Source organism: Streptomyces sp. NPDC127092 (assembly GCF_042722475.1).
In the GTDB taxonomy this organism is placed as follows: domain Bacteria; phylum Actinomycetota; class Actinomycetes; order Streptomycetales; family Streptomycetaceae; genus Streptomyces.
The window spans coordinates 1-48,655 of sequence record NZ_JBHXFE010000060.1; the positions used below are offsets into that span (position 1 = coordinate 1).

The following is a 48,655-nucleotide window of genomic DNA, read 5'->3' on the forward strand; positions in this document are numbered from 1 at the left end:
TGGGTGCGGCCGGTGCCGTACCCATCACCCCAGCTCAGAGCACTTCTCCGCCCCGTCCCCGCGCGGATGATCTTGACCCCCTCACGCTGGAGGTGGAGGTCGTGACCCCCGGCCCGGGACGGCGGATGGCCGGAAACGGCAGGTCATGCGCCGGACAACACCGGCGAGTAACTAGCGCAAGGGCCTGTTAATAGCCCAGAGGGAGGGAGCTCGGCCCCGTCACCCATTCGGGTGACGGGGCCTCGCCGTGGGCCCTCCGCTGGGTCGAACGTGCAGGTCCAAGCAGAAAGGACGGGCTACGCCCGCGCCTGGAAGGGCACGGCGGCGCGTCCCTGAGCGGCCCTGTGCGGCTCTCAGAGCCTGATCGGCACTCCCCGACGGGGATGGCGAGATAGGCGCCCCATGCCCCCTTCACGCCCCTTCTCGGGCCTGTTCCGCAAGATCCTCCGGCCCGGGGTGCGGGCTGTCCGTGCAGGTCAGCCGGTGCTTTGCGGTAGATCGTCCGCATATGCGATGTTCAGCGACTGAACATCGCGGCCTCGCCGTCCGCGATTCGCGGACACGGCCGGTGCGGTGGCAGGCTGCCCGCCATGGCGAAGATCGACCCGGAGGACCGGGAGCAGCTCCTGGTGGACGCCGAGGCGCTGCTGCTGGCGAAGTACGGCGGCGGCCGCGACTGGATCGACCCGGTCCGCGTGATGCACGCGGTGCGCGCGGCCGCCGACCGGTACGGCCTCGACGACCAGGAGCGGGCGGAGGTGCCGGCCGACGACGTCCTCGCCGCGCTCACCCAGCTCGACGAGGCGCGGGCCGCGCTGGACACCCTGGAACGCGACCTCACCCGGGCCGCCCGCAAGCGCGGGGCCTCCTGGCAGCAGATCGCCGACCACCTCGGGCTCGCCTCCCGCTCCAGCGCCGAGAGCCGGTTCGTCCGCTTGGAGCGCGACGCCGCCAGCTACCGCGGCGACCGCTACCCCGAGCGCCAGCGCGCCGCGCGGGCCCGCAACCGCGCCGGTGACGCCTGGTGCCGGGCCAACGAGCCGCGGCTGCGCGCCGCCGTGTGGTCCCTCGCCTGCCTGAACGACGGCTGGGAACGGCTGGCCCGCACCGCCTCCGCCGAGCGGCTGACCTCCTGGCACCGCGAGCTCGACGGGCCCGCCCTCGCCGCCCGGCTCAAGGCGCTGCGCCGGATCCTCGACCCCGTCGACGGCGAGCTGCCCGCCGCCGGCACCCCGGCCGCGGCCGCCCGCACCGAGGTCCTGGCGCTCCTGGACGAACTCCTCGCCGCCCGCCACGGAACCGGCGCCCCCTCCGAGAACTGGACCCATTGACCCCAACAGGTCCAACCCGCTCCCACCTGCGCCGTCACGTCCGCGATTCGCGGACAGGGCGCTGCCCGGCGGGAGGGGGGCGCCTCGTGACCCGCGCGCGCGTGGAGTGGTTCCACGAAGTTCCACGAAGTGTTCTTTTCCCAGGTCACAGGCTTGCGCCGGAAACCGTGGAACCCTGCGCGCCCCGCCCGCCCTGCCCTGTATTGCGATGGTTTGCCCTCCCGCCCGTGGAACGGTGCGGTTCACGGGGTTCAACCGTCGCCGGGCGGGTCGTCGTCGGGGTGCGGGGCGAGCGCCCATTGGCCCCAGCGTTTGCGGGCGGCGTCCGCGCTGATGCCGAAGGGCTGGCCGATCTGCTCCCAGGAGGTGCCGGCGGCGCGCTCCTCGAGGACGCACACGCGCACCAGGTCCTGCGCGCGGGACTCGATGCCCGCGGCCGCCAGCGCGAAGACGCCGGGCCAGGCGTCCTCGCCCAGCACGGAGTCGAGCAGGACCTCGCGGACCTTCTGCAGGTGGCGGTCGAGGCCGTACCCGGCGCGGGCCAGGGCGCCCCGAGCGGGCTGGGCCTGCCTGGCGCGGCGCCGGTCGCGGTACGCCTTGTCACGGCACCCGCGCGGCCGGGCGCAGTACCGTCGACGGGGTGAGGCCCCCTCGGGGAACGGCTGCCCGCACCACCGGCAGCGCGGGACGGGGCCGCTGTCGTCCATAACCGGACCGTACGTCCGCCCTCGCGCGACGGCCACACCCCGCCCCTCCACAGTCAGACCCGTTGGGTCCAACAGGTCTAACCGGCCTCTGCCTGGTCTTCCGCGTCCAGCTCCTCCGCCCGGCGGACGGGCCCGAACCGGGCCTCGGCCTCCTCGACGAGCCGGTCGGCGAGGCTGAGGTCGCCCAGTTCGACCGCGAGCACGGCGCGCACGAACACGGCGAGCGGGACGGCGCCGATACGCACCTCGAAGCAGCGCAGCACCCCGTCCGAGAACGCGGGGTGGTGGCGGCACCCGGCGGCGACGCAGTAGCCCTCGACGGCCAGAGCGAGGCGCCGGTAGGCGGCGCCCTTCTCCTCGGTGCACTGCGCGGGACAGCCGAGGTGGTCCAGCGTGATCCGCAGGTGGGCGGCCTTCTCCTCCGCCTTCCGGATGGTCAGCCGCCCGCCGCCGGGCGTGACGTAGCGGCCGGAGGCGGGCACCAGGGCGTACGGGTGGATCAGCGGCAGCTTCACCTCCGTCCCGTGCAGGACGGGCAGCCCGTCGTACTCGATGTACGGGCCGGCGACGCCACGGTCCTCGGTGGTCATGCGGTCCTCGTCTCCCCCGCCTCGTCGGCGGGCTCGTGGTCCTGGTCCTCGTCGTCCTGGTGGTCGTCGGCGGGCCAGACGCCGAACGGCCCGGCCCGGCCGGGGCCGGCGGCGCCGAGCTGGGCGGCGCCGCCCTTGAGCCGGTGGTGGGCCCGGATCACGGGCGGGCGCCCGGGACGGCGGGCACGTTGCGCAGCAGCGCGGCGGTCATCGCCAGGAGCGTCTCCGCCTCGGCCCGGTCGTAGAGGAAGTCCTTGGTGAGCGGGTCGTTGTGCATGGCGCCGGACGTCTGGCTGTAGAGGGCGTCCTGGATGCGCCACCAGCGCTCGGTCTGGTTGCACTGGTTGGCGAGCTTCTTCGACCCGGGCTTGTCCCAGTCCACGTGGTGCTGGATCCACTCCAGCGCCCGCCGGACCTCCAGGATCGACGCCCGGATCTCCCCGGTGGTCAGCAGCCGCTGGGCTTCCCGCAGCAGCCGGCCGACCTCGGCGCGCTCGGGGTCGCCGAGCGGGTAGGGCACGGCCATCTCGAAGGCCGCGGAGGGTCCGAGCTGCGCGATCTGCTGCTCCCAGGTGCTCTTGGCGAGGGTGATGTTCTCCGTGGCCTGGGCGCACCCGGGGTATCCGGTCGCCTGCGGGAGGGTGGCGTTGAGGTCGATCTCGAACCGCACGTCGCCGTTGCGGGCCTCCTCGATCGCGTGGACCTGCAGCGACGTCAGCGGGAACACCAGATTCACCTGGTGGCGCGTGACGACGGGGGTGTACGCGAGGTTCGCCGTGATCCGGCCGAGCCGGGATCGCTGCGCCGGCGCGGTGCCGAAGCCGAAGAGCTCCGCCTCCAGGGCGAGGATCTTTCCTGCCTCCTCGAACGGCGAGACCCCGACGGCGAGCTGGACACTCAGCTCGTGGCCGCCCAGCGTGGGGCGCAGCCACGTCTGGTCACTGCTGACCGCCGTCGTGAACCGGATGTCGTCGAAGCGGAGTTCCTGCATGGCTCCCCCAAGGGCGTGAACGAACCGCTGATTCTGCCGGGCCGGGCGCCGGCCCCGCCGCCGGTTCCCCGTGGGACTCGCCCCCGCGCGCACGCGTTGGACGGTCTCATAGGTTCCACGGATGTTCCTTTCCACAGGTCAGCGCGTTGCGCTTCGGTCTCGCGGCGGACAGGCGAAGGCCCCGCTCGCCGGGGCGGGCGGGGCCGGTTGGACCTGTTGGACCCAACGGGTCTACAGCGGGGCGAGGCGGGCGGCGCGGTCCAGGGCCCGCAGCAGCTCGGGCTCCCACCCGGCGCGCGGGGTGTCGTAGGCGAACAGGCCGGAGGCGGACAGCACGTCGAGCTGCACCTGGTGCTCGACGCCGAGCCGCCACGCCTCGCGCAGGACCTCGCGGGCCTCATCCCGGGCAGCGCGGCCGGAGGTCGCGGTGTCCTTGGCGTCGGGCAGCGCGGCGAGCTTGCGGCCGGCCTTCGCCAGCCGCTCCATGAGCACGGCGGCCCTCTCCGCGTCCGGCCGGGGCGGCACGAGGTGGAGCTCGGGGGCGGCGACGCCGCGGCGCAGCTGCTCCATCCGCTCCGGGAGCGGGCTCCAGCCCTCGGTGCCGGCGAGCTCGCCGTTCACCTTGGCGACCGCCGCGGTGTAGGCGCGCTGGGCGCCGCGCGGCTGCAGGGTGGTCCCGGCGGGCCGGTACTGCGGGCCGCTCTCCTCGTCGACGTCGCCGCCGTGGTTGCCGCGCACGGACACCCAGACGGCGTCGGCGCTGCCGGTGACATCGACCATCAGCAGCCGTCGGACGAGGAACCAGCGGATCAGGGCGGCCCGGGTCGCGCGGCGCAGCGGGTAGATCTCGACGGAGACCGGGTCGTCGGGGCGGGCGTTCTGCGGGCGGCGCACGATGCGGACCTCGGTCAGGGCGGGGGAGAGGTCCTCCAGGCGCAGCGCGCACAGCTCGCCGACGCGGGAGCCGGTGTCCAGGGTGACCGAGGACATCGCCAGCATCCGCACCCAGCGGGGGAAGCCGCGGGTGAGCAGGCCGCCCTCGGCGGTCCAGTGGGTGCGCCGCCCGATGTAGTCGGCGACGGTCTGCAGGCTGGTGCGCATCCGTTCGCGCCGGTCGACGTCGACGGGTTCCTTGCGGGGCTGCTCCTCCTGCGGGCGCAGGTGGACGACCTCCAGGCCGAGCTCGCGCTGCAGCAGCACCATCACCCCGGAGCGGACGTTCGCCGTGGCCTCGGAGGTGGGCCTCACCCCGCCCCGGTCGCGCAGTTCGCCGACGAGGGCCAGGCGCTCGTACGCCTTGAGCGCGTCGTAGCCGAAGACGTCCGCCAGGTCCGCGTCGACGTCGAGCGGGTGGTCGGGGTGCTTCAAGGCGCGGACCAGCTCACGGGCGTGCGCACGGATCTGCCGGGCTCGGGCCTCGGACGGCGCGGCGGCGCAGGCGGACTCGACCGCTTCCTGCAGCTCGGGCACCTCGTCGAGGACGTCGGGCTTCTTCTTCACGGATCGCACCGTAGCCACGTCCCGGCGGCCACACGGCCCGAACCAGGAATTAGACCCATTAGAACCAACAGCCCCAACCGGCGCTGACGTGCCCACATGGCCCTGCCCCTCGGCGTGGGGAGGTCATTGGTCGCCGTACTCCACGATCTTCCATCCGTCGGGCAGGTTCCGTACGTCGAAGCCGGGGGCGAGGACCTGGTGGACGTGGATCTCGGGGTTCCCTTCCAGGAATTCCAGGGCTGTCTCGATGTGCGGCGATCCCACGTTGTCCCAGAGGACCACGGGTTCGACCGGTGAGCCGGGCAGGCAGGACTCCGCCCCGGCAGGAAGAGACAGCCAGCCCACTATGGGGACGACGGTGATGTCCCGCTGCTCCGGGTCGGCGAAAGCGAGGCGCCACCCGCTCGGGGCGGCAGTGAAGGACTGGGGCGTCGAGTCAGTCGTCATGGGCTCACCCTGCACCGCCGTCCCGCACGGGTGGTCGGCTTTCAGCAAGAACGCGGCAGGGCCCCGCCGATGATCTGGCGGGGCCCTGCGCTTGGAAGGGGTCAGGAGACCGGCGGACCGGTCTTGAGCCTGGCGTTCGGCCTCGGCGGGTAGCGGCGGCCGCCGTTGTGCTGCTCCTCCGCCTCCTCGATAGCGAGCGCGATGGCGGCCTCGACGAACGAGGACAGGGAGACCGGCGGGGTCTCCACGTTCGGGTCCCGCTGCAGGCCGACGACCGTGTCGCGCAGCCGCTCCAGCAGCTCGTTGGTCACGTACGCGGGGACCTTCGACTTCCCGCCGGGCACTTGGCCGCCGGCCCCGATCAGCTTGCCGAGGATCCCGCTGCCGCCGACCGGGCCGGTCTCGGTCTTCGCCGGCGGGTTGCCGTTGGCGGGTCCGGATCCGATCTTGGGCATCAGGCAGCTTCCTTCACGGGCAGGAGGATGTGGGCGAGCTGGGCGTAGTCGAGCGCGGTCGTGGCATCGGGGAACAGGGCGCGCAGGGGCAGTCCGTGCGCGGGGGCGATCGCGGCCTTCACGTTGCGGCGGGCAGGGGCGATGACCGCGCCGGGGTAGTCCCGGCGGATGGTGGCGGCGATCTGCGGAACGAGATTCGACATGCTCCAGTCGGACATCACCGTGGCCGCGACGACCAGGCCGGGGTTCTCCTCCTCCTGGACGCTCTCGATCGTCTTCTTGAGCTCCTTGAGCGCGGCCTTGTCCAGGGTGCTCACCTTCAGGGGCAGGATGACCTCGTCCGCCGCCACCAGGCCGTTGACGCTGAGCTTCCCCAGCTCCGGCGGCCCGTCGATGATCGTGATGTCGACCGGAGCCGTGGAGCGGCGGATCGCCGTGCGCAGAGTGGTGTCCCGGGCGGCCCGGGGGTCGAGCTCGATGTGCTTGAGGTGCTCGTAGGACGGCACCAGGTACAGGCCCTTGATGCCCGTCTCGTACGTGGCCTCGTCCAGCGGCTGGCGCCCGTACAGAACGTCGGTGAGCGTGTACCGCTCGTTCTCGGGGATGCCGGTGTAGTCCGGGCGGAGCCACGTCCGGGTCACGGAGGCGTCCTGCGGGTCGGCGTCGATGATGCGGACGGTGTAGCCCATCGCCACCCACGCGGCCGCCAGCTCGACCGACGTCGTCGTCTTCCCGGCGCCGCCCTTCTGGTTGACCACCACGTACGTGCGGTGGCCGGTGAGCGGAGCCGGCGGCGAGACGAAAGTCGGCGGGACGAAGAACTGCGCGCGGGCGTCCTCGCGGTACCCCAGCAGCTTCGCGATGGCGGCCTCGATCGCGTCCTGGGACTCCTCCAGGTACGGGATCAGCTCGTCGACGCGCCAGTCGTTCACCACGTCCAGCCGCGGCGCGGAGGCAGGCAGCGGCTCCAAGACGGTCATCGACATGTGTTGCTCCTCATCGGCCGGTCCTCGGCGCTCCCGTACGGTTCACGCCCCGACCGTACCGCCTGCCTATGCTCCGATCCGGACACCGGCCCGGAACGGAGCCTTTCGGGGAAGCCGCAGGACAAACGATGTTCGACCCGTTGGACCCAATGGATCTAGACCCGTTGTCCCCAACGGGCCCAACCCGCTGGTAAGACCCCTCGCGCACGCGCACGCGTGGGTCTGTCGCGCAACGCGCGATAAGGCCGCGACGGTAGCGGTCGGCGTCCGTACGGTCCGCCGTCATGAGAACGAACAACCGCCGCCCCGGCCGCCCCTGCCTGCTCACCCCCGAACGGATCGACGCCATCGAGCGGGCCTCCGCCGTCGGGGCCAACACCGCCCTGGCCGCCGAAGCCGCCGGGGTTTCCCGGGCCACCCTCGCGCGCTGGATCGCCCGCGGCCGCGCCGCCGCCGAGGCCCGCGAGGACGGAGACCCCGCCGACCCGCGCGACGATCCGTACGTGGACCTGCACCGGCGGGTGGAGCTCGCCCGCTCCCGAATGGCCACTCGGGCCCTGGGCCGTGTCCTGCAGGCCGGCGCCGGGAGCCTGGTCCTGGACGAACGCGTGCGCACCTACACCGACCCGGTCACCGGCCTGGAGGTCGAGGAGCGTCAGGTGCGCTACCTGCGGCCGGACTGGCGGGCGGCCGCCTGGTGGCTCGCGCGGATCTTCCCCGAGCACTACGGACCGAACGCCAAGAGCTGGGACCAGGTCCTCGACGAGCTCACCGCCCAGGAGCTCCACGGCGAACGCGCCCGCACCGAGGTCGACGAGTTCGCCGGCCTCGCCGAACGCCTCCGGCTCGCCCTCTCCCAGAACGCCCCCGAAACCCCCACCGCGGCCTCTCCCTCCTGACACTCCCGACCGCCCGCCGTACAAGCCGTGCGGTGAGGCCACGACCACCGGGATCCGGATATCGGCATCAATGTCGGCGGCGGGCGCTACGGTTCTCGGTACGGCTAGACGCGTACCGCCGTTCGCCGCCGCCTCCCGCGCCCACGCCGCCCGGGGCACAGTCGGCCAAGGTCTCCTGGGGCCCGCGGAGTGAGAACACCTGCCTGTGGCCTCGACGTACACGGCCGGCGGGAGCGTGGGGGACCGCCGCGTCACGGAGTACGCCATGTCGCCGAAGAAGCAGAGCACCGCGGGCAAGAAGGCCCGCGCCGCCGCCCGCCAGGGCGAGAAGTTCACCACCGCGCTGCGCCGCGAGACCGCCGAGCTGTCCCCGGCCGAGCTCAACGCGCTCGGAGTCGCCGACGCGAAGGCCCACGCCGAGTCCTTCGCGGACAAGGACGACTGGGACTGGGACACCCGCCGCGCCCGCCAGGAGTGGGAGGAGGTCCAGCAGTGGGAGCGGATGCGGGCCGGCCGGGAGCTGCGCATCTGGAACGCGGTCATCGAGACCCGGGCCGCCGCCCTGGACGCCGACGACGCCTGGCACCGGCTCGCCCTGTACATGCGCAGCCCCCTCCACCGGCGCGGCGACGAGGCGTTGCTGCACCAGACGTGGGAGATCGGCGATGCGTCCTCGGACGAGGTGGTGGAGCGCGGGTACCGCCGCGAGCTCGCGCCGCTCGACCCGGGCGCGCTGAGCGAGGGCGAGCGCCGGCGCCTGGAGGCGGACTACCCGCGCGGCGTGTTCGCGCTCCTCGGCACCCGCGGTGAGCACTACGGCGCCTGGGAGCAGGCGCACGTCGCCGACTACTGCCAGACGCTGGAGCGGGCCGCACGCATGATCGAGCAGGGGCGCGGGCTGAGCGAGGAGGACTGGCGGCGGTGGGTGTCCGAGCTCGACGCCGAGCGCGGGCCGCTGCCCGACGGGGTCAAGCTGACGTACTGGCGGGCCCATTTCCGGGTGGAGTTCCTCGCCGGGTACGACGAAGCCTCCGCCCGCCGGCGGGCCGAGGAGCTCGCGGCGTCCGTCGTCGACTACGCCGGGCGTCCGATCGGCCGCGTCGTCGACGGCACGCTGGAGCCCGACGACGGGTTCCGCAGCGCCGCCGACGGCCGATGGCTGCACCCGGCCGCCTTCAACAGCGGCGAGCTGACCGCCAAGGCCCTGTGGGAGGACTACGCCCAGGTCGAGGCGCGTACGGCCGCGGGCGAGCCGGTCGGCTCCCGCCCGGTTCTGCGGAACATGTACCGGCTCGCCGCCGAGCAGCTGCGCGGAGCCTTCGCCCGCTCGACCGGCAACTACGCGGAGCACGAGGCGAAGCTGCACACCCAGCCGGACGGCACCCGTACCTACACCAGTCCCGGCCTGATGCGGCAGGTCACCGCCAACGCCCGCGCCGAGGCGGAGGGGAAGACGCCCGCCGAGCTGCGGGAGATGGCGGAGCACGCCGACTACATGGCGCGGCGGGTGTACGGCAAGAGCGTCCAGAACGACGAGGACGTGCGCCGGATCGAGGCGGCCGAGCAGCGGGCCAGGGTGTGGGCGAAGCTCGCCGACGACATCGAGGCGGTCACCGCGATCGCCGGGGAGCCGGCCGCCGGATGGCCGCTGCTCGGGGTGACCTGGCAGCAGACCGACGGCGAGGACGGCCCGCAGCTGGAGGTCTGGGCGGAGACGACCGACGGGGACACCGACCTGGTCGGCCTGTGGCCCCTGGGCGAGGACGGCAGGCCCGCCGGGGCGTACCACGTAGTCCTGCAGACCGCCCCCGGCCGCGCACCCCGCACCGCCCCGTACCCGGTCGGCTTCGTCCCGCCGAACCCGGCCAAGGGCGCCGCGTCGGAACGGTGGCGGTGGCTCGGCATCGAGCCCAGCTGACCCGTCGTGGTGCCCGGTCCCGCCGTCTGACGAGGCCGGGCACCCGGCCCGTACTACTGCGGTGTCTGCTCCGTCAGGGACGCCAGGGACGCGTTGCGCGCGGTCACGTGGCCGCACGGCCACGGGTTCCACCGGTGTCCCGGCGGAGCCGGGCGTGGGTCGACGTCGTACCCGCCGCCCGTGATGCGCTCCACGGCCGCGTCCCGGTGAGCGGCGCACGCGTAGATGACGCCGTGGTGCGTGCCGAGCTTCCCGGGCCCCGGGGTGTTCGCCTCCACGATCAGCGAGGCGCCCTCGTCGCACTCCCACCCGGTGTGCCCGTCCGCCGACGCGGTGCCCGGGGTGCTGCGCAGCTCCTCCGCGTAGCGCCGGGTGGACTCCTTCACCCAGTACCGGGGCGCCTCCGTGGAGGCCGGGGCCGGCGTCTCGTCCTGGCGGTCGTCGGCGGCGGTCTTCGCGGTGGTGAGGCGTCGACGGGCGGCGGTGTACGAGATGCCCTCGCGCGCGGCGAGTTCGCGGGCGGCGCGCTTGTCGTGCTTGTCGATGGTCATGGACCGGTCGCTCTCCCGGCGGCGGGCCCCACGCGTCGGCCGCCGTGGCGTCGGTGGACCACGAGGAGCCCTACGGGGCGGTGCTGACGTCGCGTGAGGCTCAAGCCCCTTGTCCTCGGCGCCGTCCCGGCGTGGGCGGGGCGGCTCGGAGTCGGGCCGACGCGGTGCGGCCACCCCCACCGTAGCGCGGACGGACAGCACCTCCCCGGTGTTTCGCAGCGCGAACGGCGCCCGGCCCGAGCGATGCCGTCCCGCGCTGCGGAATGCCGGGGCAGCGGGGGTCTGGGGGCCGGCGAAGGCCCCCAGTAGCCACCGGCCTGCCGTGCCCGACGCCCGGTAGACCCGCCGACAGACCCGCCGTCAGACCCGACAGACCCGCTGACAGACCCGCTCACGAAACCGCAGACGGGCCCCTGTAAGACCTGTTAGCCCCAACAGGTCTAATGGGGCCCGTCGTCGTGTACGGCCGTCAGCGGCCCGCACGGATGCCCTGGAAGCCCGGGCCGAGGCCGCGCCGCCTCGGGGGCCTGCGCGCGGCGGGCACCATCGCTGCGGCGGGCGGCTGCTTCTCCTGGTCGTCGGCGGCGATGCCCAGGCGCCGGCGGGCGCCTCTGGTCGCGGCCGCCACGGCGGCGAGGGCCTGCGCCAGCTCCGGATCGGCGCCGCTCAGGGCCTCGGTCAGGGTGTCGATCGCGTCGAGGGTGTCCTCGGCGGCCGCCGTGCTCCAGCCGCCCGGTCCTGCGACGTCGGCAAGTTTGCAGGCGGCCTCCACCGCCTGCTCGGCGTGCTGCTCTACCCCGGGCGCGGCCCGTCCCCACGACTCCACTGACCGTCCCGATGGTGCGCCTGCCGAAGTTCCTTGACGGCGGGTGTCACACGGAGCCGGATTTCCACACCTGTAGAAGGCGATAGGGGATCTCGGCCCGAGGCCCCGCGATGGCTCCGAGGAGCACCGCCGTGTACGACAACAGCAACGACGACCACGAGGACACTGCACGCGACCAGGCCGGTCAGCCGCCCGCCGACGGTGCCACGCCCAGTGCCGCCTCCGGTCCTGCGTCCGACTCCGACGGACGGGACGAAACCGCAGGTCAGAAGCCGGTCAAGGGGGCCGCTTCGGAGCAGGACACCTCTATCCCAGCCCTCCTGGGGACTCCTGCAGCTCCGAGGAAGCTCGCTTCGACCGCCCGTACCCGAGGCCACCTGATGCTGACGCTGTCCCGCGTCCGGATCGCCACCGCCACCCAGCTGGCCGCCGTCGTCACCAACAACGGCCTCGGCGTCGGCTACGCGCTGCGCGGGCTGCGGGACCTGCGGGCGCTCGGTCTGGTCGACCACGGGCAGCACGGCCGCGAGAAGGTCTGGCACCTGACGGCGGCCGGCCAGCGGGCCGTTGCCGAGGGCGGCGACGTCGTCATGCGCCCGCACGCCGCGACGGGGGAGCGGGCCATAGCCGCGGGCCTCGCCCCGCACGGCCTGGCCGTCACCGACGTCATCGTCCGGTGGGGCGGGCCGATCCTCGACTGGGAGGTCGAGGTGGACCACACGATCGACAAGGTCCGCCGGGTCGTCTCCGACGCCGTCCTCTACCGGCCCGGCCGGGGCGCCGAGGCCGAGTTCCTCGAGCTCGACCGCTTCACCATGTCGCTGTCCCGCCTCGCGCTGAAGCTCCGGGCGTACGAGGCGTACAGCCAGGCCACCTACTTCGAGGGCGAGCGCGGCACGATCGGCTCGACGAAGTCGCTGTGGCGCCAGCGCTACCCGGACAGCCCGATCTTCCCCGTCGTTCGCCTGGTCCTCGGCGGCAGCAACGACGCCGACGTGCTGGACCGGCGGGCGAAGGCGCTGCAGCAGCGGATCCAGGGCATCCGACTGCGGGTCGACGTCGCGGCCCTGCCCCGCCTGCTGGACCAGCCCTCCAGCGAGTGGACGTGGCGGCCGATCGGCCAGAGCGAGGAAGAGGCGCGCGCCCGGCACCGGGCGGCGTGACCCGGTCGGGCGCCCCTCGTTGGGCTGGGCGTCCACGTCGACGTCACGTCAGGACCCGGGGCTGTCATGGCGACCACCCGGGCCCGCGGGTCGCGCCCTGGGTCGCCTCCTAGGTCCCCTCCTGGGTCGCGGCCCGGGTCGCATCCCGGGTCGCGCCCTCGGTCACATCGCCCCTTCCCAGCGCGGGCCTTGAACACCGCCGTGACCAGCACCTTCGACGCGATTCCCTCCGGCATCGGCCGCCGACTACTTGTCTGTGCCGCTCTATGGCGGCTGGCCAATCGCGCTCTGCCCACGACGCAGCTCAGCCCCGGTCGGACCCGTTGGTTCCAACAGGTCTGACCGGGGCTGAGCTGTGTGCGGTCAGGCGAGGCCGGCGGAGGCGTTGTCGTCCCAGCCGTCGTCGCGCTGCATGTAGCCGAGCATCGAGCGGGAGTGGCGGGCCCAGCCGCCCTGGTCGGCGATGGCGATGCCGTCGCGGCCCGCGCGGCGGGCGACGGAGGCCAGGCCGATGCGCAGGGAGTGCCCGGTCCAGGCGATCGGCACCCCGGCCCTCGTCGAGATCCGCTTGATGGCGCGGGTGACGGAGTCGGGCACCATGCCGCCGGTGACGTGGCCCCACCGGTCGATACCAACGAAAGCCGGAGTAGAGGGGTCGGCCCACCGTTCACCGTGCTCGGCGACCAGCCGGGTGCGGTACGCGGTGTACGCACGCACCGGGCAGATCTCGGGATCGTCGGCGTAGCGGATCTTCGCGTTGCGCACCGAGTGCTTGGTCTTGCCGGTGAGCACGGCGACGACCAGGCCGCGCGGGTGCAGGGTGACGTCGCCGGTCAGCAGTCCGGCCGGGTCCTGGGAGCGGCTGGCGTAGTGGAAGCCGGTGAGCGCGAGCGCCTTGTCCCGGTCGCCGGTGAGGGTGTCGGGGCAGGCGCGGGCGATGGCCCGCAGGCCGTCGATGTCGCCGCCGACCGCCTGTCCGCGGCCGCGCCGTTCCCCGGCCTGCAGGAGCTTGACCGCCAGGCCCTCCAGGGCGACGCGGGCCTCGGCCTGGTCGTCGCCGGAGACCGTCACGCCGCGCTGGCGCAGCCCAACGACGGCGGCCGCCAAGTGGGTGGAGGCCGACGACGGGGCGTAGCCCCTGCCGTTCTGCTGGCCCTCGCGCAGCATCCACGTCACGAACGCCACCAGCGCGCCCCGGCTGCCCTCCAGCTGCGGCAGGCCGGCGGCGGCGCAGAACCGTTCCCACACCCGCCAGCTCTTGTCGTAGGTGTCAACGGTGTTGTCCGGGGTGATCTCGGCGGCGACGGCGTCGGCCAGGTCCTCGGCCTCGGCCAGCCGGCGGGCGGCGTCGACGCCGTGGCGTTCGGCCCACCGCTCGATGAGCGCCTGGCGCTCGGCGGCCGCCAGGTCCAGAGGTGCAACGGGCTGGTGCCCGCCGAGGAGGTCGACGGGCACCAGCGCGATATCGGCGGCCGTGCTCACGGAGCCCCCACCGCAGCCGTCTTCGAGCGGCGCGAGGAGACCAGCGTCCAGCGGGTGCGGTCGTAGCCCTCGGCGTCGTGCCACCCGGCCCACAGCACGCAGACGAGCTGGTTCCAGGCGTTCATCCGCTCGCTCAGCCAGTTGTCGGGCACCGGCTCGTCGTCGCTGTAGTCGTCCGCGAACCGGAAGTTCGGACCGAGGGCGTCCGTCTGGACGGACAGCGCCATGCTGAGCGCCCGGGCGGCGGCGTCCTGGCCGCTGTCCTCCAGTTCGCGCAGCCGGTCGGCCAGGAACGCGCAGACGTCGGCGTAGTCCTGCGGGGTGAGCTGGTCGACGGTGAACGCCCGGTCTTCCGGGATGGCCGGGACGGCGGAGAAGTCGAACTTCACGGTGGGGTTCTCTCCCTCACTTCGGGACGCGTCGGTCGACGGGTCGTCATGTCCCGTTCTGTCGCGTCGGATAAGGAGAGGTTATCCGACGCGACCCCACCCGTCCGCGAATCACGGACGCCCGTCCGGGAGGTTGGCCGGAATTCGCTGCACGAAGAGGGTTGTCTGTCGTGTAGAAGTGGGGATGTGGGACGTTGCACAAGACGTGCAACGCCGAGACTGGAAAGAGGAATCAAACTTGGGTACCCCTCGACCGCTCGCCAACGGGCTGCGCACCGACCACCCAGTGCCGGGCCTCCCGTTCGTCGACGACTCCCACATCCCCCTCGACGAGGGGCCGGAGGCCATCGAGGCCGTCGGCCGCCACGAGGGCGGCGGAATGTGGGGCCGGTTCGACCCCAACGACCGCAGCGGCGACGACGACTGGCACGCCTTCACCACCGACCCGCTCAACCACGCACTCGGCTGGTCGGTGCGCTCCCACCCCGTCCATGGCCGCACCGTGCTGCTGATGAGCGACGGCGACACCGCCCTGCAGCACAGCATGTGGTCCGGCGACCAGCTGCTGTTCCGCGCGGGCGGCTACTGGTTCGACGGCACCACCTGGTACCGGCCCGGTCAGGTCTGGGACCCCGTCGAGCAGGACCACGAGCGCCGCAAGGCCCGCGCCGCCGTCACGGTCAGCGCCGCCGACATGCTCGACGGCCGCGCCGACCCGGCCAAGGCGTACGTCGGCAAGGTCACCACCTTCGACCCCGAGGCGCCGGCCCCGGACAACTGGCTCGACCACCTGGCGCTGTGGGCCGCTCGCCACCAGGAGCGCGACGGCGCCCGGCCGCTGGAGCAGTGCGTCGTCGACGTCTCCAGCCCCGAGCTGAGCGGCGCGCAGCTGCTCGGCGTGCCGGAGATGGCGGAGCTCGGCGGCATCACCGCTTCCACGCTGCGGTCCTACATCTCGCGCGGCAACAGCGAGGTCCCCCAGCCGCAGGCGAGCGTGAACGGCCGCGACCAGTGGGCCCGGGCGGTGGCCGACGACTGGGTGGAGGCCCGCCAGCGCTCCTACGAGGGCATCAAGGCGACCATGTCCGCCGGCGACCCCGACAACCTCTCGCCCGGCGCGGCCGCGGTGCGCGACCGGTTCGCCGCCGACTTCCACAGCACCCTGTGGGGGCGGCCGGACGTGCGCAAGCGGTGGATCCTGCGCCAGCGCAACGAGACGTCCGTACGCGAGGTGTCCGACGCGCTCGCCTGGGACGTCGCCGTCAGCCTCGACCGGATCCTGCCCACCGACATCCTGGGCCCGACCGTCAGGAAGGCGATCCTCAACGACTTCGCCGAGTCGATCGACCTGAACGAGCGCGGTGCGAAGCGCCGGAAGGAGCCGCTGCAGGAGGCGCGGGAGAACAAGTGGTGGCACCTCAACCTGACGGTGCCGGTGGGGAAGATGCTGGACTGGTACATCCGCCACCACCCCGAGTCGGCCCACTGGCAGATCGGCGAGATCATGCGCGAGGCCCGCAACCGGTGGGACGTGCCGCCCCAGGCCACGCTCCGGGCACTGCGGCAGGCCCTCGCCCTCGACGGTGAGCTGACCGAGCAGCAGCGCGAGATCTACTTCGCCCTCCTCGCCCCGCGCGAGGACCTCGACTGACCGACCCGGTTCGACAGCAGGGGCCGGAGCCAATGCCAGTGGCTCCGGCCCCTGCGCGTGACTGTAGCCGGGGAGCGGCCCAGGCCCCGGACAGCCCGCCTCCCCTCTCCGGACAGCCGTCTCCCCGGGAGAAGCCGCCCCCGCCCGCGCCTCCGGCCCGACGCCCCCGGGAGCGGCCTCCGGAGAAATCTCCTCCCCTCCTTCCTGTCTTCCACCGCCCCTCTCCACAGAGGGGGTGAGGGGCAGTTCGCCCTTCGCGGGCGGAGTGCCCGGAAGCCGAGGGAGACGGCGATGGAGTGGATGGACACGGCGCGGGCGCTGGCGGAGGACCCGTGGGTGCGCCTGGCGGTGGTCGAGGGCGTCCGGGGGATCGCCCGGCGTGTGGAGCGCGGCCGCGAGGCGGCGGCCGAGCACAGTGAGGCGGCGGCCGAGCACAGTGAGGCGGCGGGGCCGGCCACCACGGTCCCGGGTGCCGGAGGAACGGAGAAGCGGGTGACGACGATGGTCGACGGCAGGACGGGCGAGCAGCTCGCCGAGGAGCTGCTGCGGGACGTGGGCAACGAGTACATGCTGGCGGCGACCCGGTTCCTCGGAGCCCACCGCGACGGGTACTGGCTGCGGCGCTTCGCCGAGGACCAGGAGCTCGAGGCCGCCGCCGGTCGGCCGCTGCTCGACCGCAGCGGCAAGTACCCCAGCGTCGACTGGGACGCGGTCGGCCATCTGCTGACGCTCACCGGGTCGCCGGTGACCCGGTCGTCGCGCAGTGAGGCCCTGGTGCTGGAGTTCGCCGCCTCCTTGGTGGGGCAGTGCCCGGTCCAGCTTCGGCCGTTCCTCCAGGTCTTCGACGACGCCGAGTTCACGGCGGCGCTGCAGGCGATGCGGGCCGCGCGCGGCGGCGGCTGACGCTGACGGCTGGCTACCGGGGTGGCAACGGGCCTGAGCTGCGCGTTATCCACCCCGTAGCCGGGCGGCCTGCAGCTCCGCCCGGCGGGCCACGGCCGGGTCGACGGCGGTGAACGGCCGTATCCGGAGGTGTCCGCCGGCGCCTGGGTCGGGCCCGCCCGGCGGCAGGAGGTCCAGCTCCTGGGCGACGCCGTCGGCCCACCGGCCGTCCGGGCCGGGGCCGCCCTGCAGCTGGCGCACGACGGGCTCGGTGGCGAGGTAGGCCACCGGGCGCCGGGCCTGCTTGTACGCGCGCAGGATCGCGCGGAGGGCGGCCGCGGGCTTGGCCGTGAGCTCGACCTCGAAGGCGGCGAGCCGGCCGCCGGGCAGCACCACGACGAGGTCGGGCCAGTGCACGGCGTGGGCCCCGACGGGCACGGCGAGCGTTTCCCCGCGCCGGGCCCCGGTAGGGACCTGGTGCACGCCGAGGTCCGACAGGAGCTGCGCCGCGCGGCCGGGCACGGCTTCGGCGGCGTGCACTTCCCGCTCGGAGAGCACCGTGTGCCCTTCGCTCTCCAGCCGGATGCCGGCGTCCGCGACGGCCAGGCGGTGCAGCAGGCGCTCGCCCGGCGGCCGCGGGGCGCTCAGGCCGGTGTCGGCGATCCGGGTGCCGCGCTCGGTGGGCCACACGATCGTCCGCGCCCAGCGCACGTCCGCACTCCGGTGCAGCAGCCCGGCCTCGGCCATCAGTCGCACTCGCCGCCGGGCGGCCTCGATCCGCCCGCCCCAGCACGCGTACGCGGCCTGGTGGAGCGTCAGCGTGCTGTACCGGGTGACCAGCCGGAGCAGCTTCTCGTCCTCCTCGGTGCGCTGCCACCCGTCGCCGCGGGCCTCGCCCGTTCCCCGCGTGCGCCGCCGGCGTTCCGCCCGCTCCCGGTAGACCCCCGCCGTTCTCGTCTCCACTGCCTTGCCCTCTCCCTGTAGTTGGCGCACGACCACACGGTTGGCGGTGGCGCTGGGGGCAGGCTGACCTGCGAAGCGGACACGTCGGTACGTGGGAGGCGTCCACCACGGCGTGGAGGACTCCGCGGAGGACCTGACGGCGGAGCTCCGGCAGCGGCGGACGCGAGCGTGCGGCACGTCTTTGGGACGGCGCGTTCGGCAGGTTGACCCTGTTAGACCTAACGGGCCTGATGCGGCGTGACATGCGACGGCGCTCACCCCGTACCGCTGTGGGGTGAGCGCCGTCCTCGTTCGGGTGTTCCGGCCCCGGCGGGTGCCCGGGCTTCGCTACCGTGCCGTCATGAGCGAGCCGTACGCCCAGGGCGAGGACCATCCGGCATGTGGCATCTGCCCGTCGAAGCGGCTGCCGCGCGAGGGGTTCGTGGTGTACTCGCGCCCCTCGTGGGAGTGCCCCTTCGACCCGGCCGACGGCTTCCGCTACACCCTGGAGGATCGGACGCCGGCGTGCGTGCACCCGCACAAGGTGGGGCTGGAGCCGGACCGGATCGCGCCGCCGCCCAGGACGGAGCCGGAGCCCGTGCCGGAGGCTACGCCGCGGCGTAGTCGATGGCGCTTGTCATTCCGCGGTCGGTGATGCCGATGGTGGCGTATGCGCGGTCGAGGACCCGGCGGCGCCGCTCGGTCTCGGCGGCCGGGATCCAGTAGCGCTCGTCGACCGGGCCGAAGGCGGCCTCGTACGCCTGGTGCGTGAAGTCGCCGGTGTCCCACGGGGTGGCGTTGATCTGTTCGTTCACCGTGGAGTGCACGAACAGGCGGCCCGTGCGCTGCTGGACCCGGGACAGGGCGGTGAACTGGGCGGTGAGCGCGTGGCAGGTGACGTCGACCGGCACGGGCACCGGCAGCTCGGCGAGGAGCTCGTCGTCGGTGAGCTCGTAGACGGCGGTCTTGAGCGCCATCACCTTGAGGGCGGCGTCCAGGAGGTGAGCGGAGTCGCGGGCGACGCTGTAGGTGCTGATGAGCGGGCCGCCGTAGAAGTCGTCCCACTCGCTGCTGTACTTCGCGCAGCCGTCGAGGACGGTCTGCATCTCGGCGTCGGCCTGCCAGGCGGTGTGGATCTCGCGGGCCCGCGCGGCGACGTCGGCGGGGGCGGGAAGTGCGGTTGCAGTGTTCACGGATCTTCCCTTTCGTCGGTGGTGCTCGGGTGGTGGCCGTGTCCCCGGGGGTCTGCGGGGCACCCCGGGAACACGGCGGTTCAGCGGGCCACCGGCGGGCGGATGTTGCCGGGCGCGGTGGCGAGCGGGACCGTCTGGCCGGCGGGACGGATGTAGGCGCGGCGGGTCCAGGTGAAGGTGCCGGTGTGGGTGGGCAGCTGCTCGCAGCGGATCTCGATGAGCTCGCCCTCGGTGCCGGAGGCGATGTCCCGCACGGTGCTGCCGACCAGGTCTTCGCCGCTGCCGGTGGCCGGGGTCATCCGGACGGCTCCGGGTTCTCTGGCTCCTGCTCGTCGAGCGCGACGCGGGCGAGGAAGCGGTCGAGTCCGGCTTCGGCGCGGGCGATCAGGCCGGGCGAGGGGACGCCGTAGTCGGGCTGCTGCTGAGGAGCGCGTCGGCGCGGCGGCGGTGTGTCGGCGTGCGTCATCGGTCTCGCTCCTGGGCGTCAACGCGGCGATGGCGGCGGTCCCCGTGGGGGACTTGCGGAGTTGACCGTACGGGCGGCCGGGGTGGGGTAACACTGACCGTGGGTACGAGTTCCCCTCCGACCGGGAGGCGGCCCTGCGATGGGCAGGCAACTACCACCGAGAGCAACGTCCGTAGCCGGGTTCGTGCTGCGCCTGGCCCGGGAGGCCGCGCCCCTGACGCAGGACCAGCTCGCCCAGGAGCTCGGTGTCGACACCGGCACGGTGCAGGGCTGGGAGTCCGGTCGGCGGCCGCTGGCGAACGTGAAGGCCGGGACGCTGCTGGAGCTGCGGCGGCGCCTGCCCGCGCTCGGCGCTCCGGGCGGGATCGTGGGGCTGCTGGAGGCGGCGATGGACGCCGACCGGATCCTCGCGGCCGCCCTGGGCGAAGCCGCCGGTCCGCACCCGCTGGCAGGGTGGGTCCACACCCGGGACACCGCGCACATGCTGGCCTGGGCGCTGACCGGCACGACGCCGCCCGCGCTCGCCGGTCGTCTCCCGCCCGTCCGGCGCGGCCCGGCGCCGGCGTCCCCAGCCCTTCCCGCGGGCCTGCGCGAGACGGTCTTCGCGCACCTGCGGGAGGCGACCGAGCGGGCGGCGCGGCAGGGCGAGGCGGGGGCGCTGCTGCACCGGCAGGCCCTGTACCTGGCCTCGTACGACCGGGGCGGGGACGCGGCCGCGTGGACCCGCGCGGCGCTGCACCGCAGCCGCGACGGTCTCGCGCGGCGGGGGTTCTCCGCGCACTGGGCGGGAGCCCGGTCGACGGCGGCCGCGCTCGCCCGCCAGGGCGACCCGCAGCCGCTGCTGGACTTCATCGACCGCGCCCTGGTGGACGACGACGTCGCCGAGGCGGCGAACCTGAACTACTGGGCGTACTGGGTCGGCGCCATGAACACCCCGCAGCCGGACGACTCGTTCATGGCGGACCGGGCCTTGGCCAGCTGGGATCCGGTGACCCTGCTGCGGGGGCTCGCCCGCGGACTGCACGTGGCGCCGGGGTACGTCGACCTGTACGCCCACACCCTGTGGGTGCTGATGGTCCGCTTCCCGTGGCTGCCGCAGGCCGCCGGGCCGCTGGCCGGCCCGCTGCGCGAGCGGACCGCGCAGCTGCTGGACGGGGCGGAGCTGTCGGCACGATCCCGGCGGGAGCTGGGCAGGGTCCACTACGGTCTCGATCACAACCGCTGACGTACGGAGGACCCTCATGGCCGACGACGACACCGCCCGCGACACCGCCCGGGGCACCGCGAGCTTCATCTCCGAGCTCGGCGTGTTGAAGAAGGTGGCGAGGACCGGCTGGTGGTTCACCGGCAACGCCCACCCGGAGTCGGTCGCCGAGCACTCCTTCCGCGTCGCGGCGATCGGGTCGATCCTCGCGATGATGGAGGGTGCCGACGCGGGGAGGGTGGCGCTGATGTGCACCTTCCACGACAGCCAGGAGACCCGGATCGGGGACATCCCGCACATCGGCCGGCGGTACATCAAGGCCGCCGAGAACGGTGAGGTGACGGCCGACCAGGTCGTCAACGCGCACCCGGCGGTCCGGGCCGGGGTGCAGGCGGCGGTCGACGAGTACGAGGCCCGCGAGACGCTGGAGGCGCAGGTCGCGCGCGACGCCGACAAGCTCGAATGCCTCATCCAGGCCGTCGAGTACCGCGAGCAGGGCTATGCCCTCACGCAGAACTGGATCGACACCTCCCTCGCCGCGCTGAGCACGACGTCGGCGAAGGCGCTGGCCGAGGCGGCGCTGTCCGGCTCGTCCCTGGACTGGCAGAAGAACGTCCGTCCCTGATCCTCCTTCGGCAGGCAGCAGCGCAGAGGCCCCTGGACACGCGTCCGGGGGCCTCTGCGCTGCTACTCAACCGCTATCAGTCCTGTTAGGTCCAACAGGTCTACGAGGGCCCTGGTATCGGCGCGGAGCGACGATACCTTGGTCCCCGCTCACCGCTTCTGGCCGCGGCTCTGCTGCTGAGCCTGGTGGACGGCGGGGGCTGCCGCCTGGTGCTGGACGGTCTGCTGACGGTTCTGCCGGGCGGCCTCGGCGGCGCGGTAGGCCACCTCCTCCTTGTGCCGGTCGGGGCTGAACTCCCGGATCGTCTGCCGGTCCCGCTGCTCCTTGCGGGCCGCGTCGATGTAGCCGCGGAACTGGGCGGCCTCCCGGGTCGCGGACTGGATGCGGCCGTGCGCCTCGTTGCGGCGGCGCAGGTCTCCGGTGTCGATCGCCTGGGCCCGCTCGGGCAGCGCGGTGCGCAGCTCCCGGAGCTTGGTGGCGAGGTCCTCGACGGTGGCCGGCCGGTTGCCGGTTGCGCCGAGGACCCGGGCGTCGGGGTACTCGGTCAGCGTGTCCCACGCCTGGGTCCGGGCGTCCTCGGCAGCGCGCCGGGCGCGCATCTCCTCGGCGTCGGCGGCCACGCGCTGCTCGACCAGGTAGTCGGTGGCCTTCTTCACCGCCCTCTTGGTGGTGAAGGACAGGGCGAGCGTGACGTGGCCGGCCTTGCGCGAGGTCTCGGTCTTGGCGTACTGGTCGCGGAGCTCCTTCGCCTTCTGCGCCGCCCGGGCGGCTGCGGCCGCCTCCTCCTGGGCGCGGGTCAGCAGGGCCTCGGCGGCGGTGAGGGCGACGTCGACACGGGCGGCGAACTCGCGGCCGCGGCTGGTGCCGGCCGCCGTGTCGCGGTCCAGTTCCTCGGATCGCTGCCGGTACTCCTCGCGGGCCTCGAAGGCGATGCTCTCCGCGGCCTCGGCGGCCTCGAGGTACCAGCCCATCCTGCTCCGCAGGTCCTGGTCGGACAGGTCGCCGTACGGCCGGACGCTGGCGGGCTGGATGGCGCGCAGCTGCGCTTGGCGCCGAAGGTCGTCGAGGCGGGCCTTCTGCTCCTCGGACAGCTCCGCGCCGTCCGCGCCGCCGGTCTCGCCGGTGTCGTACGCGGGCAGCTCGGCGTCGTCCTGGCGGTGCTGCTGCTCGGCGGCGGCGCGTTCGGCGCGGCGGGCGGCGTCCTCCCACATCTGCCGCTTGAGCGAGGGGGACTTCGCCCGGGCCGCGCGTACGGTGCGCTCCCGGGCGGCCCGGGCGTTGCGCAGGGCGGCCTCGTGTTCCTCGCTGGCGGTGAGGCGTTCGGTCTGCCGGGGCAGGGCGACGGGTTCGGGGGCGGCGCGCAGCTCGTCGGAGATCATGCCGTCCGGCTTCGACTGCCCGAGGTAGGCGGCGAAGGCGTGGATGCTGCGCTGCAGGAGCTCCGTCTCGGTGCGGGCGGCGCCCAGTTCGCGCTGGGTGCGCTCGTCCTCGACGACGTCGAGCGGCAGCCAGAGGTGGTTGGCCTCCTTGCCGCGGGTGATGCCGGGGTAGGTGGCGTACGCGTTGCAGCCGTGCCCGTAGAGCAGCGACGTGTGGCAGGTCATGCCCTGGGAGGCGGCGACGGTCATCGCGTAGCCGAGGGAGAGAGCCCCGCTGGCGATCTCCTTCGGGTCCATCCACGCGGAGACCTCCTTGGTGCCGCTGGGGGAGGAGTCGTCCTTGGCCCTCCAGGTGATCTGGACGCGGTGGTCGTCGGTGATGGCGGTGACCTTGGCCCGGTAGCCGTTGAGGACGTCGGGCTGGTCGGGGTCGCGGCGGGAGCGGTAGTCGTTGACGCGGACGCGGACGACGTCGTTCTCGGAGAGCACCAGGGTGCCGCCGCCGGGCAGGGCGTAGGTGTGCATGGTGTCGCCGAGCTCGCCGTTCTGACGGCGCATCTCCTGGGCGCCGGCGTTGAGGAGGTCGACATCGCTGTTGCGGGCCGCGAGAACGGCGAGGTTCTCCAGGAGGTCGAGCTCGGCGGGCCACTGGTCGCGCAGCTTGTCCCAGGCCATCAGCATCTGGGAGCGGGCCTCGTCGGCGGTGGCCGCCGGGTGGACGCGCTCGGCGGCCGCGAGGAGCTCCAGGGCCTGGCGGTGGTCGCCGGTGCGCCAGACCTCCAGCGCGGCCCTCTCTGCGTCGTCGCGCTGGCGGCGGTTCTCGTCGAGGGTGAGGCCGCCGACGAGGCGGTGCACCTCGCGGAACCACCCGCCCACGCCGACGGCCTGGAGCTGCTTGGTGTCGCCGATCGCGAGGACCTGCGTGCCGGTGCGGGCCGCCTCGGTCAGCAGCTTCGCCGCGGAGCGGTCGTCGGTCATCGCCGCCTCGTCGACGACCAGGACGTCGATCCCGAACAGCCCTTCGCCGGACTCGATCCGCTGGAGCCAGGAGGCCACGGTGCGCGCGGGGATGGCGGAGGCGTCCTGCAGCCCCTGCGCGCCGACCGCCGACAGGCACGCGCCCGCGTACGTGGTGCCGGTGGCGTCCCAGGCGATCCGGCAGGCGTCCATGAGCGTCGACTTGCCCGCGCCGGCCACGCCGATGACGGCGTCGATGCCGTTCCCGGCGGTGAGCAGCCGGGTGACGACCTCGCGCTGCTGCGCGGACAGCTCGAACCCGGCGGCGACCGCGAACACGTCCATGGCGGCGTCGGCCTGCTCGGTGGTCAGGCGGACCGTGTTGTCGCCGAAGCGCGCGCGGGCCTGGGTGACGGTGACGTCCTCGGCGTCCAGGACGTCGCGGGTGGTGTACCGGTCGGTGCTGCTCATCACCGTGGAGCCGAGGTGCGGCAGCGCCACGGCGTACCCCTCGACGCGCAGAACGTCGTCGACCAGGCGCTGCAGTTCGGTGAGGTCGGCGCTCCCGAATCCGTACGGCAGCGCGTTGACGACGGCGGCCATCAGCGCGGCGCGGCTGAACTCCTTCTGGCTCGCGGTGACGCCGGTCTCGGGGTCGAACACGATGCGTGCGATGTCGCTGGGCGGCGGGATCCGCGGCCCGCCGGGGACGTCGACGGCCGCTCCGCCGTCCGGACCGAGCGGGCCGGGCGCGGCCTCGGCGACCATCGCGTCCACGTCGACGCCCAGGGCCTCGGCGCGCTCCCTCCAGCTCGCCCGCATCCCGTTCGCGTCCGCCTCGTGCTTGGCGTGACGCGTCTTCGCGGAGACGCGCATCTTGTCCTCGCGGGAGGCGTCCTCTCCGACGGTCTCGTTCACCAGGGCCGCGCGCCGGCTGAACGCGTCACGCAGCTGCTCGGGGATGCCCTCGATCTCCCACGCCCGGGTCTTCTCCGCCTGCACCCGCCGTACGCCGAACCGCTCGTACGTGAGCTGCCGGACGCGTCCCTTGAAGACCGCGTCGAGGACGGCGGCGTGCCGGTAGAGGTCCTTCCCGGAGTTGGCGATGCTGCGCCACTTTCCGTCCTCGCACAGCGCCATGTTCGCGATGACGACGTGCAGGTGCAGGTGCGGGTCGCCGGGCTGTCCGTCGCCCATCGGGCGGGAGGCGCGGTGCTCGACGGACCAGCCGAGCAGACCACCGGTCGCGAGGCGCACCGGCTCGCCGTCCTCGCTGCCGACCGCGTAGCCAACCAGCTGCTCCGCCACGCGCAGCGTCTCGTCCTTCGCCTGGTGGACGATCTCGCGATACGCGCGCTCGTCGAGGTCGGGCAGCAGACCGTCGAGCGTGCTGTCCGACTTGGTCAGATCGAGGACGAGGTCCCACCCGCGTACACGGGTGTCGTCGCGCAGGTCCTTGTGGTCGAACGCGAACTGCACCGCGTCCTTGCCGTACACCGCGTCGAGGTCGATGCCGGTCGCGCGGGCGAGCTTGCGCACGGTCTCGACGTGCAGCCGCTGCGCCTCGCCCTTCCGGTTGACCATGCGCTGCTGCTGCGCGAGCAGGCGCTGTTGCTTCGGCTTCCCCTCCAGCAGCGCGGACGCCTCGACGCCGTCCTCGGCAGCCTTCGCCTCGATGGCGCGCAGCAGCGGCGCGACGGTGAGCGTGGCCTTCTCGCTGGCGGTCACGGACGTCTTGGTGGTGATGAGCCGGGCGCCGGTTTCGGGGTGGCATCCCTTCATCAGACGGCGGGCCGCGGCCTCGCCCTCGGGGGTCATGACGGTGCCGGCCTTGAGGCCGACAGCGTCCAGGCCGGAGCCGACCCACACCAGGACGCCGTCCGCGTCCGACTCCAGACGGTAAGCGACCGGCCGGTCCTCGGCGCCCTCGATCTGGCGGCCGGCCCCGTCGACGACACCGCACCCGGCCTGGCGGCTGAGCCGGTAGTCGACCTGCTCGTCGGCCCTTATGTCCGTGACCCACGCCATCCGGCGGCCCCTCCCCGGTCCGCACCTTGTGCGGTTGTGCAGTAGTTCGCTCCTCCCGGCCGCGCCGGGGTTCCCCGACAGGGGAACCCCCTTTGTCCATCCTGGCTTTCCGATCTTGATCGGTCACATGGACAGCGGGGGGAGCGTCGACAGTAGCTCCGGATCGCCGGTTGACCAAGAAACGGTCCGTCAGGCGGTCCGGCTCCACCGGGACGACCGTTGCTCCAGCCGTTCGGTGGGGGACGGCGTACGGGTCTGTCAGCGAGTCTGACGCCGGGTCTGACGGACGCATCCGGAGGGGTCGAGGCGTGTCCGCGATTCGCGGACGGGCCGACGGCGCAACCACGGAGGGTGATCACGCCGGCGGTTGGAGGAGGGGCGGCTCGTGCGCGAGGACAGTGGGCGACGCGGCGATCCCGGCCGCCGGGAGGACGTCGCCAGCGTCGACGAAGGCGTGCTCGATGGCGGCGGCCGCGGCCTCTCCGCGGGCCCCGGGGGGGCACGCCGCAGGGGACCGGCGACACTCCCGGCTTTGCCTGTTCTTGGTGCTGTTCGGGGACCGCGAACGGCGCGCACTTTGCATCCTCTTTACCCGGTGGTCCGGGCAGTTTCGTGCGCGGGACGGTCCCCCGGTGTCGTCCGTTCGGCGCGCGGGGACCGGTCCCGATGGCGTGCCGGACGGTCCCCGCGCGCGGTCCCCGAATGGTCATCAGGGGGACGGTCCCCGTGTCGGTTCGTCAGGGGGACCGTCCCCGTGTCGAACCGTCAGCGGGACCGGTCCGCGTCGCTCGGGGACCGGTCCCCGGACACGACGAAGCCCCCGTCCGCAGGGTGCGCGGACGGGGGCTTCGGTAGGGGGGCGGTCACCGGCTGCCGGTGTTCTTCGGGGGCGTCAGGGCCCGGCGATGAGCCAGAGAATCAGGACGGCGTCCAGGTCGACGTTGTACCGGTAGACGACGGAGATCCCTCGTCCGCTGGTCTCCTCGGGCAGGAGCTCGATCACCCATGACGTCGAGCGGGGGTCGGCGTCGGGCAGACCGCGGGCCCGATCGGAGTCCGGGTCTTCCTCGAGGAGCCGGCGGACGGACTCGACGGCCGCCTGTTCGCTCGTGCTGAGCTCGCGCAGGATCTTCTCCGAGGCGTCGCTGTGGAACGCGCGGGTCACCGAGCCCCCTCGGCCATCTTCTGGCCCAGCTCGAAGGCGACGTCCTCGGTGCTGCGCATCAGGGCGGCCATCGCCTGCGGGTCGCACCGCAGCAGGACCCTGTGGCGGTACGCCTGGGTGATCTCACGGACGCTGGTGAGGTCGTCCAGGTCCGCGTCCGCCAGCTCCCGCTCGAACTTCTCGGCGTCGCCGGGCAGGCCCCAGACGCTCAGGGCGGCGCGCAGCTCGGCGAGCGTGCGCATCGGCGGTACGACGTCGTGGTGGTCGGGCTGTGCTGTCACTGCCTCTCTCCTTCGGTCGGTGCTTACGAGTGTGCTCCCGGCGCGGCCGGCGGTCACTGGTCGCGTACCTCGATCCCGGCGGCGTCACCGGGCGGGCGGGCGACGACGGACAGGCGGACGGTGCCGTTGTCGAGCGGGGCGAGCTGCACGGCGTGGTGGGCGCCGCGGCCGTCGCCCAGGGCGTCGGTGTCGAACGCCTCGGCGGGCAGGTCCAGGGAGCCGCCGTGGTGCATCAGGACGGCGACGAGCATGGCGTGGGACATGTCCGCCGGGCTGGGTAGGCCGCTCACCAGTGGCCGCCCTCGTCGCCGACGAGCTTGGCGATCTGGTGGCCGGCGGTGGCGTTGATGTGCTGCACCGCGACGGCGATGGCCTGCTTGGCGTCGTCGATCAGCAGCTCCTCGACGGGCCACTTCCCGGCGGGCTCGTGCAGCTGCCAGTCGTCCGCCGGCAGGCGCAGGGTGGCGGAGAGCAGCAGGGCGGGGCGGGACTCGTCCTCGGGGGCGTGCAGGGCGCTGGGGCCGTCGGAGGAGTACGAGTACCGGTCGGTCTCCCAGTCGCGCACGGCGTACGGCGGACGCACGCCGGGGGCGAGCTGTCCGTGCTGAACGGGGGTCTCGATCACGACCAGGAGGCGGCGGTCGTAGTCGGACTGGGTGAGGCGGACGGAGCTGATGCCGGGCCGGATGCGGACGTAGCCGGGGGTCATGATCGGCGGGGTGGCGACGTGCCAGGCCCAGACGAGGAACGCGGCGGGGTCGGCGCGGTCCTCCTCCCAGAGGCTGTCCAGCTTCTTCGCGAGGTAGCGGCCGAAGCGGGAGTCGAGCGGGGCGCCGGAGTCGCCCATGTCGCGGTCGTAGTCGTCGGCGACGCGGACCAGGGTGGTGCCGGACCAGTCGGTCACAGGGGTGCTCCTCAAGGGGGAGCGGGGCCGGTTTCGGCGGCCCCGCCGGGGTCGGGTCGAAGGGGTCAGCCGCCGTAGGGGTGGCGCTGGAGGCTGCGGGGCGCGATGGCGCGGACGAGGTCGGCCAGGGCCTGGGTGGTCGGGTCCTGGGCGGCGGCCGCGAAGAAGGCCGGCGCCTCGTCGACGACGAGCACGACCGGGGGTTCGGGCGTCCGGCCGAGGACGGCGGCCCGCGCGCGGGCGGCCTCGCTCAGCAGCTCCAGGACGGCGTGGGGGTTCGTGGTGCCGATCATGGTGGTCTCTCAGTGGCGGAAGATGTTGCCGAGCTCGCCGCGGACGAAGGCGCGGACGATCTCGGCGACCTGGGACGCGCCGGCCGTGGAGGCCGGGGCGACGATCGACAGGACCGAGGCGCCGTGCTGGTCGAAGGCGATGTCCCAGCCGCCATTCGTGTAGATGCCGACGGTGACGTTCGCGTCGCCGTGGAAGCCGCCGCGCGGGGTGTCCGGGCCTCGCTCGACGACGACCTGCGCGCGCGGCCCCAGGCTGGCGGTGAGCCCGAGCTCGTCGGAGGTGAGCGCGGCGAGCAGGTCGCGCTGCAGGGCACGGACCTGGTCGGAGGTGCGCTCGGGGTCGGGGGTGCGCTCGTACTGCCGGGAGACGGCGTCGAGCGCTCCGCCGGGCAGATCGGCCACCCATCCCCAGTCGGAGGCGGTGACGCCGTGGCGCTCGCCGGCGGCCCACAGGTCGGTGAGCAGTTCGGCGGCGTGCTCCAGGACGCTGGGCACGTACAGGGCGCGGCGGCTCTTCGCGGCCTTCTCGACGGCGGCGTACGCCTCGGTGGAGAAGACGGGGCCTTCGGGGGCGGCGCTGTCGGTGGTGGACATGGTTTCCTCTCAGTGAGCCCGGGGCCGGTTTCGGCGGCCCCGGGCTCATCGTGTCGCGTGGGTGGGGCGCTGGGGGCGGGTTCCGGCCGAGCGCCCCTCTTGGGGGTGTTGGGTCTAACGGATCTGACCGGGTCCGAGCTGGGGTTTCCGCCGGAGGTGTCAGCGGTCGACGACCGGGCGGTCGAGGTCGCGGTGGATGAGCTCGACGGTGAGGCGGCGCTGGGTGAACGCCTGGGCGGAGACGGCGAGGCCGTACTCGCGGGCTGCCTCGACGTCGCCGGAGACGACGGCGGCGAGGGCCATGGCCGTGGTCGCGGCCCTGTGACGTCCGCCGGCGCACTGGGTGACGACCGTGAGGGGTGCCGGGGTGGGGCCGTGGAGGTAGCCCTTGATCTGCAGGGCGGTGGCGGCGACGACCTCGCGGACGCCGGGGGTGTTCATGACGGTGTCGCGCACCGCCTGGTCGTGGGCGGTGAGGCCGCGCAGGCCGGGGTTGATGTGCGGATCCCGGAAGGCGTGGCGAAGGTCGAGCGCGATCGTGGCGCGCTGGAGGATGTCGGCGTGCGGGCCGTCCTGGCCGTCGTGGAGGCGGCCGATGGAGACGATCGTGACGTCCGCCGGCGGCTGGGCAACGACGCGGTCGCAGCGGGCGTCCCAGCCGGTGCAGTGCTCGGCGGTCCGGCCGTCCTTGTCGTAGCGGACGGTGATCTGCCAGACCGGCCAGGTTCCGTGGGGCCGCGGGCCGGGGTCGATGGCGAGGACCTCGTACTCGCTGCCGTCGTATCCGTGGTCGTAGCGGCCGCCGACGCGGCGGGGGCCGATCTGGGTGGCGATCCACTCCTCCCAGGTCATCTCGCGGCCGTCCTCCCGGTCGCCCAGCGTGTCGGCGTCCGTGCTGCCGCCGCACTCGGTGCACCCGCTGCGCGCGCACGGGTTCACCGTGCCGCAGGCCGCGCAGGTCCAGGACGGGCGCTGGCAGTCGTGGCAAGCGTCGTAGCCCGGCGGGTTGTCGGCGCCGCAGACGCAGCCCCAGGCCCTCTTGGCCTTCTTGGCGGCGGCGAGGTCGGTTTCGTAGCTCATGGTTCTCCTGCTCAGAGCGGGTTGCCCCTGTTGGGTCCAACAGGGGTGATACGGCGGCCGGGCCGGGTCCGGGGGACCGGTGCCCGGCCGGGCGGGTGAGGTGAGGGGCTCGCTACTCGGCGGGGACGACCTCGTCGAGGGTGGGGAACTGGTCGCGGCCGTCGTCCATGCGGACGGTGAGGTGTCCGCTGACGTGGACCTCGCGGATCACGCCCTGGTCGCCGGGGTGGGCGGTCGTGCCGAGGGCGCTGATGGTGGCGGTGAGCTGGACACGCTGTCCGACGCGCATGGGGACTCCGTTCACAGGAGGGCGTCGCCCAGGAGGGCGAGGGCGAGGAGGGTGAGGGAGGCGGCGGTGATGTCGCCGGCGAGCTGCAGGCCGCGGTACTTGCGGACCGCGATCTTCGAGAGGTCGACGAGGTGGGCGGCGCCGTCGGGGTGGCTGGCGAGGTCGGCGGTGAGCTCGTCGGGGGTGCAGGTGGCCCAGTGCAGGAAGTTGCCGCGGGCCCGGGCGGCGAGGCGGGGGCGGACGGCGGCCAGGACGGTGAGCATCGCGGTGATCAGTCCGGCGGCGCCGAGGGCGACGAGGGTGGCGACCGGGCCGGGGAGGTCGCGGCCGGGGAGGACGGCGACGAGCGCGGCCAGCGGCAGTGAGACCGTGCTGAGGAGGGTGCCGGCCTTGGCGTCGGTGCGGGTGATCTCGGCGAGGACGGTGGTGGTGGCCGCCTGCACGCGAGCGTCGCTGTCGTTCACGCCTGCTCTCCCTCGGTCTCGGTGGTCCACGTCCAGGACTGGCCGGTGCGGGCGGCGGTGGCGGCGGCGATGCCGAGGCGGGCGGCGAGCGCGGAGTGCTGCTTCTTGAGGCCCCTGGTGGTGGAGGCGCGGTGCAGCAGGGCCGCGAGGGTGTCGGCCTGGGCGGCGTCGATGTGCTGCTGGCCGGTGCCGGCGGAGGAGAGGAGGTCGGTGAGCGGCGGGTGTTCGGCGGCGGGCAGGAGCCCGGGAAGGTGCTGGGCGAGCTCGCGCAGGGCGGCGGCGTCGAAGACGTCGACGCCGAAGAAGTCGGATCCGTGGCTGACGGTCACGGTGGTCATGGCGAGGTTCCTCCGGGGTCAGAAGTCGATCTGTCCGATGAGGGCGGTGATGCCGTGGGCGGCGCTGTTGATCGGGTCGGCGAGGCCGGTGGAGGCGAGGAAGAAGCCGAAAAGGGCCGTCGCGAGGGCGGGCCAGGGGCGCAGGGAGCCGCTGCGGAGCAGCAGGGCGACGAGCCCGGCGAGCAGGACGACGACGCTGATGGAGAGGGCCACAGGTCCTCCTGGTGGCATCCAGGCAGCCCTATTGGACCTGTTGGGTCCAATAGGGCTGACGGGTGTTGGTCTGGGGTTTCTTGCAGGGCCGGGTTACGGCTGGGCGCTGGCGATCGTGGCCAGCGCGGAGCGGAGCCGGGGAACGGCGTCGCCGCGGATGAAGCCGATCGCCTCGTTCACGTCTTCGGCGGCCTCCTCCAGGCCGTCGTCGTCGAGGCGGGTGGTGATGTCGTCGAGGAGGTCGCAGAGCAGGCCGAGGACGCTGTCGTGGGGCTGGCCGGTCCGGGCGAGGGCCTGGAGCACGGCCGCCATGTCCTCGACTTCGGCGGTGTCGCCCAGCGCGAGGTCGCGCAGCCGGTCGACGGCGACGGTGGTGGTGGCGAGGGCGAGGGTGGCGTCGTCCATCACCGGCCGCCGAAGGTGTTGTTCGTGCGGGCGATCATGCCCTTGGTCGTGCTGGACAGGTTCGTCGTCTCCTGGCGGACCGGCCCGGCGTAGTGGTGGTGGTGCGTGGTCGTGGTGCTCATGTCGGCCTTGGCCCGGCCCAGGGACTTGAGGAGCGACCCGGCGGCGAGGACCAGGGCGACGGGGCCGGCGGCGCCGATGGCGAGGGTGACCGGGTCGACCTGGCCCAGGGTGTAGAGGACGAGCGAGACGCCGCCGCTGACGGAGAGGGCGGCGACGCTGCCGGTGAGCATCAGGGCGCTGGCGTCGGTGGCGCGCTGGGACATCGGGGGCCGGCCGGGCTGGGACACGGGCGGGGCGTCCCCGTACGCCGGGGTCGGGGAGGGGTCGCGGTACGAGAGCGGCGCGGGCCGGTACGCCTCGTGGATGAGCTCCTGGGCGCGGGCGTCGGCCTCGGCCTCGGTGAGCGGGCGGGCGGCGGGGTCGTGAAGGCTCATCGTGGATCTCCTTGGGAGTGCGGGCGGGCAGGGGAAGGGCCGGGCCCCGGAGTTCGTCTCCGGGGCCCGGGGTGCTGCACGTGGGGAGGGGTCAGCCGGCGGGGATCGGGATGACCAGGCCGCTGCAGTCCGGGCGGGCGACCTTGCCCTCCTTGCGCAGGGTGCTGATCGTGGTGAGCACGCTGCCGCGCCGTACCTCGCGGCCGCCGTCGGCGTTGAGCGCGGCCATGAGGTCGACCACGCTCATGCCGTCGGCGGGCAGGGCGGCGAGGATCCGCTGGGCGGTCGACACCGGCCCGGCCGGTGCGGCCTTGGCGGCCCCGCCGGCCTCCGCGTGGTCCAGCGTGGCCCTGGTCGGGCCGGCGGGAGCGGGAGAGTCGACCGTGTAGCCGAGTTCGAGTTCCTTCGGCGTGAGGTGCAGCCGGAGGTCGATCGGTTCGCCGGGCGGGGCGGCGGGCCCGTACAGGTCGAGGATGACCGGGTCGTAGCCGATGCAGGGGGCCACCGAGCCGACGACGAAGGTTCTGGCCATGCTCGTGGGCCGGGCGGCGGTCAGGTGGTAGAGCATCCCCTGGCTGTTGACGTCGTCCGGGTCCTCGGTGGCCGTCTCGTTGTAGCGGCGGACCCGCTGGACGCGGCCGACGACCTTGGGGATCGGCTGGAGGGCCTCGCCGCGGGGGACCAGGCCGTCGCCGACGAGTTGCTGCATCATGCCGCTGGACCAGCGCAGCAGGACGACTTCGCCCTCCTTGAGCATCGCGCGGAGCGTGTCGCTGCCGCCGAGCTCGTCGAGGTGGCCGGCCTGGGCGGCGATGATGATGCCGACACCGACGCTGCGGCCGGTGCGCCCGAGCTCCTTGATGAGGTAGGCACCCTCCTCGCGGAACGGCGCCCCCTTCTCCAACAACCTGTTCGCCTCGTCGACGATCCCGTACACCAGGGGGTCGGGGGCGTCCTTGACGAAGCCGGAGCGGCCCATGTCGGCGTACGCCTTCATGCGGCGGTGGGCTTCGTCGACCAGGCCGCGCAGCATGAGGATGGTCTCGAACTGCGTGGTGACCCTGGTGGCGACCTGTCCGTTGGCTTCGGGCACGGACTGGCCGGACTTGAGGTCGGCGAGGTGGACGACGATTCCGGAGAGCTTGCAGGCGATGAGGATCGCCTGCACCAAGCGGCTCTTTCCGGCGCCGGTGGTGCCGAATACGGCGGCCCGCTGGGCGTTTCCGGTCCGGGGGTCGAAAAGCCTGAACCGGAGCGGGACTCCGTCGTAGTAGGAGCCGATGGTGATGAAACCGCGGTCGTCCAGGAGCAGGTCCTCGAGCCGGATCGACCTCATGTTCATCAGCGGGTTGGCCGGGTAGACCCGGACGATGGCCTCACGGCCGACGCCCTGCTCGAAGATGACCCGGCTTCGGTCGTCCACTCCGAGGTAGTCGCACAGGGCGTCGTGGTCGTATTTCTTCACCCCGCCCGCGGGCGTCTTGAGTACGTATTCGCGGACGTCTTTCATCAGGTCAGTTCCTCGCGGAATTCGTAAGTGTTGGCCTCGATCAGTTCGACGCCCGGCATTGCGGTCTTGGCGATGTCCGCCCAGATCTCCTCGTCACTCGCGCCGGTCTTGGCCGTGGCGGGCGCCTTGGGGCGCGGGCCGATGACCAGGAGGCAGACGCCGGCGCCCCGGCCGGGGACGGGACCGACCTCGATCAGGTCCTCCGGCATGTCGAGGTGGGCGGACAGCTGCTCGACGGAGAGCTTGGGGACCGGGGTGCCGCGCCGGGCGGCCCCGATGATGGCCGCGACGCAGTTCTCGTCGAGCCGCTGGTGGTCCAGCAGGACGGTGCCGGGGGCGATGCCGCCCTCGACTGCGAACTCGCGCGCCCACCAGCGTCCGGCCTCGGTGGTCGGCTGCAGGAGGTCCTCCTCCGGCTCCGCGGCGGGTTCCTCGGGCGCCTGGACGACGGCGAGCTCCTGGGCCTGGGCCTCGCCCACGAAGTCGCGGGCGAGCTGCCCGGGCCGGATCCACCAGGTGGCGGCGGTCCACAAGGCCACGCAGCCCGCCTGCACCGTGATCGACAGGGGCGTGTCGGGTGCGGCGGCCTCGGCGATCAGCAGGGCGGCGACTCCGGCGTGCGGGGCGGCGTAGACGGTGATGGCAGTCGGCCGCAGGTCTTTGGGGCCGCGCCAGATCTTCGGGCTCATCACCAGCCCGGCGCCGGCGGTGAGGACGGCGGCGCCGAGGCCGGGACCGATGACGGCGTCGGTGGCCAGGCCGCCGGTGAGGACGGCGGCTCCGGCGACGGTGGCGATACGTCCGGCCGTAGCGCGCCGGAACACTCGGGCCATCTTCACGAGGAAGACCTCCTGTTTCGGGAACGGGGGAGGGGCCGGGCCCGGGCTCGGGTCCGGCCCCTCCGAAGGGGGTGCGGGGGCTAGCGGGTCTGGTAGTAGAGGCGGTTGGCGTTCCGGCCGGGCTTGGACGAGAACGACTCCTGGACGGGGCCGTAGTCGGCCTCGTGGCCGTCGCGGGCGGCCTGGAAGGCGCCGGCCATCTCGGTGGCTGCCGTTGCCAGGGCGTCGGCGTCGGCGAGGACGTCGCGCATGACGGTGGCCGCGTCCTGGTGGGCGCTGGTGACCGCGTCGTCGACGTCGAGGCTGGCGGCGATCTCGGCGAGCTGGTCGACCTCCTTCGCGCACCCCTCGACGTAGTCGTACGCGCCCTTCACCGCGTGGCTGAGGGCGAGCATCGCGGCCGAGGCGGTGGCCAGGCGGGCGGTGATGATGGTGAAGGTCACGCCGTCGGAGACGACGTCGGCGACCTTGCTCCCCAGGTGTTCGAGGTCCACGGCTACTCCTGGTGGTATTCGGCTTCGGCCGGGGCGGTGTGGCCCATGTCGGCGGTGGTGTCGGCGGGCTGCTTGTCGTAGTCGGCCGCGACCTGCCCGGCGTGCGCGATGGCCTCCGAGGCGCGGGGCAGGCCCTGCGCCAGGCCCTCGGCCTTGGACTCGACGGTCTCGGCCATCTCGATCAGCCGGGAGCACCAGCCGACCAGGACGCCGGGGACCTTGCGCCCCTCCAGCTCCGAGTACAGGCCCTCCAGGGAGGCGACGAGGTCCTGGCAGCGGTCCCGGACGATCCGGGCGTGCTCGGCCCCGGCCATGATCTGCTCGGCCTTGTCCTCGTCCGACTCAATGACGTCGTAGACCGTGAGCTCGGAGTCCTCGGCGTACTGCACGCTCTCGACTCCCTGCACGGCGGGGGATCCCCCCATGGGCCGTGCCTCCTTCCTCTGGTGCGGCACCGGAGCGCCCGGTGTGGCGCTCGCGGTGGTGGTGGGTGTGGCCGCCGGCGGGGCTGCCGGGAGGGCCTGGGGCACGCGCGGCGGCCTGTCGGGGCGGGGCGGGCCGATCCGCTCGACGGTGTAGGTCGCGGTCATCCCCGGTGGCGGCCGCAGCCACGTCCCGTCCGCGCCCGGCATCGGCGGGGGCGGAGGGGCAGCGGCCCGGTTCCGGCGGGACTTCGATCCAGGACGGCCGGTCGCGGCACCGGGCGGTGCCGTGCCCGCCGCCGCGTTCGCCGCGCCCGCCTTCGTGCGCCGCAGCCGCCGCGTGCTGCCGCCGATGGCACCCGCACCCGCCGGAGCACCGGCGGGCTTGGGCGGCACGGTCGGCTTCGGCGGGACCGTCGGCTTCGGCGGCACGGTGCCCGCAGTCCCTGGTGAGACGGGCGAGACCGGCTTGGACCTGGGCCGCTTCGGCGTACGGCGGGTGAGGCTGACCTTCGGCCCGCCCGTCCCCGGCGGCGGCTTCGGCCGGGGCTTCTTCGTGAGACTGACCTTCGGCCCGCTCGTCCCCGAAGGCGGCTTCGGCCGGGGCTTCTTGGTCAGGCTCACCTTCGGCCCGCCGGCCCCGACCGGTGCCTTCGGCTTCTTCGTGAGACTCACCTTCGGGCCGCTGGCCCCGGCCGGTGCCGTACTGCCCGGCGTCGGCGGCGGCTTCGGCTTCTTCGTGAGGCTCACCTTCGGGCCGGTGGTCCCGGTCGGCGCGGTCCCCGGTGCAGTACCGGCCTTGGGCTTCTTGGTCTTGCTGATGACCGGCGCGGCCAGGTCCTTGCGCCGCTCCTCGAGCCGTCGCCCGGCTTCCTCGGCGGTGGCCTTCGCCAGGGTGGTGCGCTTGGGGGCGGCGGCCGCGGCTTCCTTCTTCTTCTGCTTGGCCTCGGCCCGGGCCTCCCTGGCTTTCTGCTGGGCCTCGTCCTTCGCTTCGCGGGCGGCGGCCTTCCGAGCGCCCCGGGCCTCGATCCGCGCGGTGCGGACCTTGTCCTTCGCGTCCCGGACGGCGTCCTGCGAACCGTTCTTGCGGGTGCGGGCGGCGTCCTTGTCCTTCGCCCGGTCCTCCAGGCGGGCGGCCTGTCGCTGCTCGCGCCGCTGCGCCTTGGCGCCCTGGCGGGCCGCGGCCCGCTCCTGGCGGCCGCGGGCCCGTTCCAGGGCCGGGGTGGAGTTACCGGAGCCCGGCGACTTGCCGTCCTTGGGGGACTTGACCCCCTTGGACGCCTTGTCGCCGCCCGAGCCCTTGCCCTCCGCCCCCTTGCCACCGGATCCCTTCGGGCCGGTCGCCGACGGCTTCGGCGGTGTGCCGCCGCTGCCTTTTGGGGCGTCAGGCGTCTTGCCGCCGGGCTTCTTCGGCAGCCCGCTGGACGGGCTGGTGGTCGTGCTGCCCTTCGGCCCGGGCCCGGTGCCCTTCGAGGAGCCGGTGCCTTTCGTCCCGGAGCCCCCGAAGGTGCCGGAGCCGGACTTGCCTCCGGTGCCCTTGCCGCCACCGCCCGTTTCGGCGGAGCCGGAGCGGGCCTTGGCCTGGGTCTGGGCGGTGGTGTCGTAGATCTTCTGCAGGGCGGCTTCGTGTTCAGCCCTCGCCTTGGCCTGCTCGGCCTTCGCCTTCACCTCGGCCTGCCGGACGGGCGCCAGGTCCGCGAACTTCTGGCGGCGGTCGTCGAGCCACTGGTGCATTCCGCGCAGGGCGGCGACCGCGACCCCGAGGGCGACCAGCATTCCGCCCCGGGCCCCTTCCCGGCCGGCTCCGCTGCTCGACGCCAGCGCGGCCGGGATGGCGGCGGGAGTGGCGGGCAGCGGGGGGACCGGCGCGGGCGGTACGGCCGGGGCCGGAACGGCCAGCGGCGGGGGAGCGGGAACCGCCGCCGCCGGGGCCGGGGTCGCGGGGACCGGGGTCGCAGCGGGCGGAGACGGCGGAGACGGCGACGGGGCCGGGCTGGGCGGCGGCCCCGGCGGGGGCGGAGGAGGGGGCGGCGGAGGCCCCGGCGGAGGAGGGGGCGGCGGCGGAGGGCTGCCGCCGGGCGGACGGAACGGCAGGACCGTGCCGCCGCCACCCGCTCCGCTTCCGTTGTTGGTGCTCATGACTCTCCCGAGAGGGGTTGACAGAGCGTGACCGCCTCGTGTACGCGCGCGCGTGTCCGCGCGTCCGTGTGCCCGCGCGTCCGCATAATGCGTGCGCGAGGCGGTCACAGCCCGGCTTGAACGATGGATTGATGGACCCGGACACCCGGGCCAGGTCACTCGCTGTAGCGGTCGACCCAGGTGGCGATCGTGCGGGACAGGTCGTTCCACGCCTCCGGATCGCCGCGCCGCTCGCGGTCGGCGGCGACCGAACGGGCCCGCTCCATCCACGACTCGGCCAGGCCCCGCGGACCGCGATCGGCCCGCTCGGCCTGCCGCTGCTCGAAGTGGGCCCGCTGGTTCAGCGCCCGCCGCTCGGCCCTCGTCTGTGCGGCCACCGGCTCAGGCTCCCTTCCTCAGGCCGTCGAAGACGTCGTCGAAGCCGGTCTGCTGGGCGGGGACCGTGCGCTCACCGGTCTGGGCGGGCTCGATGGCCTGCTTCTCCTGCCTGGCCAGGGCCTTCTTCTGCCGCTTGGCCTCCCGCTTGTCCGGCAGCTCCTCGTAGGAGTGCTGGAAGCGGGCGTTGAAGGCCCCCAGGGCCGGCAGGACCTTCTCGACGTTGTCGGCGGCGTCGAACAGCGGCTTGACCACGTGCTTGGCGCGCAGCCAGGGCTGGCCGGGGAAGTCTCCCTCGATGCGGCCCTCCTCCTTGAGGACGGCCTCCATCTCCCGCGCGATCCGGCGCAGGTCGTCGGCGAGCGGCTGGAGCTGCGCCCGGCGCTGCTCCAGGTGGATCGCCCGGTTCGCGGGCGACCTCATGTGATCGGGGGTCCAGCGGTTCTCGGCGCTCATGAGAGTCCTCTCGCGGTGTGCGCGGATCGGGGGATGGATGAGCGGCGGGCCCCGAGCAGGGCCCGCCGTGCCGTACGCGTCAGCGCGTCGGCGTGAGGTGCTTGGCCCGGTCGGCCGGGCTCAGGAGCCCCGCCTCGTCGAGCAGCCGTACGGCCCGGTCGCGGTTGCAGCCGAGCGCCGTACGGGCGGCGTTGACGGTGACGAACCCGTCGGCCGTACGGGACAGCTCCCGCAGGGCGGTGACGCATTCGGCGTCCGTACGGGCCGGTGCCGGGCTGCCCGTACGGGTCTTCGCCGTACGGGTCGCCGTACGGGCCGTACGGGTCGCGGGCGTACGGGCCGTACGGTCCCGCCCCGTACGGCCGTCCGTACGGGCCGTACGGTCGGGCTCCGTACGGTCTGCCGTACGGGCCGTACGGTCGGGCTCCGTACGGTCTGCCGTACGGTCCGTACGGTCGGGCTCCGTACGGTCTGCGTCCGGGCCGTCCGTACGGTCTGCCGTACGGGCCGGGTCGTCCTGCTCCGTACGGCTCGCGCTCTGCCCGTCCGTACGGGGCCCGGTCCCGGTGGCGTCGCCGTCCGGGCCGTCGGTCGCCGCGGGCTGCTCGGCGGCCGCCGGCTTCTTCTCCTCGTCGTCCTCCAGGAGGCGGTGGATCCGCCAGACGATGAGGACGACGACGATCACCGCGACGGAGATGAGCCAGACCGACGGGTGCTTGGCGCCGTCCGCCCCGAGCTCTATCCCGACCCCGGTCATGTCCGCCGCGTGGTACGTCAGGTTCGTGGCGGCCATGAGCCCGAGGGCGAAGGGCACGTCCTTCTTCTTCCGGAACGCGGTGACGGCGTAGATGTCCAGGCCCACCGGAAGGGCCCAGCCCGCGTCCCCGATCGGCGTCTCGCCCAGACCGACCATGGAGGCGAAGGCCCACTCGCCGGACGCGGTCAGGATGATCACCGCGCCCAGTCCGGTCCAGAGGCTGACGTGCTTGAGGATCTCGCCCCGCGACTGCTTGTTCTCCAGGCTCTTGGCCCGCTTCTCGGCGAGGTCGCGGGCCGCCCGGGCGGCGGCCCTCTCCTCCTCGGCCTCCCGCAGTGCGGCCGCGGCCTCCCTGCGGATCTCCGCGGCCGCCGACGTGGCCGCCGCCCTGGCGTCGGACTCGGCCCGCCGGCGCAGTTGCTCCGCCTCGGCGACCAGCCGCTGGCGCTGCTCCTCACGCTCCCGGACGTGCTTCTCACCGAGCTCGCGGAACTCGTCCTCGACGAGGGCCTGGGCCTTGTCGTTCTCCTGGCGCTGGCGGACCAGTTCGGCCTCCAGCTCCTTGCGGCGAGCGGCGAGCTCCTCCTCCAGGTCGAGGAGGGCGGAGCGGCGGGTCAGCTCCAGCTCGGTGTCGAGGCCGGCCCGCCGGGCCGCGATCTCGGCCGCCTTCTCCTGAGCCTCGCCCAGGATCCGCGCGGCGTCCTCCAGGGCCTTGCGGTAGGCGGCCTCGGCGGACACGCGGCGCATGTCCACCAGGGCGGTCGCCCGCTCCTCTGCGGCGGCGAGGACCTCGTTCACCTGGTCCTCGGCCTCGGCGAGCATCTGCCCGGCCTGTTCCTCGGCGTCCGCCATCGCGGCCGCCAGGACCTCGGCCACGCGGGCCTCGTCCTCGGCCAGGGAGCGGTCGAGGTGCGCTCGTGCCTCGGTGCTGGCGGCCTTCCGGAGCGCTTCGGCGTCCCGGGTCGCCTGCCGGAGCCGGTCCCCGGCCGCGTCAGCGGACTCGGCGAGGACCTGCCGGGCGGCGGTGGCCGCCGCCCGGCGGATCGTCGTGGCCTGCTCCTCGGCGCCCTGGCGGATCTCGGCGGCCTCGGCCGCTGCGGTGAGGCGGGCGGTGTCGAGGACCTCGGTGGCCAGGGCCAGGTTGTCGGCGGCCCGGTCCCGGGCGTCCGCGAGGAACGGGTCCGCCTCCTCCCGCCCCCCGGCGGCCGGGGGCACCGCCGGGCCCTCGGCGGGGCCGGGGCGGCGGGGCGCGGGGGGCTTGCTGCGTGCGGTCGTCGTCTTGCGGGTGGGCTTCCGTGTCGCGGTACGGGCCGCCACGATGCCCTCCTTCCTTCTTGTGTGCCCGTCAGATCTGGGCGAGGCGGTCCGTCATCCGCGCGACCGAGCTGGTGAGCCGGTCCACGAAGCGGGTGACCAGGGTGGTGATGGTGTGGTCGCCGGCGCGGTCGCGCTCGATCAGGGCGAGGGCGAGCCGGTCGTCGGCCTTCCGCAGGTGGGTCTCCAGCTGCCACCACGTCTCGCCCTGCCAGGCCCTGGCCAGCGCGGCCAGGACGTACAGCGGCGTGATGTAGGCGACGGAGCCGAGGACCCGCGCCCGGCGGGTGGTGGTGCGCAGGTGGTGCCAGCGGGCGGCCCGGGCGCTGGCGACCAGGTCGAGGTAGACCTCGAACCGGTCCGCCGGCCACGCCGTCATCGGGCCGTTGTCCTGGCGGAACTTGTGGACGTCCCGCATCCGGCGGCCGTACAGGGTGGTGATGCTCATGCCTGGCCCTCCTCGGGCTTGACCGACTTCACGCGGACGTGGACTTCGTTGAGGATCAGCAGCTGGGCGATGACCAGGTCGTTCTTGTGCGCCAGGACCATCGCGGTCTGCAGGTCCTTGATGGACAGCAGCGGGATGGCCTTCATGCACTGGTCGCACACCTGGTCGGCGTGCTCGACGACCAGGGCCGGGTCGGTCGACTCGTGCGGGTAGTCGAAAACCCGCCGCTTGACCTCGGCCTCCGGCACGGAGGCCGGCTCCAGCGTCTCCCGGCGGGGCTGCGGGACGATGCGGACGAGCCCGTCGTCGGCGGCCTTGTCGATGGTGGCGAGGTCCGCCCGGGCGTCGTCGCGCTCGGCCGTGACCCTCTTGAGCTCGGCGGACAGCCGCTCGATCCGGGTGGTCGCCTCGCCGAGCTGGACGTACAGCTCGGTGAACTTCCGCCCCTCGTCGTTGCGGGCCTTGACCGCCGCGCGGTGGAGGCCGGCAACCCTGTCCAGCTCGGCCTTGGCGTCCTCGAGGTCCTTCTCCAGGACGAGCCCGTTGGCCACCTGCGTCTGCAGGTGGAGCAGGGTGGTCGTACGGATAATGCGGATCACGGTCGGCCTCCGATCCCGGACAGGGCCTGCCCGTGGCGGCGGAGCTGCTCCTCGGCCTGGCGGCGGGCCGCCTCGGCCCGGTCGGCGGCCTCGGAGGCGGCCTTCGCGGCCGCGGCCTGCTGCTCGGCGGGGGTCACGCGGCACGCTCCATGCGCTCGATGCCGCCGGCGTACGCGTCGAGGTCCCCGTCGATCAGGGCGGCCAGGGCCTCCATCTGCTCGACGGTGACCTCGGCGCTGTCGACGAAGATGCGCAGGCCGACGTTGCCCTGGCACATCGTCCCGGCGATCCGGTAGCCGCCCGGCGCCTGGGTGATGCCGGTGTTCTCCAGCTCCTGGACCAGGGTGGTGAGCAGGTGCGCGGCCGACTTGCGGACGACCAGGTCCGCCAGGATCTCGCCCGGCCGGACGGTCACCGCGACCTCGACGCCGAGTCGCGCCAGGTCCTGAACCTCACCGAACACCGACCACGCCTCCTGCACGACGTCGTCGACGCCGTCGGACACGGCCTGGGGGCGGATCGGAGCGGCGGTGGTGACTGCGATGATGGTCATGCGGATCGGTTCCTTTGCTGGTAGATCCGTGGACCCCCGGCACACATGGCGTTGCACCGCCGTGCCGGGGGTCGCGCCGTCATGAGTGCCGGCGCGGTGAGCGGATGGGGAGTTGCACCAACGCTGGCCATACAGCCGCCAGCTCCGGCCCCACCCCTGGGGCCCTGCTCAGATCCGCTCTCGGGCTGCCGTGCGGCCAGCCCCCCGCTCAAGACCTCACCAGCGGGAAAACCGCTGGTGAGAGGGTCGTCTCGTCGTAATGACGGCAGGGGCGCCGCGGCCCGAAATTCAGTCCACTGTTGAGTTCTCAAGGAACGAGCGGCCATCCGACCTAAGCCCTCGCGGGCCGTATTAGAGCCGCCGTCGGGACACAGCTGTCCCCTTGCCGCCCGCCCATCCGACTTAACTAGTCAGGTGGCCGAGCGATTCGATTAACCCACCCCTCTCAACTCCTGTCAACCTGTCTAGTTAAGTGTCGGAAATGACGGCCTCTGACCTGCACTTTTTCGCGGGATCGATAGATGGTCCGAGTCTCGGCTTTCGGAAGACAACTAGACATGTCATGCTGGGCGACGTCGTGGGAGGGAGTCCCATTCCGAACGAGATGGAGACAGACATGGGGAAGCGAGAGCCCGGAAAGGTTCCTCGGATCGCCGCGAGCATCGCGGCGAAGATCGAGCGAGGCGTGTACCCGCCCGGCTCGGCTCTGCCGAGCGTTCCGGACCTGCAGGCCGCTGAGGGCATCGCCTATCAGACGGCCCGGGACGTGTACGGCCTCCTGGAGGACCAGGGCTTGGTGTTCTCGCGCCGTGGCAAGGGGACGTACGTCAGCCTCGTGCTGGGCAAGGTGCTGCGCGACGGCACCAGCCGCTACCTCCCGACCGCGAGGTCAGAGGGCGGGGCGGTCGGAGCGTTCGACGCCGAGATCCGCCGCCTGGGTCTGGTCTACAAGCCTCTCCCCACCGTGATCGCCCGCGAGCGGCCTCCGAAGCGCGTCGCCGACCTTCTCGGTCTGCACCACGCGACGAAGGCGTTGAAGCGCGAGCGGGTCATGCCCGTCACCCGCCCCGACAACGACGACGTCAGCGAGGTGGTGCAGCTCGCCACCTCGTGGTTCCCCCCGGACATCGCCGACCAGTGCCCCCAGCTGGAGCAGCAGAACACCGGGCCGGGCGGGAGCAAGTCCAGGCTGGCCGAGGCCGGCTACGCGCAGGTCCGCCTGCGCGAGGAGATCGAGGTCCGCGCTCCCTCCGAAGCGGAGGCGGCAGGGCTCGGAATCCCTGCTGAACAGGCGGTTCTGGAGATCACCCATCAGGGTCTGACCGCCGAGGGCCGCATCGTCGAGGTCTGCCTGCACGTCATGCCGCGCACGAAGTGGCGGCTGGCGTACGAGTGGGTCATCGGCTCGTAGCCCGGCACCGCGCGGGCACCAGAAGACTCAAACACCAAACCCGAGGAGCAAGTTCGCATGGCTAGCAACACGATCGGCACCGACGGCGTCGTCCTCCGGGACGCCCGCACCCGGTACCGCAAGGACCAGCGTGAGGAGAACGGCGCACACGGCGCGTACGACGCCGAGCTCCGTCGCAGCGGAGGAACGCCCCGAGCCGAGGTCGACGTTCGCCGCGAGGCTGCGCCGGCCGACGTCGCCGAGCTCCTGGGCGACGGAAGCGAGGTCGTCGTCCGCGCCCGCCGGATGTTCGACGGGGACCGGCTGATCCAGCTCGTCAACACGTACATCCCCGTCGACGTCGCCCAGGCCGCCGGTGTCGAGCAGGTCGACACCGGGGTCGGCGGCATCATCAGCCGGATGCGCGAGGCCGGATTCGACCAGGGCGCCGAGGCGACCGAGGACGTCGCCCTCCGCCCGGCGACGGCTGATGAGGCGGCAGCGCTGGGGCTGCAGGCGGGCTCGTCGGTGCTGACGATCAACCACGTCGGCCGTACCGCTGACGGGCGTGTCGTCGAGGTCACCCAGCACGTTCTCTCGGACGGCTGGAAGCTCCGCTACTCCGTCCCCCTGGCCTGACCCGGCGGCGGGCCCCGACTACACAGTCGGGGCCCGCCGAACCCGGGCACCCCTCTGAAAGGATCGCCAGATGAGCACCGCGCGCCTCTCCGCCTCCGAGATCGTCAACGAGCTGCTATCGGCCCTCGCCGATGACGGCTGGCTCACGACCTCGACGGCCCCGGCCGGTCCCGGCCCCGTGCCTGCCGACGCCAGCCTGGCCACCATCGCCGAGGCGCTCCGTGCGCACAGCCGATCCGGGATGCTCCCTGCAGGGTCCAACCACGAGCTCGTACGCGCCGCCGACTCGGTGGGACGCGCCCAGGAACTGGAGTCCGCCGGCGACCTTGGCGCCTTGTACGGCGAGCTGGGCTCCGCTCTGGCATACCTGGTGCAGGCCCGCAGGGCGTCGATCGACCTCGACTCGCCGGAAACGGCGAGCTGACCCCACCAGAGACCCGGGGAGAGGAAGATGACCCGCGAAACGCGAACAGGCCCCCGCGGGGGCCTGCCGGTCGCGCTCGCCGGTTGTGGTGGTCGGCGGCGTCGGACCAAGCACCTGATGGGAGGTGCCTGCGATGCGTTGCAGGCTACGCGTACCCACTGACCGTGGGCCAGCGGGACACGGCGACACGCCGCCGGCGACCCGTGCTTCCCGTGTGGCGGGACGCCTTCGCAAGTTCTCTCCCGGAGAACGGGACCGAGGAGTATCCGCGCCCGGAACTCGGTACAACACGACGACGCCATCCGGCACGATCGCCGGATGCAAGCACGCGTCATACCAGCTCATCGCCGGTTTCCGAAACCGGCGGAAGGACTCCACCATGGTCGCCATGACTGCCCGCGCCCCGTAACGCCGAGGGCCGCCCCTGCGCCAACAGGAGCGGCCCTCGACCTTCACAACTGACTCAGTCCACCGGCCCTACCAAGCCACAGCTCCTGAGTCGTACGTCGGCTGATGCCGGGTTCCCGACCCCTCGGGGCCCGGTCACCATCAGCCAGGGTAACCGCCCAGACGGACTTCACGCAGCACCGCTCGCGTACCCGTCCAGTTACCCGGTGAAGATCACCGACGTGCGGCTCTCTACCCCGATTGGGAGAGATCGCACCTCATGCACCGCCCCCTCCGGCTCGCCTCCGCGGAGCCCGCGACGGTAACCGTCCCGGCCGCGTACGAAGGCGCCGTGACTAAGACTTCTGAGCTGAATCGCGCCGTGAGCTGCGCGAATGATGGTGTCCGCTTTGGCGCTTACAACGCCTGGGTGACTAGCACCCCGGCGCCCGCGAGCGTCTTCTCCGCCCTGTCCGCCCCGGCCGCGCCGGCGGTGGGCCGATGAGTACCCAGGGCCAGGCGTGGGTCGACAAGGTCGGCATCACCAAGTGCAAGAACTCCGGCGAGCTCCTGGTGCTCATCCGCGTCGGCAACCACGTCGGCGGCGACATGCGCGGCTGCTTCGCCAAGGCCGCCACGCTCGCCGCGGAGTGCCTGATGGGCGAGTCCACGGTCCTCAAGCACCTGCGCGCCCTCAAGGCCGCGGGCGTCCTGCTCCAGGGCGACGAGAAGCTCGTCGACCACATCCGTGCCGACAAGCGCCCGCCCGTCTACGACCTCGCCGGCGGCCACGAGGCTGGGTGCCTCGGTGGGCACCCGTCCGACGTGCTCTGCGAGACCGCCATGGCCACGGGTGCTCGATCTGAGCACCCGTCGAAGGGAGCGCCCGCCACGGGTGCTCGATCTGAACACCCGAAGAAAAAGCCCAGGTCAGCGGGTGCTCGATCTGAGCACCCGACGGGTGATGCGGGTGTTACGGGTGTTCAAATCGATGCGCCACGGGTGTTCAAATCGAGCGGTAGAAGTAATAAGGAAGTGAAACTTCCTCTCTCTGTACCGGCGGGTGGTCTGAACGGACTGCCGTCGGCGGGCTCTCCGGGCCAGAACGAGAGAGAGAACTCGGCTTCGCCGGAAGACCACGCCTCCCCCGCTCCGGCTGCTGCCGACTCCTCGGCGGCCGCCGTCGCGGAGGCATGGGCGAACGGCATGAAGGCCGGTGGTCGGGCCCTGCTGCCGAAGCGCGCGGCTGTCATCGCCACCGAGGCCGCCGAGCTCCTCGCTGCTGGCCATGACCTCGACCACCTGTGCCGGGTGGCCGAGTGGATGGGCCGGGCCAAGCCGACCTGGAAGGTCCTCGAGGACGCGATGACCTTCCCCGAGGCGCCGCAGCCGTCGGTGCCCGGGCAGCGCTCCGCCCCGGCCGGCCCGCCGATGTGCGCGCAGCACCCGGCCTTCGTCGAGGGCGACTGCCCCCGGTGCCGCCTCGCCGAGCGCGGGCGGCAGCAGCAGCGGGAGGCGTCCGAGCCCGGCTCCATCGACGGCGCCGGCCTGCTGGCCCGGCTCCGTGCGGGTCAGCCCGCCTGACGCCCGTCCCGACCCCGAACACGCCTGTGGCGGCCACTCCCGTCAAGAACCGGCCGCCACAGAAGACCTCCGAAGGAGATCCGCATGACCATCGTCGCACCCCACGCCGCCCCTGACGACGAGTTCCGCCCCTCGGGCCGGGACGCCTTCGACCGGACCCCGCCGTCCGACAACGACGCGGAGATGTCCACGCTCGGCGGCCAGCTGCTCAGCAAGGACGCCATCGCCGACGTCATCGACGGCCCCATGCAGCAGCGGGACTACTACCGCCCCGCCCACGAGACGATCCAGGCCGCGATCCTGTACCTGTACGGCAAGGGCGAGCCGGTCGACCCGATCACCGTGGGCGCCGAGCTCACCAAGCGCGGCGACATCGCCAAGGTCGGCGGCGCCTCGTACCTGCACACCCTGGTGCAGTCCGTGCCGACGGCGGCGAACGCGTCGTACTACGCCGAGATCGTCCACGAGAAGGCCGTTCTCCGCCGCCTGGTGGAGGCCGGGACGAAGATCTCGCAGCTGGGCTACTCCGAGCAGGGCGACCTCGACGACATCCGCAGCGCGGTCGAGGCCGAGGTCCTCGACGCCCTGGCGACCCGCGAGCAGTCCGCCGGCTACGCGTACGTCCGCGACGACGTGCCCGACTTCTGGGACCAGCTCGACGCCCGGATGAAGGGCACCGGCAAGATGACCGGCGTCCCGACCGGCTTCATCGACCTGGACGCGCTCACCAACGGCCTGCAGCCCGGCCAGCTCATCGTCATCGGCGCCCGCCCGGCCATCGGCAAGTCCACCCTCGCCCTGGACATCGCCCGCTCCGCCTCCATCAAGCACGGCCTGACCTCGGTGTTCTTCTCCCTGGAGATGGGCCGCCCCGAGATCACCCAGCGGCTCTACAGCGCCGAGTCCCGCGTCGCCCTGCACCACATCCGCGCCGGGTCGGTCACCGACGACGACCTCAACCGCATGGTCAAGCGGACGCCCGCCATCGAGGGCGCCCCGCTGATCATCGACGACTCCCCGAACCTGTCGCTCACCGAGATCCGCTCCCGGGCCCGGCGCATCAAGCAGTCCAAGGGCGGCCTGGACCTGCTGATCGTGGACTACCTCCAGCTGATGCAGTCCGGTGCCGGCCGCCGCGCCGAGAGCCGCCAGCAGGAGGTCTCCGAGATCTCCCGCAACCTCAAGCTGCTGGCCAAGGAGCTTGAGATCCCGGTCGTCGCCCTGTCCCAGCTCAACCGCGGCCCCGAGCAGCGCACCGACAAGCGCCCGCAGATCAGCGAGCTGCGCGAGTCCGGCTCGATCGAGCAGGACGCGGACATGGTGATCCTGCTGCACCGCGAGGACGCGTACGAGAAGGAGTCGCCCCGCGCCGGCGAGGCCGACCTGATCGTGGCCAAGCACCGCAACGGCCCGACGGCGACGGTGACGGTCGGCTTCCAGGGCCACTACAGCCGCTTCGTCGACATGGCCCAGACCTAAAATCGAACGAGTGTCCGTATTTGGCTCATCCTGTGCGGTGCCGCCCGGCAGGCAGCCAGGATGGGCCTCCGACGACCACGGAGGGGAACCGATGACCAGCAGCACCGACGGCCAGGCGCCGGAGAAGACCTACGCCACGACCGTGCGCCCCGCGAAGCTGCCCGACGTGGTGGTGGTGCCGCGCGAGGTGGTCACCGACGCCAAGCTCTCGCTCGCCGACCTCGGCCTGTGGGTCAAGCTCGCGAGCTGGACGCACGTCGACATCCACCTGGACGCCGCGGTGAAGGCACTCCTCGCCGGCGACTTCGGCCGGCGGGTCGACGTCGACGAGGCGAGCCTGCGCGCCGGTGTGCAGCGCCTCATCGACGCGGGGCTGCTGACCGTCGACTCCGCGGAGGCGAAGCGGTTCCGCGCCGAGGGCTGGGGAGCCCACAAGGACCAGGACGCGTTCCTGCCGTCGCAGCCCCCTCGTCCGGCCTGAGCCCGCGACACTGACCGGTCCGGGTGGCAGGGTGCCGCTCGTCTAGTCACGCAGACCGCCCCCGGCGCACCTCCGCGCCGGGGGCGCCGTGTGTCCCGGGTACCCGGGGTACCCACCGCCGGGCCCGCCCGCGCCTCCCGCCCCCGAACCTGTTAACAGGCCGTTGCGCCATCTCCTGGTGGTGATGGGTGCGGCCGGTGCCGTACCCATCACCCCAGCTCAGAGCACTTCTCCGCCCCGTCCCCGCGCGGATGATCTTGACCCCCTCACGCTGGAGGTG

The 48,655-nt window shown here is 73.1% G+C and carries 55 protein-coding genes; 14 read left to right on the plus strand and 41 right to left on the minus strand.

The genetic code is table 11. The annotated features are described in order from the left end of the window. The first annotated feature begins 590 nt into the window (after window positions 1-590). Window positions 591-1,331, plus strand: a complete 741-nt coding sequence (locus tag ACFWJO_RS34035) for a hypothetical protein (RefSeq protein WP_386871529.1) — start codon at window positions 591-593, stop codon at window positions 1,329-1,331. Window positions 1,332-1,582: 251 nt separating this feature from the next. Here the strand turns inward: ACFWJO_RS34035 and ACFWJO_RS34040 are convergent, their stop codons facing one another. The 8 genes from ACFWJO_RS34040 to ACFWJO_RS34075 form a co-directional block, all read right to left on the minus strand. Beyond that, on the minus strand, window positions 1,583-2,038 hold the full coding sequence (locus tag ACFWJO_RS34040; RefSeq protein ID WP_386871531.1) for a hypothetical protein: 456 nt from the start codon (window positions 2,036-2,038) through the stop codon (window positions 1,583-1,585). A 77-nt stretch (window positions 2,039-2,115) separates the two neighbouring features. Beyond that, window positions 2,116-2,628: a DUF6420 family protein gene (locus ACFWJO_RS34045; protein WP_386871533.1), complete on the minus strand. Its 513-nt coding sequence runs from the start codon at window positions 2,626-2,628 to the stop codon at window positions 2,116-2,118. Continuing rightward, window positions 2,625-2,789 (minus strand): hypothetical protein, encoded by a 165-nt coding sequence (locus ACFWJO_RS34050; protein ID WP_386871535.1) that lies wholly within the window; start codon window positions 2,787-2,789, stop codon window positions 2,625-2,627. Before ACFWJO_RS34050 ends, ACFWJO_RS34045 begins: the two co-directional genes overlap by 4 nt. Then, window positions 2,786-3,619 carry a hypothetical protein gene (locus tag ACFWJO_RS34055; protein WP_386871537.1) on the minus strand — a complete coding sequence of 278 codons (834 nt, stop codon included), beginning with the start codon at window positions 3,617-3,619 and terminating at the stop codon, window positions 2,786-2,788. Before ACFWJO_RS34055 ends, ACFWJO_RS34050 begins: the two co-directional genes overlap by 4 nt. 231 nt (window positions 3,620-3,850) lie before the next feature. Continuing rightward, on the minus strand, window positions 3,851-5,119 hold the full coding sequence (locus ACFWJO_RS34060) for a hypothetical protein (RefSeq protein ID WP_386871538.1): 1,269 nt from the start codon (window positions 5,117-5,119) through the stop codon (window positions 3,851-3,853). Window positions 5,120-5,242: 123 nt separating this feature from the next. Further along, on the minus strand, window positions 5,243-5,566 hold the full coding sequence (locus tag ACFWJO_RS34065) for a hypothetical protein (protein ID WP_386871540.1): 324 nt from the start codon (window positions 5,564-5,566) through the stop codon (window positions 5,243-5,245). A gap of 101 nt (window positions 5,567-5,667) precedes the next feature. Next, window positions 5,668-6,021 (minus strand): hypothetical protein, encoded by a 354-nt coding sequence (locus tag ACFWJO_RS34070; RefSeq protein WP_386871542.1) that lies wholly within the window; start codon window positions 6,019-6,021, stop codon window positions 5,668-5,670. Next, the gene (locus ACFWJO_RS34075; RefSeq protein ID WP_386871544.1) at window positions 6,021-7,007 is read right to left on the minus strand and encodes a ParA family protein; all 987 of its coding nucleotides are present in this window, start codon (window positions 7,005-7,007) and stop codon (window positions 6,021-6,023) included. Before ACFWJO_RS34075 ends, ACFWJO_RS34070 begins: the two co-directional genes overlap by 1 nt. 284 nt (window positions 7,008-7,291) lie before the next feature. Between ACFWJO_RS34075 and ACFWJO_RS34080 the strand changes: the two genes are divergently transcribed. Then, entirely contained in the window at window positions 7,292-7,906 is a 615-nt protein-coding gene (locus ACFWJO_RS34080; protein ID WP_386871546.1) for a hypothetical protein, read from the plus strand. Between the two features lie 265 nt (window positions 7,907-8,171). Next, window positions 8,172-9,824, plus strand: coding sequence for a hypothetical protein (locus ACFWJO_RS34085; protein WP_386871548.1), 1,653 nt, complete (start codon window positions 8,172-8,174; stop codon window positions 9,822-9,824). 53 nt (window positions 9,825-9,877) lie between these two features. Here ACFWJO_RS34085 and ACFWJO_RS34090 read toward each other — a convergent pair whose 3' ends face one another. Then, on the minus strand, window positions 9,878-10,375 hold the full coding sequence (locus ACFWJO_RS34090) for a hypothetical protein (protein ID WP_386871550.1): 498 nt from the start codon (window positions 10,373-10,375) through the stop codon (window positions 9,878-9,880). 469 nt (window positions 10,376-10,844) lie between these two features. Then, complete coding sequence (locus tag ACFWJO_RS34095; protein ID WP_386871552.1) at window positions 10,845-11,201, minus strand: hypothetical protein; 357 nt, start codon at window positions 11,199-11,201, stop codon at window positions 10,845-10,847. Window positions 11,202-11,581: 380 nt separating this feature from the next. Between ACFWJO_RS34095 and ACFWJO_RS34100 the strand changes: the two genes are divergently transcribed. Continuing rightward, window positions 11,582-12,364 (plus strand): replication-relaxation family protein, encoded by a 783-nt coding sequence (locus tag ACFWJO_RS34100; protein WP_386871554.1) that lies wholly within the window; start codon window positions 11,582-11,584, stop codon window positions 12,362-12,364. A 363-nt stretch (window positions 12,365-12,727) separates the two neighbouring features. On the opposite strand, the gene ACFWJO_RS34105 is transcribed toward ACFWJO_RS34100, so the two are convergent. Further along, window positions 12,728-13,846, minus strand: coding sequence for an integrase (locus ACFWJO_RS34105; protein ID WP_386871556.1), 1,119 nt, complete (start codon window positions 13,844-13,846; stop codon window positions 12,728-12,730). Then, the gene (locus ACFWJO_RS34110; protein ID WP_386871558.1) at window positions 13,843-14,235 is read right to left on the minus strand and encodes a hypothetical protein; all 393 of its coding nucleotides are present in this window, start codon (window positions 14,233-14,235) and stop codon (window positions 13,843-13,845) included. Before ACFWJO_RS34110 ends, ACFWJO_RS34105 begins: the two co-directional genes overlap by 4 nt. A 238-nt stretch (window positions 14,236-14,473) precedes the next feature. Here ACFWJO_RS34110 and ACFWJO_RS34115 point away from each other — a divergent pair, with 238 nt between their 5' ends. Then, window positions 14,474-15,886: a hypothetical protein gene (locus tag ACFWJO_RS34115; RefSeq protein WP_386871560.1), complete on the plus strand. Its 1,413-nt coding sequence runs from the start codon at window positions 14,474-14,476 to the stop codon at window positions 15,884-15,886. A gap of 291 nt (window positions 15,887-16,177) precedes the next feature. Then, complete coding sequence (locus ACFWJO_RS34120) at window positions 16,178-16,789, plus strand: hypothetical protein (RefSeq protein WP_386871562.1); 612 nt, start codon at window positions 16,178-16,180, stop codon at window positions 16,787-16,789. Between the two features lie 45 nt (window positions 16,790-16,834). On the opposite strand, the gene ACFWJO_RS34125 is transcribed toward ACFWJO_RS34120, so the two are convergent. The 4 genes from ACFWJO_RS34125 to ACFWJO_RS34140 all read right to left on the minus strand — a co-directional run bounded on the left by ACFWJO_RS34125 (window position 16,835) and on the right by ACFWJO_RS34140 (window position 19,369). After that, on the minus strand, window positions 16,835-17,731 hold the full coding sequence (locus ACFWJO_RS34125) for a hypothetical protein (protein ID WP_386871564.1): 897 nt from the start codon (window positions 17,729-17,731) through the stop codon (window positions 16,835-16,837). Between the two features lie 587 nt (window positions 17,732-18,318). Continuing rightward, window positions 18,319-18,903: a hypothetical protein gene (locus ACFWJO_RS34130; RefSeq protein ID WP_386871566.1), complete on the minus strand. Its 585-nt coding sequence runs from the start codon at window positions 18,901-18,903 to the stop codon at window positions 18,319-18,321. 80 nt (window positions 18,904-18,983) lie between these two features. Beyond that, a complete protein-coding gene (locus tag ACFWJO_RS34135; protein WP_386871568.1) occupies window positions 18,984-19,202 on the minus strand; it encodes a hypothetical protein in 219 nt (72 codons plus the stop codon). Next, window positions 19,199-19,369 carry a hypothetical protein gene (locus ACFWJO_RS34140; RefSeq protein WP_376429781.1) on the minus strand — a complete coding sequence of 57 codons (171 nt, stop codon included), beginning with the start codon at window positions 19,367-19,369 and terminating at the stop codon, window positions 19,199-19,201. Before ACFWJO_RS34140 ends, ACFWJO_RS34135 begins: the two co-directional genes overlap by 4 nt. A 184-nt stretch (window positions 19,370-19,553) precedes the next feature. On the opposite strand from ACFWJO_RS34140, the gene ACFWJO_RS34145 reads away from it, so the two are divergent. Next, complete coding sequence (locus ACFWJO_RS34145; protein WP_386871570.1) at window positions 19,554-20,594, plus strand: multiprotein-bridging factor 1 family protein; 1,041 nt, start codon at window positions 19,554-19,556, stop codon at window positions 20,592-20,594. 16 nt (window positions 20,595-20,610) lie between these two features. After that, window positions 20,611-21,198, plus strand: coding sequence for an HD family hydrolase (locus ACFWJO_RS34150; protein ID WP_386871572.1), 588 nt, complete (start codon window positions 20,611-20,613; stop codon window positions 21,196-21,198). A 149-nt stretch (window positions 21,199-21,347) separates the two neighbouring features. On the opposite strand, the gene mobF is transcribed toward ACFWJO_RS34150, so the two are convergent. From mobF to ACFWJO_RS34275, 25 genes are all read right to left on the minus strand, one after another. Further along, window positions 21,348-25,562: a MobF family relaxase gene (gene mobF / locus ACFWJO_RS34155; RefSeq protein ID WP_386871574.1), complete on the minus strand. Its 4,215-nt coding sequence runs from the start codon at window positions 25,560-25,562 to the stop codon at window positions 21,348-21,350. An 892-nt stretch (window positions 25,563-26,454) separates the two neighbouring features. Beyond that, entirely contained in the window at window positions 26,455-26,727 is a 273-nt protein-coding gene (locus ACFWJO_RS34160) for a hypothetical protein (RefSeq protein ID WP_386871576.1), read from the minus strand. Continuing rightward, on the minus strand, window positions 26,724-27,008 hold the full coding sequence (locus tag ACFWJO_RS34165) for a hypothetical protein (RefSeq protein ID WP_386871578.1): 285 nt from the start codon (window positions 27,006-27,008) through the stop codon (window positions 26,724-26,726). The genes ACFWJO_RS34160 and ACFWJO_RS34165 overlap by 4 nt, the downstream gene beginning before the upstream one ends. Window positions 27,009-27,061: 53 nt before the next feature. Then, entirely contained in the window at window positions 27,062-27,271 is a 210-nt protein-coding gene (locus ACFWJO_RS34170; RefSeq protein WP_386871580.1) for a pRL2-19, read from the minus strand. 23 nt (window positions 27,272-27,294) lie between these two features. After that, window positions 27,295-27,912 carry a hypothetical protein gene (locus tag ACFWJO_RS34175; RefSeq protein ID WP_386871582.1) on the minus strand — a complete coding sequence of 206 codons (618 nt, stop codon included), beginning with the start codon at window positions 27,910-27,912 and terminating at the stop codon, window positions 27,295-27,297. 65 nt (window positions 27,913-27,977) lie between these two features. Beyond that, complete coding sequence (locus tag ACFWJO_RS34180; RefSeq protein ID WP_386871584.1) at window positions 27,978-28,205, minus strand: hypothetical protein; 228 nt, start codon at window positions 28,203-28,205, stop codon at window positions 27,978-27,980. Between the two features lie 9 nt (window positions 28,206-28,214). After that, window positions 28,215-28,799 carry a hypothetical protein gene (locus ACFWJO_RS34185; protein WP_386871586.1) on the minus strand — a complete coding sequence of 195 codons (585 nt, stop codon included), beginning with the start codon at window positions 28,797-28,799 and terminating at the stop codon, window positions 28,215-28,217. A gap of 159 nt (window positions 28,800-28,958) precedes the next feature. Then, on the minus strand, window positions 28,959-29,879 hold the full coding sequence (locus ACFWJO_RS34190; RefSeq protein ID WP_386871588.1) for a hypothetical protein: 921 nt from the start codon (window positions 29,877-29,879) through the stop codon (window positions 28,959-28,961). A gap of 112 nt (window positions 29,880-29,991) precedes the next feature. Further along, entirely contained in the window at window positions 29,992-30,168 is a 177-nt protein-coding gene (locus ACFWJO_RS34195) for a hypothetical protein (RefSeq protein ID WP_386871590.1), read from the minus strand. Window positions 30,169-30,179: 11 nt separating this feature from the next. Beyond that, on the minus strand, window positions 30,180-30,632 hold the full coding sequence (locus ACFWJO_RS34200) for a Pycsar system effector family protein (protein WP_386871592.1): 453 nt from the start codon (window positions 30,630-30,632) through the stop codon (window positions 30,180-30,182). Next, the gene (locus ACFWJO_RS34205; RefSeq protein WP_386871594.1) at window positions 30,629-30,970 is read right to left on the minus strand and encodes a hypothetical protein; all 342 of its coding nucleotides are present in this window, start codon (window positions 30,968-30,970) and stop codon (window positions 30,629-30,631) included. Before ACFWJO_RS34205 ends, ACFWJO_RS34200 begins: the two co-directional genes overlap by 4 nt. A gap of 18 nt (window positions 30,971-30,988) precedes the next feature. After that, window positions 30,989-31,183 (minus strand): hypothetical protein, encoded by a 195-nt coding sequence (locus tag ACFWJO_RS34210; RefSeq protein ID WP_386871596.1) that lies wholly within the window; start codon window positions 31,181-31,183, stop codon window positions 30,989-30,991. 93 nt (window positions 31,184-31,276) lie between these two features. Then, entirely contained in the window at window positions 31,277-31,588 is a 312-nt protein-coding gene (locus ACFWJO_RS34215) for a hypothetical protein (RefSeq protein ID WP_386871597.1), read from the minus strand. Continuing rightward, on the minus strand, window positions 31,588-32,085 hold the full coding sequence (locus ACFWJO_RS34220; RefSeq protein WP_386871599.1) for a hypothetical protein: 498 nt from the start codon (window positions 32,083-32,085) through the stop codon (window positions 31,588-31,590). Before ACFWJO_RS34220 ends, ACFWJO_RS34215 begins: the two co-directional genes overlap by 1 nt. 91 nt (window positions 32,086-32,176) lie before the next feature. After that, window positions 32,177-33,595, minus strand: coding sequence for a transfer protein (locus ACFWJO_RS34225; protein ID WP_386871601.1), 1,419 nt, complete (start codon window positions 33,593-33,595; stop codon window positions 32,177-32,179). Then, complete coding sequence (locus ACFWJO_RS34230; RefSeq protein ID WP_386871630.1) at window positions 33,595-34,428, minus strand: hypothetical protein; 834 nt, start codon at window positions 34,426-34,428, stop codon at window positions 33,595-33,597. Before ACFWJO_RS34230 ends, ACFWJO_RS34225 begins: the two co-directional genes overlap by 1 nt. Before the next feature lie 86 nt (window positions 34,429-34,514). Further along, the gene (locus tag ACFWJO_RS34235; protein ID WP_386871603.1) at window positions 34,515-34,928 is read right to left on the minus strand and encodes a hypothetical protein; all 414 of its coding nucleotides are present in this window, start codon (window positions 34,926-34,928) and stop codon (window positions 34,515-34,517) included. 2 nt (window positions 34,929-34,930) lie between these two features. After that, window positions 34,931-37,126, minus strand: a complete 2,196-nt coding sequence (locus ACFWJO_RS34240; protein ID WP_386871605.1) for a hypothetical protein — start codon at window positions 37,124-37,126, stop codon at window positions 34,931-34,933. 518 nt (window positions 37,127-37,644) lie between these two features. After that, window positions 37,645-37,866: a hypothetical protein gene (locus ACFWJO_RS34245; protein WP_386871607.1), complete on the minus strand. Its 222-nt coding sequence runs from the start codon at window positions 37,864-37,866 to the stop codon at window positions 37,645-37,647. A 4-nt stretch (window positions 37,867-37,870) separates the two neighbouring features. Further along, on the minus strand, window positions 37,871-38,320 hold the full coding sequence (locus tag ACFWJO_RS34250) for a hypothetical protein (protein WP_386871609.1): 450 nt from the start codon (window positions 38,318-38,320) through the stop codon (window positions 37,871-37,873). A gap of 79 nt (window positions 38,321-38,399) precedes the next feature. Further along, window positions 38,400-40,394, minus strand: a complete 1,995-nt coding sequence (locus tag ACFWJO_RS34255; protein WP_386871611.1) for a hypothetical protein — start codon at window positions 40,392-40,394, stop codon at window positions 38,400-38,402. 28 nt (window positions 40,395-40,422) lie between these two features. Then, complete coding sequence (locus ACFWJO_RS34260) at window positions 40,423-40,839, minus strand: hypothetical protein (protein ID WP_386871612.1); 417 nt, start codon at window positions 40,837-40,839, stop codon at window positions 40,423-40,425. Then, window positions 40,836-41,438 (minus strand): hypothetical protein, encoded by a 603-nt coding sequence (locus ACFWJO_RS34265; RefSeq protein WP_386871614.1) that lies wholly within the window; start codon window positions 41,436-41,438, stop codon window positions 40,836-40,838. The genes ACFWJO_RS34260 and ACFWJO_RS34265 overlap by 4 nt, the downstream gene beginning before the upstream one ends. Then, window positions 41,435-41,575 (minus strand): hypothetical protein, encoded by a 141-nt coding sequence (locus ACFWJO_RS34270; RefSeq protein ID WP_386871616.1) that lies wholly within the window; start codon window positions 41,573-41,575, stop codon window positions 41,435-41,437. The genes ACFWJO_RS34265 and ACFWJO_RS34270 overlap by 4 nt, the downstream gene beginning before the upstream one ends. Further along, the gene (locus ACFWJO_RS34275; RefSeq protein WP_386871618.1) at window positions 41,572-41,991 is read right to left on the minus strand and encodes a hypothetical protein; all 420 of its coding nucleotides are present in this window, start codon (window positions 41,989-41,991) and stop codon (window positions 41,572-41,574) included. Before ACFWJO_RS34275 ends, ACFWJO_RS34270 begins: the two co-directional genes overlap by 4 nt. Window positions 41,992-42,607: 616 nt before the next feature. Here ACFWJO_RS34275 and ACFWJO_RS34280 point away from each other — a divergent pair. From ACFWJO_RS34280 to ACFWJO_RS34305, 6 genes are all read left to right on the plus strand, one after another. Continuing rightward, window positions 42,608-43,402, plus strand: a complete 795-nt coding sequence (locus tag ACFWJO_RS34280; protein ID WP_386871620.1) for a GntR family transcriptional regulator — start codon at window positions 42,608-42,610, stop codon at window positions 43,400-43,402. A gap of 57 nt (window positions 43,403-43,459) precedes the next feature. After that, entirely contained in the window at window positions 43,460-44,020 is a 561-nt protein-coding gene (locus ACFWJO_RS34285; RefSeq protein WP_386871622.1) for a UTRA domain-containing protein, read from the plus strand. Window positions 44,021-44,090: 70 nt separating this feature from the next. Beyond that, a complete protein-coding gene (locus tag ACFWJO_RS34290) occupies window positions 44,091-44,444 on the plus strand; it encodes a hypothetical protein (protein WP_386871624.1) in 354 nt (117 codons plus the stop codon). An 888-nt stretch (window positions 44,445-45,332) separates the two neighbouring features. After that, on the plus strand, window positions 45,333-46,415 hold the full coding sequence (locus tag ACFWJO_RS34295; RefSeq protein ID WP_386871626.1) for a hypothetical protein: 1,083 nt from the start codon (window positions 45,333-45,335) through the stop codon (window positions 46,413-46,415). A 183-nt stretch (window positions 46,416-46,598) separates the two neighbouring features. Further along, window positions 46,599-47,894, plus strand: coding sequence for a replicative DNA helicase (dnaB, locus tag ACFWJO_RS34300; RefSeq protein ID WP_386871632.1), 1,296 nt, complete (start codon window positions 46,599-46,601; stop codon window positions 47,892-47,894). 91 nt (window positions 47,895-47,985) lie between these two features. Then, window positions 47,986-48,375 carry a hypothetical protein gene (locus ACFWJO_RS34305; protein ID WP_386871628.1) on the plus strand — a complete coding sequence of 130 codons (390 nt, stop codon included), beginning with the start codon at window positions 47,986-47,988 and terminating at the stop codon, window positions 48,373-48,375. Window positions 48,376-48,655 lie beyond the last annotated feature (280 nt).

Coding starts and splice junctions, on each gene's coding strand:
- ACFWJO_RS34180 (WP_386871584.1), bottom strand. CDS start 28,205: ATGATCGGCACCACGAACCCCCACGCCGTCCTGGAGCTGCTGAGCGAG.
- ACFWJO_RS34230 (WP_386871630.1), bottom strand. CDS start 34,428: ATGGCCCGAGTGTTCCGGCGCGCTACGGCCGGACGTATCGCCACCGTC.
- ACFWJO_RS34260 (WP_386871612.1), bottom strand. CDS start 40,839: ATGAGCATCACCACCCTGTACGGCCGCCGGATGCGGGACGTCCACAAG.
- ACFWJO_RS34055 (WP_386871537.1), bottom strand. CDS start 3,619: ATGCAGGAACTCCGCTTCGACGACATCCGGTTCACGACGGCGGTCAGC.
- dnaB (WP_386871632.1), top strand. CDS start 46,599: ATGTCCACGCTCGGCGGCCAGCTGCTCAGCAAGGACGCCATCGCCGAC.
- ACFWJO_RS34120 (WP_386871562.1), top strand. CDS start 16,178: ATGGAGTGGATGGACACGGCGCGGGCGCTGGCGGAGGACCCGTGGGTG.
- ACFWJO_RS34035 (WP_386871529.1), top strand. CDS start 591: ATGGCGAAGATCGACCCGGAGGACCGGGAGCAGCTCCTGGTGGACGCC.
- ACFWJO_RS34090 (WP_386871550.1), bottom strand. CDS start 10,375: ATGACCATCGACAAGCACGACAAGCGCGCCGCCCGCGAACTCGCCGCG.
- ACFWJO_RS34070 (WP_386871542.1), bottom strand. CDS start 6,021: ATGCCCAAGATCGGATCCGGACCCGCCAACGGCAACCCGCCGGCGAAG.
- ACFWJO_RS34225 (WP_386871601.1), bottom strand. CDS start 33,595: ATGAAAGACGTCCGCGAATACGTACTCAAGACGCCCGCGGGCGGGGTG.
- ACFWJO_RS34190 (WP_386871588.1), bottom strand. CDS start 29,879: ATGAGCTACGAAACCGACCTCGCCGCCGCCAAGAAGGCCAAGAGGGCC.
- ACFWJO_RS34045 (WP_386871533.1), bottom strand. CDS start 2,628: ATGACCACCGAGGACCGTGGCGTCGCCGGCCCGTACATCGAGTACGAC.
- ACFWJO_RS34215 (WP_386871597.1), bottom strand. CDS start 31,588: ATGGACGACGCCACCCTCGCCCTCGCCACCACCACCGTCGCCGTCGAC.
- ACFWJO_RS34275 (WP_386871618.1), bottom strand. CDS start 41,991: ATGACCATCATCGCAGTCACCACCGCCGCTCCGATCCGCCCCCAGGCC.
- ACFWJO_RS34195 (WP_386871590.1), bottom strand. CDS start 30,168: ATGCGCGTCGGACAGCGTGTCCAGCTCACCGCCACCATCAGCGCCCTC.
- ACFWJO_RS34250 (WP_386871609.1), bottom strand. CDS start 38,320: ATGAGCGCCGAGAACCGCTGGACCCCCGATCACATGAGGTCGCCCGCG.
- ACFWJO_RS34140 (WP_376429781.1), bottom strand. CDS start 19,369: ATGACGCACGCCGACACACCGCCGCCGCGCCGACGCGCTCCTCAGCAG.
- ACFWJO_RS34295 (WP_386871626.1), top strand. CDS start 45,333: ATGAGTACCCAGGGCCAGGCGTGGGTCGACAAGGTCGGCATCACCAAG.
- ACFWJO_RS34080 (WP_386871546.1), top strand. CDS start 7,292: ATGAGAACGAACAACCGCCGCCCCGGCCGCCCCTGCCTGCTCACCCCC.
- mobF (WP_386871574.1), bottom strand. CDS start 25,562: ATGGCGTGGGTCACGGACATAAGGGCCGACGAGCAGGTCGACTACCGG.
- ACFWJO_RS34075 (WP_386871544.1), bottom strand. CDS start 7,007: ATGTCGATGACCGTCTTGGAGCCGCTGCCTGCCTCCGCGCCGCGGCTG.
- ACFWJO_RS34290 (WP_386871624.1), top strand. CDS start 44,091: ATGAGCACCGCGCGCCTCTCCGCCTCCGAGATCGTCAACGAGCTGCTA.
- ACFWJO_RS34240 (WP_386871605.1), bottom strand. CDS start 37,126: ATGCTGGTCGCCCTCGGGGTCGCGGTCGCCGCCCTGCGCGGAATGCAC.
- ACFWJO_RS34185 (WP_386871586.1), bottom strand. CDS start 28,799: ATGTCCACCACCGACAGCGCCGCCCCCGAAGGCCCCGTCTTCTCCACC.
- ACFWJO_RS34305 (WP_386871628.1), top strand. CDS start 47,986: ATGACCAGCAGCACCGACGGCCAGGCGCCGGAGAAGACCTACGCCACG.
- ACFWJO_RS34040 (WP_386871531.1), bottom strand. CDS start 2,038: ATGGACGACAGCGGCCCCGTCCCGCGCTGCCGGTGGTGCGGGCAGCCG.
- ACFWJO_RS34135 (WP_386871568.1), bottom strand. CDS start 19,202: ATGACCCCGGCCACCGGCAGCGGCGAAGACCTGGTCGGCAGCACCGTG.
- ACFWJO_RS34205 (WP_386871594.1), bottom strand. CDS start 30,970: ATGACCACCGTGACCGTCAGCCACGGATCCGACTTCTTCGGCGTCGAC.
- ACFWJO_RS34085 (WP_386871548.1), top strand. CDS start 8,172: ATGTCGCCGAAGAAGCAGAGCACCGCGGGCAAGAAGGCCCGCGCCGCC.
- ACFWJO_RS34170 (WP_386871580.1), bottom strand. CDS start 27,271: ATGTCCCACGCCATGCTCGTCGCCGTCCTGATGCACCACGGCGGCTCC.
- ACFWJO_RS34150 (WP_386871572.1), top strand. CDS start 20,611: ATGGCCGACGACGACACCGCCCGCGACACCGCCCGGGGCACCGCGAGC.
- ACFWJO_RS34220 (WP_386871599.1), bottom strand. CDS start 32,085: ATGAGCCTTCACGACCCCGCCGCCCGCCCGCTCACCGAGGCCGAGGCC.
- ACFWJO_RS34285 (WP_386871622.1), top strand. CDS start 43,460: ATGGCTAGCAACACGATCGGCACCGACGGCGTCGTCCTCCGGGACGCC.
- ACFWJO_RS34280 (WP_386871620.1), top strand. CDS start 42,608: ATGGGGAAGCGAGAGCCCGGAAAGGTTCCTCGGATCGCCGCGAGCATC.
- ACFWJO_RS34065 (WP_386871540.1), bottom strand. CDS start 5,566: ATGACGACTGACTCGACGCCCCAGTCCTTCACTGCCGCCCCGAGCGGG.
- ACFWJO_RS34100 (WP_386871554.1), top strand. CDS start 11,582: ATGCTGACGCTGTCCCGCGTCCGGATCGCCACCGCCACCCAGCTGGCC.